Origin of the sequence: Paenibacillus typhae, assembly GCF_900099765.1 — a bacterium.
Taxonomy (GTDB): Bacteria; Bacillota; Bacilli; order Paenibacillales; family Paenibacillaceae; genus Paenibacillus_AQ; species Paenibacillus_AQ typhae.
The window spans coordinates 88,660-140,444 of the sequence record NZ_FNDX01000012.1 but is presented as its reverse complement, the minus strand read 5'-3'; the positions used below and the strand labels follow the sequence as shown (position 1 = coordinate 140,444).

General features: G+C 53.9%; 49 protein-coding genes and 1 riboswitch. Of the genes, 10 read left to right on the top strand and 39 right to left on the bottom strand.

The window, feature by feature from the left end:
• Positions 1-244 (top strand): transposase (locus BLR64_RS13250; protein WP_208607173.1); only part of this gene is annotated, 244 nt, incomplete at its 5' end.
• 107 nt (positions 245-351) lie between these two features.
• On the opposite strand, the gene BLR64_RS13245 is transcribed toward BLR64_RS13250, so the two are convergent.
• Positions 352-708, bottom strand: coding sequence for a hypothetical protein (locus BLR64_RS13245; protein WP_090714769.1), 357 nt, complete (start codon positions 706-708; stop codon positions 352-354).
• A gap of 261 nt (positions 709-969) precedes the next feature.
• On the opposite strand from BLR64_RS13245, the gene BLR64_RS13240 reads away from it, so the two are divergent.
• Positions 970-1,128 carry an asparagine synthase gene (locus BLR64_RS13240; RefSeq protein WP_090714767.1) on the top strand — a complete coding sequence of 53 codons (159 nt, stop codon included), beginning with the start codon at positions 970-972 and terminating at the stop codon, positions 1,126-1,128.
• Between the two features lie 130 nt (positions 1,129-1,258).
• Here BLR64_RS13240 and BLR64_RS13235 read toward each other — a convergent pair whose 3' ends face one another.
• From BLR64_RS13235 to BLR64_RS30315, 17 genes are all read right to left on the bottom strand, one after another.
• Positions 1,259-2,026, bottom strand: a complete 768-nt coding sequence (locus BLR64_RS13235; protein ID WP_090714766.1) for a class I SAM-dependent DNA methyltransferase — start codon at positions 2,024-2,026, stop codon at positions 1,259-1,261.
• Between the two features lie 15 nt (positions 2,027-2,041).
• Positions 2,042-2,953, bottom strand: coding sequence for a CvfB family protein (locus BLR64_RS13230; RefSeq protein WP_090714764.1), 912 nt, complete (start codon positions 2,951-2,953; stop codon positions 2,042-2,044).
• Positions 2,950-3,297 (bottom strand): ribosome silencing factor, encoded by a 348-nt coding sequence (rsfS, locus tag BLR64_RS13225; RefSeq protein ID WP_068721930.1) that lies wholly within the window; start codon positions 3,295-3,297, stop codon positions 2,950-2,952. Before rsfS ends, BLR64_RS13230 begins: the two co-directional genes overlap by 4 nt.
• A complete protein-coding gene (yqeK, locus tag BLR64_RS13220) occupies positions 3,294-3,872 on the bottom strand; it encodes a bis(5'-nucleosyl)-tetraphosphatase (symmetrical) YqeK (RefSeq protein ID WP_090714762.1) in 579 nt (192 codons plus the stop codon). Before yqeK ends, rsfS begins: the two co-directional genes overlap by 4 nt.
• Positions 3,844-4,446: a nicotinate-nucleotide adenylyltransferase gene (locus tag BLR64_RS13215; RefSeq protein ID WP_090714761.1), complete on the bottom strand. Its 603-nt coding sequence runs from the start codon at positions 4,444-4,446 to the stop codon at positions 3,844-3,846. Before BLR64_RS13215 ends, yqeK begins: the two co-directional genes overlap by 29 nt.
• 36 nt (positions 4,447-4,482) lie before the next feature.
• On the bottom strand, positions 4,483-4,776 hold the full coding sequence (yhbY, locus tag BLR64_RS13210; RefSeq protein ID WP_090714759.1) for a ribosome assembly RNA-binding protein YhbY: 294 nt from the start codon (positions 4,774-4,776) through the stop codon (positions 4,483-4,485).
• Positions 4,777-4,805: 29 nt separating this feature from the next.
• Complete coding sequence (gene aroE / locus BLR64_RS13205; RefSeq protein ID WP_090714757.1) at positions 4,806-5,708, bottom strand: shikimate dehydrogenase; 903 nt, start codon at positions 5,706-5,708, stop codon at positions 4,806-4,808.
• Between the two features lie 26 nt (positions 5,709-5,734).
• The gene (yqeH, locus tag BLR64_RS13200; RefSeq protein WP_090714756.1) at positions 5,735-6,862 is read right to left on the bottom strand and encodes a ribosome biogenesis GTPase YqeH; all 1,128 of its coding nucleotides are present in this window, start codon (positions 6,860-6,862) and stop codon (positions 5,735-5,737) included.
• Positions 6,862-7,386 carry a YqeG family HAD IIIA-type phosphatase gene (locus tag BLR64_RS13195; protein WP_090714780.1) on the bottom strand — a complete coding sequence of 175 codons (525 nt, stop codon included), beginning with the start codon at positions 7,384-7,386 and terminating at the stop codon, positions 6,862-6,864. Before BLR64_RS13195 ends, yqeH begins: the two co-directional genes overlap by 1 nt.
• Positions 7,387-7,569: 183 nt before the next feature.
• The gene (locus BLR64_RS13190) at positions 7,570-9,795 is read right to left on the bottom strand and encodes a DUF4129 domain-containing transglutaminase family protein (RefSeq protein WP_090714754.1); all 2,226 of its coding nucleotides are present in this window, start codon (positions 9,793-9,795) and stop codon (positions 7,570-7,572) included.
• Entirely contained in the window at positions 9,792-11,042 is a 1,251-nt protein-coding gene (locus BLR64_RS13185) for a DUF58 domain-containing protein (RefSeq protein WP_090714752.1), read from the bottom strand. The genes BLR64_RS13190 and BLR64_RS13185 overlap by 4 nt, the downstream gene beginning before the upstream one ends.
• Before the next feature lie 2 nt (positions 11,043-11,044).
• The gene (locus tag BLR64_RS13180) at positions 11,045-12,001 is read right to left on the bottom strand and encodes an AAA family ATPase (protein WP_090714750.1); all 957 of its coding nucleotides are present in this window, start codon (positions 11,999-12,001) and stop codon (positions 11,045-11,047) included.
• Positions 12,002-12,271: 270 nt separating this feature from the next.
• On the bottom strand, positions 12,272-13,744 hold the full coding sequence (locus tag BLR64_RS13175; protein WP_167360669.1) for a methyl-accepting chemotaxis protein: 1,473 nt from the start codon (positions 13,742-13,744) through the stop codon (positions 12,272-12,274).
• A gap of 161 nt (positions 13,745-13,905) precedes the next feature.
• Positions 13,906-14,256 carry a stage V sporulation protein AE gene (spoVAE, locus tag BLR64_RS13170; protein ID WP_090714747.1) on the bottom strand — a complete coding sequence of 117 codons (351 nt, stop codon included), beginning with the start codon at positions 14,254-14,256 and terminating at the stop codon, positions 13,906-13,908.
• Positions 14,253-15,293 carry a stage V sporulation protein AD gene (gene spoVAD, locus BLR64_RS13165; RefSeq protein ID WP_090714745.1) on the bottom strand — a complete coding sequence of 347 codons (1,041 nt, stop codon included), beginning with the start codon at positions 15,291-15,293 and terminating at the stop codon, positions 14,253-14,255. The genes spoVAE and spoVAD overlap by 4 nt, the downstream gene beginning before the upstream one ends.
• Positions 15,294-15,295: 2 nt before the next feature.
• Positions 15,296-15,793 carry a stage V sporulation protein AC gene (gene spoVAC / locus BLR64_RS13160; RefSeq protein WP_415841215.1) on the bottom strand — a complete coding sequence of 166 codons (498 nt, stop codon included), beginning with the start codon at positions 15,791-15,793 and terminating at the stop codon, positions 15,296-15,298.
• Between the two features lie 136 nt (positions 15,794-15,929).
• Positions 15,930-16,106: a hypothetical protein gene (locus tag BLR64_RS30315; protein ID WP_167360668.1), complete on the bottom strand. Its 177-nt coding sequence runs from the start codon at positions 16,104-16,106 to the stop codon at positions 15,930-15,932.
• 176 nt (positions 16,107-16,282) lie between these two features.
• Between BLR64_RS30315 and BLR64_RS13155 the strand changes: the two genes are divergently transcribed.
• Entirely contained in the window at positions 16,283-17,356 is a 1,074-nt protein-coding gene (locus BLR64_RS13155; protein ID WP_090714744.1) for a M42 family metallopeptidase, read from the top strand.
• Positions 17,357-17,380: 24 nt separating this feature from the next.
• Positions 17,381-17,815 (top strand): hypothetical protein, encoded by a 435-nt coding sequence (locus BLR64_RS13150; RefSeq protein ID WP_090714742.1) that lies wholly within the window; start codon positions 17,381-17,383, stop codon positions 17,813-17,815.
• A 70-nt stretch (positions 17,816-17,885) separates the two neighbouring features.
• Here the strand turns inward: BLR64_RS13150 and BLR64_RS13145 are convergent, their stop codons facing one another.
• From BLR64_RS13145 to BLR64_RS13110, 8 genes are all read right to left on the bottom strand, one after another.
• The gene (locus BLR64_RS13145; protein WP_090714741.1) at positions 17,886-19,031 is read right to left on the bottom strand and encodes a mannitol-1-phosphate 5-dehydrogenase; all 1,146 of its coding nucleotides are present in this window, start codon (positions 19,029-19,031) and stop codon (positions 17,886-17,888) included.
• Positions 19,031-19,465, bottom strand: coding sequence for a PTS mannitol transporter subunit IIA (locus BLR64_RS13140; protein WP_068721915.1), 435 nt, complete (start codon positions 19,463-19,465; stop codon positions 19,031-19,033). Before BLR64_RS13140 ends, BLR64_RS13145 begins: the two co-directional genes overlap by 1 nt.
• A gap of 16 nt (positions 19,466-19,481) precedes the next feature.
• Positions 19,482-21,548 (bottom strand): BglG family transcription antiterminator, encoded by a 2,067-nt coding sequence (locus BLR64_RS13135; protein ID WP_090714739.1) that lies wholly within the window; start codon positions 21,546-21,548, stop codon positions 19,482-19,484.
• A gap of 98 nt (positions 21,549-21,646) precedes the next feature.
• Positions 21,647-23,107: a PTS mannitol transporter subunit IIBC gene (locus tag BLR64_RS13130; protein WP_090714738.1), complete on the bottom strand. Its 1,461-nt coding sequence runs from the start codon at positions 23,105-23,107 to the stop codon at positions 21,647-21,649.
• A gap of 450 nt (positions 23,108-23,557) precedes the next feature.
• Positions 23,558-24,421, bottom strand: coding sequence for an aldo/keto reductase (locus BLR64_RS13125; RefSeq protein WP_090714736.1), 864 nt, complete (start codon positions 24,419-24,421; stop codon positions 23,558-23,560).
• A gap of 109 nt (positions 24,422-24,530) precedes the next feature.
• Positions 24,531-24,845, bottom strand: coding sequence for a DMT family transporter (locus tag BLR64_RS13120; protein WP_090714734.1), 315 nt, complete (start codon positions 24,843-24,845; stop codon positions 24,531-24,533).
• A gap of 1 nt (position 24,846) precedes the next feature.
• On the bottom strand, positions 24,847-25,203 hold the full coding sequence (locus BLR64_RS13115; protein ID WP_090714733.1) for a DMT family transporter: 357 nt from the start codon (positions 25,201-25,203) through the stop codon (positions 24,847-24,849).
• Between the two features lie 90 nt (positions 25,204-25,293).
• Positions 25,294-25,400: riboswitch (guanidine-I (ykkC/yxkD leader) on the bottom strand.
• Between the two features lie 376 nt (positions 25,401-25,776).
• Positions 25,777-28,014, bottom strand: a complete 2,238-nt coding sequence (locus BLR64_RS13110; protein ID WP_244157695.1) for a glycoside hydrolase family 3 C-terminal domain-containing protein — start codon at positions 28,012-28,014, stop codon at positions 25,777-25,779.
• Between the two features lie 165 nt (positions 28,015-28,179).
• Here BLR64_RS13110 and BLR64_RS13105 point away from each other — a divergent pair, with 165 nt between their 5' ends.
• Together BLR64_RS13105 and BLR64_RS30555 are read left to right on the top strand one after the other, a co-directional pair.
• Positions 28,180-29,457, top strand: coding sequence for a helix-turn-helix domain-containing protein (locus BLR64_RS13105; RefSeq protein WP_167360667.1), 1,278 nt, complete (start codon positions 28,180-28,182; stop codon positions 29,455-29,457).
• Between the two features lie 93 nt (positions 29,458-29,550).
• A complete protein-coding gene (locus BLR64_RS30555; protein ID WP_090714730.1) occupies positions 29,551-29,928 on the top strand; it encodes a hypothetical protein in 378 nt (125 codons plus the stop codon).
• A 70-nt stretch (positions 29,929-29,998) separates the two neighbouring features.
• Here the strand turns inward: BLR64_RS30555 and BLR64_RS13095 are convergent, their stop codons facing one another.
• Positions 29,999-30,436, bottom strand: a complete 438-nt coding sequence (locus tag BLR64_RS13095; protein ID WP_244157694.1) for a DUF5680 domain-containing protein — start codon at positions 30,434-30,436, stop codon at positions 29,999-30,001.
• A 172-nt stretch (positions 30,437-30,608) separates the two neighbouring features.
• Positions 30,609-33,431 carry a glycoside hydrolase family 3 protein gene (locus BLR64_RS13090; RefSeq protein WP_090714728.1) on the bottom strand — a complete coding sequence of 941 codons (2,823 nt, stop codon included), beginning with the start codon at positions 33,429-33,431 and terminating at the stop codon, positions 30,609-30,611.
• 145 nt (positions 33,432-33,576) lie between these two features.
• Between BLR64_RS13090 and BLR64_RS13085 the strand changes: the two genes are divergently transcribed.
• Positions 33,577-33,870 carry a hypothetical protein gene (locus BLR64_RS13085; RefSeq protein WP_139171971.1) on the top strand — a complete coding sequence of 98 codons (294 nt, stop codon included), beginning with the start codon at positions 33,577-33,579 and terminating at the stop codon, positions 33,868-33,870.
• A 318-nt stretch (positions 33,871-34,188) separates the two neighbouring features.
• On the opposite strand, the gene BLR64_RS13080 is transcribed toward BLR64_RS13085, so the two are convergent.
• Together BLR64_RS13080 and BLR64_RS13075 are read right to left on the bottom strand one after the other, a co-directional pair.
• Positions 34,189-34,890: an SDR family oxidoreductase gene (locus BLR64_RS13080; protein WP_090714724.1), complete on the bottom strand. Its 702-nt coding sequence runs from the start codon at positions 34,888-34,890 to the stop codon at positions 34,189-34,191.
• A gap of 31 nt (positions 34,891-34,921) precedes the next feature.
• A complete protein-coding gene (locus BLR64_RS13075) occupies positions 34,922-35,374 on the bottom strand; it encodes a VOC family protein (RefSeq protein ID WP_090714722.1) in 453 nt (150 codons plus the stop codon).
• 144 nt (positions 35,375-35,518) lie between these two features.
• Between BLR64_RS13075 and BLR64_RS13070 the strand changes: the two genes are divergently transcribed.
• From BLR64_RS13070 to BLR64_RS13060, 3 genes are read left to right on the top strand one after another with little or no spacing between them, the layout of a single operon-like run.
• The gene (locus BLR64_RS13070; protein WP_090714720.1) at positions 35,519-36,400 is read left to right on the top strand and encodes a carbohydrate ABC transporter permease; all 882 of its coding nucleotides are present in this window, start codon (positions 35,519-35,521) and stop codon (positions 36,398-36,400) included.
• Positions 36,400-37,239, top strand: a complete 840-nt coding sequence (locus tag BLR64_RS13065) for a carbohydrate ABC transporter permease (RefSeq protein WP_090714718.1) — start codon at positions 36,400-36,402, stop codon at positions 37,237-37,239. Before BLR64_RS13070 ends, BLR64_RS13065 begins: the two co-directional genes overlap by 1 nt.
• Before the next feature lie 41 nt (positions 37,240-37,280).
• A complete protein-coding gene (locus tag BLR64_RS13060) occupies positions 37,281-38,546 on the top strand; it encodes an ABC transporter substrate-binding protein (RefSeq protein WP_090714717.1) in 1,266 nt (421 codons plus the stop codon).
• A 252-nt stretch (positions 38,547-38,798) separates the two neighbouring features.
• Here the strand turns inward: BLR64_RS13060 and uidA are convergent, their stop codons facing one another.
• From uidA to BLR64_RS13020, 9 genes are all read right to left on the bottom strand, one after another.
• Complete coding sequence (gene uidA, locus BLR64_RS13055; protein WP_090714715.1) at positions 38,799-40,610, bottom strand: beta-glucuronidase; 1,812 nt, start codon at positions 40,608-40,610, stop codon at positions 38,799-38,801.
• A gap of 37 nt (positions 40,611-40,647) precedes the next feature.
• Positions 40,648-42,963 carry a 3-O-beta-D-glucopyranosyl-beta-D-glucuronide phosphorylase gene (locus BLR64_RS13050; RefSeq protein ID WP_090714714.1) on the bottom strand — a complete coding sequence of 772 codons (2,316 nt, stop codon included), beginning with the start codon at positions 42,961-42,963 and terminating at the stop codon, positions 40,648-40,650.
• 51 nt (positions 42,964-43,014) lie between these two features.
• A complete protein-coding gene (locus BLR64_RS13045; protein ID WP_090714712.1) occupies positions 43,015-45,300 on the bottom strand; it encodes an AraC family transcriptional regulator in 2,286 nt (761 codons plus the stop codon).
• A gap of 82 nt (positions 45,301-45,382) precedes the next feature.
• Complete coding sequence (locus BLR64_RS13040; protein WP_244157693.1) at positions 45,383-46,915, bottom strand: extracellular solute-binding protein; 1,533 nt, start codon at positions 46,913-46,915, stop codon at positions 45,383-45,385.
• A 354-nt stretch (positions 46,916-47,269) separates the two neighbouring features.
• Complete coding sequence (locus tag BLR64_RS13035; RefSeq protein WP_090714709.1) at positions 47,270-48,151, bottom strand: carbohydrate ABC transporter permease; 882 nt, start codon at positions 48,149-48,151, stop codon at positions 47,270-47,272.
• Positions 48,152-48,178: 27 nt separating this feature from the next.
• Positions 48,179-49,132 (bottom strand): ABC transporter permease, encoded by a 954-nt coding sequence (locus BLR64_RS13030; protein ID WP_244157692.1) that lies wholly within the window; start codon positions 49,130-49,132, stop codon positions 48,179-48,181.
• Between the two features lie 31 nt (positions 49,133-49,163).
• A complete protein-coding gene (locus BLR64_RS13025; protein ID WP_090714706.1) occupies positions 49,164-50,285 on the bottom strand; it encodes a glycoside hydrolase family 5 protein in 1,122 nt (373 codons plus the stop codon).
• A 90-nt stretch (positions 50,286-50,375) separates the two neighbouring features.
• Positions 50,376-50,507 (bottom strand): hypothetical protein, encoded by a 132-nt coding sequence (locus tag BLR64_RS31005; protein WP_279615462.1) that lies wholly within the window; start codon positions 50,505-50,507, stop codon positions 50,376-50,378.
• A 155-nt stretch (positions 50,508-50,662) separates the two neighbouring features.
• Positions 50,663-51,568, bottom strand: coding sequence for a metallophosphoesterase (locus BLR64_RS13020; RefSeq protein ID WP_139171969.1), 906 nt, complete (start codon positions 51,566-51,568; stop codon positions 50,663-50,665).
• Positions 51,569-51,785 lie beyond the last annotated feature (217 nt).

The window sequence follows — 51,785 nt, the reverse complement described above, 5'->3', positions numbered from 1 at the left end:
TGTCTGGGAGGACAGCAAGGATTGGGTCCGGAACAACCGGCTCAGCAAGTCAGGCAAGCAGTTGTATCGCAAACGAAAAGAAACCATTGAGCGAAGCTTCGCGGATGCTAAAGAGCTCCATGGGTTTCGCTATTGCCGGTTGCGCGGACTACCAAATGTCAGGGAACAAGCGCTGGTGACGGCAGCTGTGCAGAACATGAAGAAGATGGCGATCCACCTGGATCGCCGGGAAAAACGGGGTTAATCCCTTCATTTTCCCGTTTGCAGGTCGTTATTGAAATACAAAAGAAACCCATGTCATTTAAAGACCTGGGTTTCTCGACAATCTGAACTCATCCGCAGATGAGCTGCTTATAATGCAGTACCACTGCTTCCTTTGAAGCTGAAGCGCACCCGCAGCCAGGCCAAAATGTAGATCACACACAAGAAAATCCAGTAGCTGTTATCAAACAATCCGCCCCCCGTTACCGCTGACAGAACTGCATGATACACACAGGTAAATAAGAATAAAGACAAAAATAACAACGAAATCCCTTTATACGATGCAGGCTTCCGGATTCCCGCTTTTGAAAAAATATATAACACGGCCAGCACCAGCAGTAGAGTGAAAGGCACCCTGTAGCTGAAATCAGGAAATACGTCGTGCATGGTAACTACTGCTGCTATGAGCACAAAACATAACAAGATGTTAAGCACACTTTGTTTCATAATTTAGTCCTCCGCACCCAAGTAATTTTTTTCCATATATTCAAATAATAAAACGAAACCATTCTAATAGCAAATGTTTGCGAAAATGATGGTTCTTTACTCCAAATTTCTGTGAACAGAACCGCTGTGCCAATCCAAAAATAATAAAATATTGGTTTAAATCCGCAGAAGAAGATAGTCTCCTCACCTTCCATACATAATCCGGTTGCGAAGAGCGGACAATAAACCTGTCTCCCAAACCACCGAGAAGGAGTGTTTCGAATGCGCGAAGGTCTGATCCCCACCGTTCTTGGTACCGTAGTTTCCGCTTCCGGCGCAGCTTTTCTGGGAAGCAAGTATAAGCTGGCCGCAACAGGCGTACTTGGCTTTGGTCTGGCACACATCGTTCTGGGTGCCATCGACTTGATTGAGCACCGGTAAAAGGTTGGAAGATGCCGGCCCTGTACAGCATGTACAGGGCTGGCCCCTTTTCATCAAGCACCACAAATCACAGAAAATGCATGCACCAAAAAGGCCCTGCCGGAGGCGAGGACCTTATCAAACATAAGATTTATTTTACGGCTACATAGAACAGGCGCTGGGCGCTGTCATCTGCCGGAAGCCATTCAAAATCGGCATACAGCTGAACCTCGCTGAATCCCGCCTTACGGAGCTCCTCCGTCAGCCACTGCGGATCGTAGGCACGCTGCACATGACTTTCTTCAAACCGGCGGTACAGCCCGCTCCCCTCTTCCCGGGCGAAAATGGACAGATGATGTTCAATTTCCCGCCGCGGCACATCCAGCTCGCAGGTCCAGATGTAGGACACCGTAGGCTCATCCAGCACAAAAGGCTGTTCCTCCTCATAACGGACCAGCGTATTCGGATGATGCACATCGAACAGGAACGTCCCTCCTGGCTTGAGGCCGGCGTATGTCCGGGCGAGCACCGCCTGGATATCCTTTTCTTCCAGCACATAATTCAGGCAGTCACAGAAGGAAATGACGGAATCGACCGGCTCCGGCAGCTCCCATTCCGTCATGTCCTGCCTGATCCAGCGTACGCTTCCTTCACGCAGGAAACGGCGTCCCTGCGGATGCCGCTCCATCTTCTGCTGGGCCACCGACAGCATGTCAGAGGAAAGGTCAATTCCGGTCATGTGATATCCTGCTGCAGCCAGCGGAATCGTAATACTTCCCGTGCCGCAGCCGAGCTCAGCGACCGTCCGCGGCTTGCCGTATTTGACCCATGCCGCTTCCGCAAAAGCCAGCCAGTCGGGATACGGCATGTCCGCCATCAGTTCATCGTATACATATGCAAATTTCCCGTAGGAAGACAATGCGCACACCGCTTTCTATTCCTGATTCTGTTCCGGCGAGCTCTCTTCAGGCTTGGCCAGATAGGTCCAGTTCTCTTTTTGAGTAATCAGGCCTTCCTTCATCAGCTTACCCATCGCCCGTTTGAACGCGGACTTGCTGATGCCGAAGCGCTGTTTGATGATCTCCGGAGGCGTAGCATCCGAGTAGGGCATTGCACCGCCCGGGCGGGAGTGCAGGAATTCCAGCAGGGCTGCAGAATCCACATCCCGGCCGATCTCCTTGCGCTGGGTCATCGCCAGATTAACGCGGCCGTCCTCACGGATATGCGAGACACGTGCTTCAAACTGCTCACCCAGACGCAGCAGCCGGCTCCGTTCGGAGGAATGAACCATGCCGATTACGCCAAAGCCGAGCACTCCGCCGTCTACAAGCACGAACGTGCCCATCTGCAGCGGCTTGTATACTCTTGCTGTAACCGTCTGGCCTTTCCAGGATTCCGGTGCCGCAAAGGCCAGCGGAGCAAGCTCCTGCTCTCCGGCCAGCTTGGCACGAAGACGGCCCTGCTTGTCGTGCTCCATCAGCACAAATACCTTGTCGCCAATCTGCGGGCGGAGCTCGATCAGCTCAGGCAGCTCGCCGATTGGCAAGAGCAGCTGGCGGCCAAGCCCCATCTCCAGGAAGCAGCCCAGGCGCGGATGAATATCAGCCACTTCCAGCAGGGCCATCTCACCAAGCGTCAGAAACGGCTTTTTCATAGTAGCGGCAAGCCGGTCCTCCGTATCAAAGAAGATAAACACTTCTACTTTGGCACCGATCTTCGGCTTGCTGCCGACAAGCTCTGTATAATGCAGCATGACATCCTGGTCGCCTGCACCCAGGAAGTAACCGTATGGGGAAACCTCACGCAATACTTCCAGTGTAACTATCGTTCCTGCAATCAGACTCATACCGTCTCCACAACCTTGGCATCAGACCAGAGACGCTCGATATTGTAATACTCCCGTTCGTCACGGTGGAAGACATGCACGATAACATCCCCGAGATCCATCAGTACCCAGCGGGCGGCATCCATGCCTTCGATCCCGCGGATAACACCGCCGGCTTCGTGAACCACTTTGCGAACTTCAGTAGCAATCGCCTGCACCTGGGTGTCGGAGTTACCGTGACAGATGATGAAATAATCACTGATCGGCGATACGCTGCGCAGATCCAGAGCAACGACGTTCATCGCTTTCTTGTCTTCGACCGCTTTCAGGGCCAGCTCCAGCAGCTTGCTTGATTGTACACTCATATTTTTTCCTCCAGTATTCTTACTAAATCGTTACGTGCAAGCACGGTAAGCGGAAATACGACCCGGCGCTTCTGCAGCAGCAGGCTGATGGTCGAGTCAAAGCCGGCAATCAGCCCTTCCTCAAGGCTCATCATGGACTTCTTACGGATCTCGTCCACACCCGGGAAATCCCGGCCGGGCTCGATGTAATCCGCCAGGCAGACCACCTTCTCCAGCAGGCTCATCCCTTCGCGGCCTGAGGTATGGTACCGGATCGCCCCCAAAATCCCGGGATCGGTAATTTCATACTCATGCTCGGCGACAAAGGCCCCCACCTCGGCATGCCACAGCTGCTTGTCATACTGCAGCAGCTCAGCAGAAAGGCCGTTCTGAACAATGATGTCCTTCATACGCTCAACCGGCCAGTATTTGGCCACATCATGCAGAATAGCTGCCGTTTCGGCCCGCTGCGGATCAGCTCCGTACATTTCGGCAAGCTTGATGGAGGTCTCCATTACGCCCAGCGTATGCTGCCAGCGCTTGTCTGGCATCTGGGCGGAGACGGCCTCAATCAGCGCTTCGCGGCTGTAAGCCATACAATCCACTCCTTTGCACATATTCATACACCTGCTCAGGCACCATATAGCGGATTGAGCGGCCGCTCGCCGCCCTTGACCTGAGCGCCGTTGACGATACATCCACCTGCGGCATGTCCGCCAGCAGCACCTTGCCGGAGATGAAATCCGGCAGCGCAGCGAGATCCAGCGGTGTTCCGGGACGTCCCACACCGATGAAGGTCAGCAGTTCGACCAGCTCACGGATTCCATGCCATTTAGGCAAGTATTCAACCATATCCGCTCCGACAATGAAATAGAACTCATGCTGCGGATATTCCTGCCTGAGACTGCGTACGGTTTCAATAGTATAAGAGACGCCGCCGCGGACAATTTCCCAGTCGAGAATGCCGAACGCTTCATTCCCCTCCACTGCGCACTTTACCATAGCCAGACGGTCAGCACCGGAGGCACCGGCCTCGTGCTTGTGCGGGGGGATATGCGAGGGCATGAACCAGACCTCATCCAGCGAATACGAATCCCTGGCGGCTTCCGCCGCCAGCATATGGCCTATGTGAAGAGGATCAAAGGTTCCTCCCATGATTCCCACTTTCAAGAGGTGTACCTCCTCTTATCATCCGGATAAAAAGCTTTAGCGCGGCAGCTCGATCGTTTTGTTGTCGCGAGATTCCTTATACAGCACGATCGTTTTGCCGATCACCTGTACAAGCTCTGAACCGGACTGCTCTGCGAGGGCAGCGCCGATCTCTTTCGGATCATCGGCATTGTTGTTCAGCACGCTGATTTTCATCAGCTCGCGCTTTTCGATGGCTTCCTCGACATGACGGATCAGATGGTCGTTAACGCCGCCTTTACCGACCTGAAACACAGGATCGAGATGATGCGCCAAAGAACGGAGATAACGTTTTTGTTTACCAGTTAACATAAATGAACAAACCCCTTAATTAACAAATATTAAATATTATTACCCTGTTTAAGCATTTTCATGTCCGGCTCGCTGACCCCGAAGGCCTCAAGGAGGGTCTGCCGCATGATATCCACCGGTGCAGCCTCTCCCGTCCAATACTCCAGGGCATAAGCGCCCTGATAAATGAACATGCCCAGACCGCCGTGAATCGTGCAGCCAGCCTGCAGGCCCTCCTCAAGCAGCCGGGTACGCAGCGGATTGTAGATCAAGTCGCTGACCACCTGGCCTTTACGGAACAGGCCGGAAGCGACCGGTGTGTCGTTAGGATAAGGGAACATGCCTACGGAAGTGGTATTGATCACAATATCAGCATCTGGGATCATCCCGGCAATGTTCTCCATAGCCGCCCCGGTTACAATGCCTGCAGCCTGCCATGAGGCTGCGAGCTCCTGAGCCTTGTCCGCAGTACGGTTCGCAATGACGACGGAAGCCGGATTCTCCTGCAGCAGGGCGCTGATGATCCCTCTGGCAGCTCCGCCTGCTCCCAGCACCAGAATGTGCGCACCGGACAAGTCCGGGACAGCCTCGGCCTTCAGCGAACGTACGTAGCCGATACCATCGGTATTATAACCGGTGAGAACTCCGTTGTCGTTGACTATCGTGTTAACCGCACCGCCGGCAACTGCACTGGCATCCAGCTTGTCCAGATAGTCCATCACCGCAATTTTATGCGGTATCGTTACATTGACCCCGCGGAAGCCAAGCGTGCGGATGGCCTGCACCGCTTCGCCGAGCTGTCCCGGGGCAATGTGAAGCGGTACGTAAGCACCAGGTATGCCGAGAGCCTTCAGCGCTGCTGTATGCATCAGCGGCGATTTGGACTGGGCGATCGGATCGCCCATGACGCCTAGCAGCATGTCCGTATTTCTAATATAGCCGGTCATAGGCATGCCCCTCCTGAAAATGATTGATGCGCTTAAATCAATGAAGGGCGGGTAAGCACCTTCACACCGCGCGGAACATGCACAGCGACTACCGCGCCTTCCGTCCCGTTGACTTTAATCCAGCCGAGCCCGGAGATGAACAGGTCAGTTTGGCTGCCCCGGCCGATCCGGAATTCATGACGCTGCCACTGCGGCAGCTTGTCCATATCCGCTGCCGCCGGAGGCGTCAGCAGCTCTCCGCGGTGATCCTGATACAGCGAATCTGCCCGCTCCAGCTTCGTGCGATGAATCTTCAGCGTTGTACTGATATAGCAGGTGAAGGATTGGCGCGGTCCCTGGATGAAGTCGAACCGTCCCAGGCCGCCGAAGAACAGCGTCTGTCCTTCATTCAGCTGGTATACCGCAGGCTTGAGCGGATTCTCGGGCATTACCGCGCCCAGGTCACGCCGCTCCACCAGCTCACTGTAACGCCAAGGATATACAATCCCCGGTGTATCAATAATATAGTGGCCGTCATCGAGCGGAATCTTGACCATATCCAGCGTCGTGCCGGGATAACGTGAGGTAGTCAGCTCTTGCTCCAGATCACTGTAGTCCGAGATCAGGCGGTTGATCAGCGTGGATTTGCCCACATTGGTTGCACCGACCACGTAGATATCACGTTGTCCGCGAAGCTCACTTACCGTCTCAAGCAGACGCTCAAAGCCCTGATTGCGCTTGGCGCTGACAAGGACGATTTCTGCCGTCCGCAGGCCGTGTTCCTTGCAGCGCTGCTGCATCCAGTTGCGCAGCTTGTTCCAGTTCGTTACCTTAGGCAGCAGATCGCATTTGTTCACGGCGAGGATGACGGGGTTATTGCCGACAAACCGCTGAAGCCCCGAAATCAGGCTGCCTTCAAAATCAAACAGGTCCACGATGTGGATGACAAGCGCATTCTTTTCACCGACTCCGCTCAGCAGGTGCAGGAATTCATCCTGATCCACAGATACCGAAGAAGCTTCATTGTAATTCTTAATCCGGAAACAGCGCTGGCAAATGACCGGTTCCCGCTCAAAGGCAGACTCCGGAATATAACCCGGAAGCTCCTTATTCACGGTCTGCAGCTTAATACCACAGCCGCTGCATTTCACCGGGCGCTCCGTTTCATTGTGTTGACTCATTAACGTTTATCCTCCTCATGCCACAATCCTTGCTTACGCAGCCGTGTCAGCGCGATCTGCTCGACGCGGCGGTTAATTCTTGTTCCAAAGCCTTCATCCTTGACGGAGATCGGCAGCACCAATACTGTATACAGACCCAGGCGGTTGCCGCCCAGCACATCGGTAAGCATCTGATCACCGACCACAATGGTTTGTTCCGGCTGAAGCTCCATCAGCTTCATTGCCTTCAGAAACGGGGTATTGATCGGCTTGCGCGCCTGATGGACAAACTGGATATCCAGCGGCGTGGCAAAGCGGGACACCCGTTCCATATTGTTGTTGGATACAATGACCAGCTTGAAGCCCAGCTCCTTCACCTTTGCGAACCACAGCAGCAGCTCCGGAGTAGCCAGGGGTGCCTTGGCACCTACAAGCGTGTTATCCAGATCTGTAATAATGCCGCGGTAGCCCTGCCGGTGCAATTCTTCAAGGTTGATATCAAAAACGGTATTCACCCGCAGTTTCGGGACCAGCCTCTCAAACAATACGTTCACCTCAATTTTATACAAGTAGAAACGGCTGTGCCATCCTAAACAGGACGGTACCTGTTCCGTGAGATAGATAAGGATACAGCAGTGATGAAGCATACCCTCTCTTATCTTTCAAAAAATATATCACACTCTTTGCGCTTCGCAAATGAACCTGCCCCCGATTGCGTAGGGCACAGGCTATCTGCGTCCTTTAAGCATCCGCTGCAGCTGCAAAGCTTCAGTATACACGCTGCGCCAGTCTTTGTCTTCAATAATATCAGGGCTGTACTTGGCCTGCTCGAACAGCCTGAGCAATGAAGTAAAACTGTCCGCTGCCTGCGGGGTTTCCCGGCTCCAGCGGCCGACAGCCTCACGCAGCGTTTCATGCTCTTCCTTCAGCATGCCCTTTCTGCGGACATACCTTACCCATCGCTCAGTTTCGGCAACCACTTTCTGCACCGGCGTCAGCGGACGGCCATTGCGCAGCCGCTCCAGCAGGAAACGCAGGCTTAACCGGTGCTGCCACAGCTGATAGCCTGCCCAGAGCAGCAATACACCAGCAGCGGCAGCTACAATCCATGCTCCGACATGCAGATTGCTTCCGGAATCCGTCTGCGCCGGTGCCTGTACCGGCTCCACAGCTTCTTCCTCTTCCTGCTCCGGCTCTTCAGGAAGCTGTTCCTCGCTCTGGGTCAGCAGGGGAACGGTGAAGCCCGGGGTTGCTTCAACTGGAACCCAGCCGTAATCCCCGAAATACACCTCTGCCCAGGAATGGGCATCGGCATTTGTAATCGTATAATTGTTGTTGGCCGCACCCTGCATCATCAGATTGTCGGGCAGCTGCCCCTGCTCGCCGGGAGCATAGCCTTTGACCCAGCGGGCAGGAATATCAAGGGACCGGGCCATCGTTACAAGCGCCGTAGAGTAATAGTCACAGTAGCCTTCCATAATTTCAAACAGGAAGCTTTCCACCATGTCCCTGCTCTTTTTGCGTGAAAGGTCCGGCTGGTTGGTATATGGAAAGGTTACCTGTAAATATTGCTGCAGCAGCGCTACTTTCTCATAAGGAGTCTGTGCCCCCGCGGTAATTTCCTCGGCAAGGTCAATGACCCGCTGCGGAAAATTGTCCGGGAGCTGAAGATAGCGCTCATTGTCCTGTCCCTCATACAGCTGATCGTAGGTCTGCCGGCTCAGCTCCTGGACCGGAACAACCGGAACCTCGGAAGTCAGCACATACGTCTGCGGATAAGTCAGGACATCATCGGAGCCCCAGATCATCTCATTGTCCTGGCTCCGCCAAAACAATCCGTTGCTGGCCTCCTCACCGTCTATCGTATCCACACTTGAAATGGAATAAGCGCCGAAGAGCACCGGATAATCATTGTTGCCAAGCAGTCTGACCGTCTGCTGCAGCGGCTCTGTCTGTGTCTTCGGGGAAGCCTCCCGTTCCAGCTCCTCGCCTACCCGGGCGCGTATCAGCGGGCCCCTGTTCCACCGGTCATCATCACTCCAGCCTTTGCCGGAGTAGACAGCCCGTGATTCTCCCCTCATATAGGTGCGCTGGCTTGAGGTGACGGTCATTACGGGTGAGTAGTCGAAGCTGAAACCGCCGCCCAGATTATCGTCGTTCAGGCTGTAGCCGGAAGACGAGCTGCCGCTCCCGGTTCCGCCGCTGCCGGTCTCCGAAGTTCCGGAGGTTCCCGTGCCGGACGGGCTTCCGCCCCCGTTCCAGTCCTGCCAGGCCGTATAAGGATCGGTCAGTGTCGGCCGTACATCTGGCATATTCACCCCTGTCACAATGACCAGAGAGAAAATAATCGCCACATTGATCAGAACCTTGAACGGATACCGCAGCAGATAGGTCCAGCCGCGCGGATAATGCAGCTGGAAGCTGCGCAGATGCTGCGTAACAAGCCAGCCCATACCTGCTGCTACCGTCCAGGCTACTTCCTGCCAAAGGACAGAGGAAGTAAAGGAATCAAGCGCCGCAAAAGCAACGATGTTAGCGGTAAGAAACATCAGAATCCTTGTTTTGGACGAGACCCACCAGGAGGACAGCAGCAGCAGCACACCGGCCGCCAGGGCGAACCAGACGTAAGGCACCATGTCTGCCCCGGTATCCATAAGCCGGTCACGCAGCGTTACAGCCCATGGATCGGGAACATGGATGCCCTTGTTCAGGATCAGCCTGTACGTAATGTATAGAACAACCGCAGCCTCAAGCAGCAGTCTGAGCCCCCATTTGACAGGCAGAAGAATTTCAATGACGGCAACTGCCGCGAGCGACAGCAGCACGACCTCCGTAGTGGCCTGCAGCCAGAACGGTTCCGTGAAGGATACCCACTGCAGACCGATCAGCATCAGCCAGAGCAGGCTGAAGGAATGATGCCAGGAAGACTTGATTCCGTTCCACCAACGGCTCATACTGCAGGATCACCTCCGAGTACGGCAGGAAGCTCCTGCAGAGAATTAACGCTGTAGCCCGTTATTCCGCGTGACCTCAGCACATCGTTCCATTCCCTGCCGCTATGGTTTGCAGCCGGATTGCGAACCTGGATATGGGCCGGGGTCATCCCCCGGCTCTCTGCCCAGCGTATAATATCCAGCACGGGCTGGCCGCTTTGCGGACTGATCAGGACAAAATAGGCGCCTTTGGGAAACATCCGGTGGCTCTGCTCCAGCTTGGGCAGCAGCGGTCCGCGGCCTTCTGCATTGATATCGATCAGGTATTGAATCATTTTCTGGCGTTCTGCGCCGCTCTCTGCCGGAACAAACACCTTGGTTGTCCGGTCCAGACAGCACAGGCCGATGCCGATCCGGTCACGGATCCCGTAGCCGAGCAGCGAAGCCGTGACGGAAACGGCCAGCTCAAACTGGCTGGAGCTGCCGTAAGCGGCTGTACTGCCGTCAAGAACAAGGATGGTCTTGGGCACGGATTCATGCTCGAATTCCTTGGACTTCCACACGCCGGTCTTGGCGGTTGCATTCCAGTGGATCCGGGTTAGCCGGTCGCCGTATACATAGTCACGGACCCCGTTAATCTGCGTTGTCTCGCGCCTGGAATGCAGCAGGGAGGTCTGCAGCCCGGCCAGGCGGGATCTGCGTTCATACAGCTGCCAGCGGGGCACGAATACTGCGCGGGGGAGGACTCGGAACTGCCCTTCGGCCCGGAAGGTCCCCTTATGCTCCACCAGTCCGAAAATGTCTTCGGCCAGAATGTCGGTTTGCTCAAAGGTGTAGCTGCCGCGCTCCAGCGGCGGCGTCTGAAACTGCAGCTCCCCATGCCCCCTAAGGCTGGGGATCAGGCTCTCCTCAAATACCCATGACTCACCGTTATGCCGCTTCAGAATTTCTCTGACTACTACATAAGGCAGCGGTAAAAATCCCGGAATGCTCACCTGCAGCTTCACCCGCAGATAGCCGCCCGCATACAGCAGCTCAGGCTTATCCTGCTCCGAATACAGGCTGCGCGAGCCCTTGGCCCGCCGGACTCCGCCAACCGCGCTGACAACTAAATAAAGAATGAGGACCGAGACCATAATAAACAGCATAAAGGATGTTTTGCCGCCCTGAAACAGCACATAGAGGAGCGTAACAGCCCATATCGCGATTATGCCGGCGAATTTCCGCGGCTGGATTCCTGCAGCCACACCAGTCAGATAGCTCTTCATCGCTATTGCCTCATCGTAACGGGCACACGGATGCCCTGCAGCAGCTTCTGCAGCAGAGACTCCACGTTAACATTGTCCAGCCGCGATTCCGGACGCAGGATGATACGGTGCCCCAGGGCATAAGGCGTGAGGATCTTGACATCATCCGGCAGCACATAATCGCGCTCCTGGAGGAAAGCATACGCCTTGCAGGCCATCATGAAGGACAGCGAGGCACGTGGGCTTGCGCCCAGCAGCACCAACGGATGCTCACGGGTCTGGCGGACAATATCCAGCAGATATCCAAGGACCGGTTCACTCATGTACACCTCGCGGATCTCCTCCTGGATCGCCGCAATCTGCTCCATGCCCGTTACCGGTGTCAGCTTGTCCACAGGCTGGCCAGCCTGATGGCTTAGCAGCAGATTTTTCTCGGTTTCACTGTCCGGATACCCTAGGCTGATGCGAAGCATAAAACGGTCAAGCTGGGCTTCAGGCAGCGTATAGGTGCCTTCAAAATCAATCGGGTTCTGCGTGGCACAGAGCATAAACGGGTGCGGCAGCGGATAGGTTTCGCCGTCCACCGTTACATTCCGCTCCTCCATAACCTCAAGCAGCGCTGACTGCGTCTTCGTGGTTGCCCGGTTAATTTCATCGGCCAGCAGAATATTGGTCATAACCGGCCCGGGCCGGAAATAGAACATTTCATCGCGCGGATGGTAGACGGATACCCCGGTTATATCACTCGGCAGAATATCCGGATTGCACTGGATCCGCCGGTAATCACCCGACATGGACCGTGACAACGCCCGTATAAGCTGCGTTTTGCCGGTTCCGGGAACATCCTCAATCAGGACATGCCCACCGGCCAGAAGTGCTGTGAGCAGCAGTTCTATTTCAAATGATTTTCCGAGTATACAGGATTCCAGATTAGAGCGAACAGCCTTCATAATTTGCGTAGATTCTTGACGTACGGGCATATATGATTAGACCTCCTATGTCAGAATAAGCAGTAATATTTATATTTTACATGATTATAGGACCCAAAGTACATTATTGAAGACTTTGAAGTTGGCAGAGCCGGAACATATAGCCTGTTCTACAAATGAAAGAAGCGAATCCGCTAGTTTCTTGTAACAAATCACAAAAAATTCGAGAGAATTCTGCATGCCGCAAACAATAGCAAACAGGGCAGCCGCTCTCCCCGAAGGTTGAACAGCTGCCCTGCGCTGCTTGATCCTTGTATCCTGCTAAGCCTGTTTATGATCGCCAACAAGTTCGTTCAGGCTGACAATCAGGCTCTCCAGCTGCTTAAAGCTGCCCACCATGTTGTCTGTCATCGTGCGCTGCTCTTCTACTCCAGCAAGAATCTCCTCTGTCGCGGCGCTGGACTGCTCGGTTACGCTGGAGAACTCGGTTATTTCGTTTACAATTTTTTCAGAGAACTGCTTCATGCCGGCCGAGCTCTGCTCCACATCACCGGCCTGCTCCAGCACTTTATGGGCATTGAGCAGAATGGACTGGAACACCTCTTCTGTACGCTGCACCGACTCACTGCCGGTCAGCAATATACCGCGGCTTTGCTCAAATTGGGCAATCAGGGCATCCGTCTGCTGCTGCAGACCGGCGATAACGCCGCTGATTGAATCCGCTGTTTTACCGGAGTCTTCAGCCAGCTTCCGCACCTCACCGGCAACCACGGCAAAGCCACGTCCATGTTCGCCCGCGCGGGCTGCTTCGATGGAAGCATTAAGGGCAAGCAGATTCGTCTGCCTGGAAATCTGGGTTATCCCTTCAAGCATTTCATGGATTTCCTGGCTGCGCCGGCTGAATTCCAGCATCTGATTCGAGGTCTGCTCCATCATCTCTCTGAGCTCGGAGAACTGGCCTGCCAGCATAGAGACGTTTCCGCTGCCCTGCTCGCTGACCGCAGCCGTTTCCGCAGACAGCCTTTTCATTTCCTGTGAGTATCCGGCCACATCACGGATATGCCGGTCAGAGACCGAAATCGCCTCCGTAATTTCCCCGATGCTTCCGGCCTGATATTCAATCCCTTTGGAAACCTCCTGAAAACCGATAGCCACTTCGTTGGTCACGGCTCCGGCCATCTCTACCTCTACCTTAAATCTGCCCGTAAACTCATACAGGCCGTCCACTGCTGTCTTCACCCGTTCAAGCAGGAATTTCACCTGTTCGCCAGAGGCTTCAACCTGTTCCCTCTGCTGTTCGCTCTGGCGCTGGAGCTTCTCATTTAAATATGAAACAAAAAACAGTACACTGCTGATCAAAAGGTAGACGCCCAGGGCGCTAAAGAAGGTCAGCAGTTTACTGTCCGCATTTGCAACCTCCACCCCTGTAAGCAGCTGTACCAGAATACAAACAGCGCTTATACCTGAAGCGGCAGCGTAATACTTGTAATGCGGATAGAGAAGAAGCAGCGAGCAGAGCAATATTACTACCAGGCTGTTTAATGAGCCCAAGGTTAAATAAAAGGCCATTGCTGTAAGAACAGCTGTAATGATCCAAGGGATGACCAGCACCCCTTTACGCCGGCTGTTAAACAGAGTCAATCCGGCAGCAAGCGGAACAGCTACTGCACTTGTACCCCAAAGCTTGGGGGTCAGAAAGGCCAGAATAACTCCAATTACGGTTATAACCCAAAAAATAGCGATAATAATTTTGTTTCTCTTCCAAAACAATTCGACCTTCCGCTGATTCTGCAACTTGTGCACGTCCCCTGTCTTTATGTATATACCTAGCATCTAAGGTTATATATCGTCAATAATCGACATTTTTTTGATATGCTATTCCGGTTAAATGAAAAAAAAGACCGCTTTTCAGCGCGGCCTTTGTTTATACTCTGTTCACATTAACGAAAAAGGAGTTAGCCCTTTGGCCTTACAACGAGTGCGGCCAGGAACGAGAACACAATTGCCGAAGAAATCCCGGCACTCGTAACGTCAAATATCCCGGTTACTACACCGACCCAGCCATCACGCTCCAGCTCGGTTAACGCACCGTGCACCAGCGAGTTACCGAAGCTTGTAATCGGCACACTGGCACCGGCTCCCGCGAATTTTACCAGCGGATCATACAATCCGAATGCATCCGCCACCGCTCCCATTACTACGAGTGTACTCATCGTGTGGGCCGGCGTCAGTGCAAGCACATCGAACATCAGCTGCCCGATCACACATATGGCTCCGCCAACAAGAAAAGCCCAGAGATAGATCATTGTCCTTCACCTCCAATCTCAAGGGCTACAGCATGGGCTACGCATGGAATGCTCTCCCCCTGCTGATAGGACAGCGGGGACAGCAGCGCTCCGGTTGCCACGACAAGCACCCGTTTCAGCTCCCCTTTTCTCATCCGCTTCAGAATATGGCCGTATGTGACAACTGCGGAGCAGCCGCAGCCGCTTCCTCCGGCGATTACATATTTTTGCTTGTCCAGATTAAATATAAGCAGGCCGCAGTCGTCAAACGTAGTCTGTTCCATCGGGATGCCCTCTTCAGCCAGCAGCTCCTTGGCAATCGGCAGCCCTACCGATGCAAGATCACCGGTCACAATCAGGTCATAATGCCCCGGCGTAAGGCCCGTATCCCGGAAATGGGCGGTTATCGTATCCGCAGCTGCGGGGGCCATCGCGGTTCCCATATTGAACGGATCTGTCAGACCCAGATCCATAATCCGGCCGATCGTCGCTGAAACGACATGAACCTGTGTTCCCTGTGCGGTGCCGTCGTTGCGGCCGACTATCGCACAGCCGGAGCCGGTAATGGTATACTGGGCCGTCGGCGGCTTCTGTGAGCCGTATTCGGTCGGATAGCGGAACTGCTTCTCTACTGTACAGTTATGGCTTGAGGTTCCGGCGAGGGCATACTTGCCGCCGCCTGAATCAATGATCATCGAGGCAATCGCCAGACTCTCCATGGAAGTCGAACAGGCCCCGAAGACACCCAGGTAAGGAACGCCAAGCTTCCGTGCGGCAAACGAGCTGCTGATAATCTGGTTCATCAGGTCGCCGCCGACAAAGAACTCCAGCTGCTCCTGCTCAACCGCGGCATTCATCAGCGCGAGCTTGGAAGCTTTTTCAAACAGGGCGCGCTCTGCCTTCTCCCAGGTTTTCTCGCCCATTTCAAGTGAGTCGTAGATAAAATCAAAATCCGAGGCCAAGGGTCCTTCCCCTTCCTCCGGCCCTACTACCGCAGAAGAACCAAGGATGACAGGACGGGTGGTGAATTTCCAGGTCTGGCTTCCCAGCTGCTCCATAATTAGTGAGCACCTCCCCAGCCCATAACGGCATATACTACGCCCACCACAAAGGCAGCGACCACGCCAAAGACGATAACGGAGCCGGCGAGCTTGAACATATTACCGCCAACACCGAGCACAAGACCCTCAGCACGGTGTTCAAGTGCTGCCGAGCACATGCTGTTGGCAAAGCCGGTAACAGGTACTGCTGACCCTGCACCGCACCACTGGGCCAGTTTGTCGTACACGCCAAAGCTGGTAAGAATGACGGAAAGCAGAATCAGCACCGCTACCGTCGGGCTTGAGGCTTCCCGTGAGGTCATATCAAAGATCGCCATGAAGGCCTCCTGAATGGCTTGTCCCAATACGCAGATCAGACCGCCTGACAGAAAGGCGCGGACGCAGTTCTTGAACACCGGACGCGAAGGCACAAACGGCTTGGACAGTTTCTCGTAGTCCTTGGGAGTCATGGTGTCAAGCCGCAGCTTTACACCGCTTTTCTTTGTTTTTGCCGGCAAAATAGGACACCTCCTGAAATATGTGCGAAGGGAAGCCGCCACGTCAGTCTCATTGTCCGCTTCCCTCCGGTTCTTCTTCGCCTAGAAGTTTTTCCTTATTGTTCACCGTATTCCGCCTTGTTATGTCCTTGCATACTCAGGAAAAAAACAGCAGCACCACTATAAGCAGCATAAACAGAACCAATATCAGCACGATCTCGCTTTCGCGCGCGTCGCGGCGGCGGCGGTATCTCCGCTGAATGCCGCTCGTACGTGCCCTGGACGGAACCCTTCTTGGGGTAAAAGGCCTGGAACTGCTTCCTGCAACCCTCATTCTATCCGCTTCCTTTCCCGGCTCCTGCGTTCAGACCCGTTACAATATGTTATTCAGCCGCGCGGCCCCCGGTGTCCGCCCGGATCATCCGCGAAAGATAGACATTCGGGCCGGTGAAGTTCATACTATATAGGTTGAATCTGAACTCTTGAGATCGAGAAAAGGAGCGTTATCATATGAATCAGGAAACGATGGACATGTTCAAAACACTGACCGAATTCCCGGCAGCCCCGGGTTTCGAGCGTGAACTGCGCGCTTACGTCAAGAACGCTATGTCACCTTATACGGATGAATTTGTGCAGGACCGGCTCGGCAGCCTGTTCGGCGTGCTGCGCGGGGCCGAGAATGGCCCGAAAATTATGGTTGCCGGGCACTTTGATGAAGTCGGCTTTATAGTTACCGGCATAACTGCGAACGGGATGATCCGCTTCCAGCCGCTCGGCGGCTGGCTGGCTTCGGCGGTTGCCTCACAGCGGCTGCAGATCATTACACCTGAGCGTGTGCTTGACGGGGTTGTCGGCAGTACACCGATTCATTTACTTTCGCCTGAAGAGCGTACCAAGACCGGTGATATCAGCAAGATGTATCTTGATATCGGCGCAGACAGCAAGGAAGAAGCCGAAAGCTTTGGTGTAAGGCCCGGCCAGCAGATTCTCCCTGTCTGCCCGTTCACCCCGCTGGCCAACCCGAAGAAGATTATGGCCAAAGCCTGGGATAACCGCTACGGTGTCGGGCTGGCCCTTGAGCTGGTGAAGGCGCTGCATGGCAAGCAGCTGCCTAACACGGTCTACGCCGGTGCTACAGTACAGGAAGAAGCGGGCCTGCGCGGCGCCCGTACGGCCGCTAACCTGCTTAACCCGGATATATTCTTCGGCCTGGACGCCAGTGCTGCTGCCGATATGACCGGCGACCGCCAGGCATTCGGACAGCTCGGACAGGGCGCGTTGCTGCGCATCTACGACCCGACGATGATCACCCACCGCGGGCTGATAGAATACGTACAGGATACAGCTGACACCCATAAGATCAAATACCAGTACTTTGTTTCCCAGGGCGGAACGGATGCCGGAGCGGTTCATACCAGCGGCATCGGTATACCGTCTGCAGTTATCGGCATCTGCTCCCGCTACATCCACACCGCCTCCTCCGTCATTCACAGCGACGATTACGAGGCTGCCAAGGAGCTGCTGATCAAGCTGGTGGAAGGACTAGACCGTACCACGCTGCAGACTATTCTGGAGAACAGCTAAATTACAGTAAAGCGGGGAGATGACATGCATCCTACTGAATTAATGGAATATGGTTTAGCCATAATCCTGTTTTTCGTCATTTTGCTTGCCTCTCTCTTGTTCCGGAAGTCCAGAAGAAAGTGGATTTATATCGCAGCAGGTTTATACGTTCTATTGTCCATCGGTTTCTTTATGTACCGTCCAGCCTATATTGATTCCCAGATCGCCCGCAAGGCGGTTACGCTAAATCAATATCTGGAACGGAAATACCCTGAGGAAACCTGGACCTTCTGGACGGTTCCGCACCGCGAGGATTCTTATGTATCCAGAAATCCTTATATTATTGAAGTAACATTTGCTAACGAGCCGGATGTACATTATGGTTTTCTGGTAAAAAGGGACTCCATCGAGCTGCAGAGTTATTGGTCTGAGCGTGATTCGATCGGGGAGCTCCGGCACTGGGAACCGGTTCAAAAGTAAGAAAGAGCAAGACCTTTCCGGTATCGGAAGGGTCTTGCTCTTTTTAATGCTGCTATAGTCTCAAAACCTCTTATTTCAGAGCTGCGTATTCTGCCATCACAGACTGATGAACGGCATGGTCAGCAGCCAGCCCGGTATATTTGGTCAGCGCAGCCTCCACGCCAAGCTCGGCGACAGCAGCCTGCAGCTCTACTGCTTCGGGATCATCTGCAGCCTGGAACAGCAGTGCACCGGCCATAGAACGGGTCAGCGCCTTGTAGCTCAAGCCGCGGTCATAAGCCTGCAGGGCAGGCGATACCAGACGGTCATTCGGTGACAGCTTGCGGATCGGCGAGCGGCCGACACGGGACACTTCATCGGTCAGGGCCGGATTGCGGAACCGCTCCAGAATTTTGTCGATATATTTGCTGTGCTCTGCGCTGTCAAAGCCATGCTTCTGCACCAGTACGGCACCTGTTTCTTCCAGCACTTCGCGGACCAGGGCAGTCAGATTCTCATCCGCCATTGCCTGCTGAATCGTTTCATAGCCGCGCAGGAAGCCGAGATATGCCGCGGAGCAGTGCCCGGTGTTAACCGTGAACAGCTTGCGCTCAATATAAGGCTCCAGGTTCTCCACATAATGTACGCCTTCAACCGGTGTATATCCAGGAAGCATCTGGGAAGCATCCACTACCCACTCGTAAAAAGGCTCTACCACAACCTTAAGAATGTCCTCATGCTGCTGAAGCGGTACAATCCGGTCTACTGCTGCGTTCGGGAACGCCACCGAGGCATCCGCCTTGGCACGGGCTGTATCATCCAGCTGCGCATAAACCAGCTCTTTGAGCTGGGCGCTGCCGCCGATGGCATTCTCGCAGGCAATCACATGGAGCGGCTTGTCGGAGACGGCAACCCGTCTCTTGATGCCTTCGGCCACCACACCCGCAATATGCTTCAAAATGGATACCCCGACAGCGGTAGTAACCAGATCCGCTTCAGCAATTGCAGCAGCCACTTCTTCAGCATGGGTAACACTGCTCAGCGCTGTAACCTTTTTAACGATAACCGTTTCCTGTCCTTCACTGGCCAGAGTTACCGGATATTCCCCGCGCTCCTTGAGCTGGGATACAAAAGCTTCATTTACATCAACAAAACAGACCTCATAGCCTGCCTGTGAAAGCAGCAGACCGATGAACCCTCTGCCGATATTGCCTGCACCGAAATGAACAGCCTTCATTATTCAAGGCCTCCTTCAAAGATCGCAATAACATCAGCAGGAGTAGGGGCATTCATTACACGCTCAATGGCATCGTCTTCCGTGAAGATCATCGCTACATTCGTCAGCACTTCCATATGTCCGTCCCCTGCAGCTGCAATCCCGATTACGACAAAGGCCGGCTCATCACCGCCGAAGTCAACGCCGTCCGGAAAACGGATCACGGAAAGACCGGTAGATTTGATAAAAGGTCTTGCTTCCTTGGTGCCATGCGGAATAGCCAGCCCGCCGCCCATATAGGTGGATACAACTTCTTCGCGCTCCAGCATCTTCGGCACGTATTCCTCTGTTACATGTCCTGCATCAACCAGCAGCTTGCCGGCCATGGTGATCGCTTCATATTTGTCTTTGGCGGCACCGTTCATAATAATCTTGTTTTCTGACAGTATACTCATATGGTTTCTCTCGCTTTCACATTTTATTTTCGAAGAAATGCAGCAGTTCTGACGACAGGTAGCTGCGGATTTCGGATTCTGTCCGCTCCTCCAGCAGCTTCACCAGCTCTGAATTCAGCAGCATGGCGCTGATCTCGCTCAGGACCTCCAGACTCTCCTTGGACAGTCTGCGCGGGGCAAGCATCAGCAGGATGACTCTTACCTCGGTGTTGCCTTCCAGCACAACCGGCTCTTGCAGACGATAAAGAGTCAGGGATGACATCAGAATGTGGCTGCTGCGGGTATGAAACAGCGCCAGTCCGGTATCCGGGATGACCTGGCTGGACATTCTTTCCCGTTCCAGCAGCCGCTCCAGCAGGATATCCGCATCCCCGACAACCCCGGTGCCCTTAAGCAAATCCAGCATTGCTGCAATTGTAGCCTGCAGAGGGATTCCTTCATTATCAAGCGGATAAAAGCGGAACCGCTCCAGCAGGCTGACCGTTTCATCCAGTATGCCTTTATAGCTTCTTAAGCGGTCCAGCGCATTGTCATCCCTTACGGAACGGTCGTTTTCACCGCCCGGAACGCTCTCCCGCTCCTGCAGCGTGATATTCTGAATATAGCTCAAAAGCTTCTCAATTTCATCCCCTGTCAAAAGAGGGCTGATCTTGATATATCGTTCCTTATCCAGCGGCAGATCAATGGTTGAAATAATCAGATCATAATCCACCTCGGGAAGGCGGGCTGCTTCATACCAGGAGATATTCCCGAGAATCTCAATCTGCGGCATTTCCTTGGCAAGCCGGGTAGCCAGCAGACGGGAGGAGCTTAGCCCGCTGGCACAGACCAGAATGGCCCGCACACTGCGCTTCAGCTGATTGAGCCTTTCAATGGAAGCGCCGAAATGCATAACCAGAAAGCCCACTTCCTCATCAGGAATCTCCAGATCCAGCTGCAGATCCTCCACTGCAGCCCTGACAATCTGGAACAGGTAATCATAATCCTTGCGGATCGGGCCGAGCAGCGGATTGCGGATACGTGTTCCCTCGCGCAGCCGTTTGAAGGCCGGATCCATATGCTCCAGCAGACCTTCCCTCAGGGAGCGGTCGCTCTGGAACGGCAGCCCTGTCCGCCTGACTACACTCTCGGTCAGCCTGTAGACGGTCTCCATCAGTTCCATATTGCTGTAGGCAATTCCGCCGGAGGGGAATGAATCCTGGGCCCGGTCAAACAGACCGGCGATATACAGTACCTCAGCCCGCGGAATATCTTCCTCAAGCGCCAGGCTGAGCTGCTCCACAAACTGCTCCGCACCGGAAATGTTGCGGTGGTCGGACATCCTGGGAAAGCCGGCGTCTCCGCCGTTTTCGATCCCCTGACCGATCGAGATCCGCCGGGTGGTGACGGCAAGGCCAAGCAGCATCTCCATGTATACTATTTCAGGAAGCTCAGCAGTCCACTGCCATTCCATATCCCACAGTGTACTTTCCACTTCCAGCAGATCGTTCTTCCCGACGGTCATAAGCAGGAGCCGGTAAACGGGGCTGCTGGCCTGCTGGGGAGTGTGTCCCACCAGGTCTGATAAATCCAGATGCTCTGCCGCCAGCCGGCCGATCGCCCTGCGCTTATCCACCTCGCTGCCGGTAATTTCAACCCCGTAGCCTCTCCTTCGGACCAGCTGAAGATTGAATTTACGCACCCATGGCTCCAGTTCATCCAGATCATAGCTCACGGTGGCCACAGTTACCTTCAGCCAATGGGCCAGCGTAAACAGCTTCACCGGATCTTCTGCCTCAAGCAGCGTACACAGCTCGTATATCTTGCGTTCCTCGCTTGAATACTCCGCCGGCTTCTCCTGGCGCAGGAACAGGCGAAGCTCTGCGAGGCCGTCCTCCGGCCCGCTCAGCTGTATGCCCTTACCCGACTTACGGATAAGATCCAGGCCAAAATCCGCAAGAAGCTGTTCAATGTCTTCCATCTCACGGTGAACGGTTCGAACACTCACCCCGATACCTTCGGCGATTTCGGCGGCTGTGATTTCTTCATTTACGCCCAGCAGCAGCCAGATGATCTGGCGCTGCCGGGCGGTAACCTTCCTCATAACCGTGTACCTCCGCCCTAAAATGGAGACAAACGCTGGCTCCCGGGGGCCAGCGTCTCCTTATTTAGCGTTATACGTCATTTCTAAACTGTATTCGATTATTTTAAACGCTCAACCAGTTCATCGTACTTCGGACTCTTGAGGAAGTTATCGATTGAAATATGCTCTGCATTAGGATTGCTTGCAATAGCACGGTCGGTCAGCGTTTTCTGGGTAATGACGATATCCGCATCCGCCGGAATTTCACTTACCGCCGAATTGACTACAGTAAGATTGACACCTGCGCTCTGCAGTTTCTTTCTCAGTACCGAAGCACCCATCGCACTGGAACCCATACCGGCATCACAAGCGAAGACGATTTTGCGTACATCTGCTTTGTTGCGGACATTGGCAGCAACGTTATTAGCAGCTGCAGTTGCAACAGTTGCAGAAGCTGCTGTACCGGCAGTCTTCATGTCTTTCATTTTTGCAGAAGCCGCTTCCAGATCCATTTCTTCCTCATCTGTTTTCTTCACTGTCTTCAAGAGCAGCGTTGCAAGGACAAAGGAAACCACAGTGGCTACGATTACACCCGCCAGCATCGGGAAGTATCCGCCCTTAGGCGTCATAGCGAAGTAAGCAAAGATACTGCCTGGTGACGGAGAAGCTACCAGACCTGCACCCAGCATCTGGAAAGTGAATGTACCAGATACACCGCCACCGATTACCGCAAGGATCAGACGCGGGTTCATCAGGATGTACGGGAAGTAAATTTCATGGATACCGCCAAGGAAGTGGATGATTACAGCACCCGGCGCAGAAGCTTTTGCAGAACCGCGTCCTACCAGCCAGTAGGCAAGCAGGATACCAAGCCCTGGTCCAGGGTTAGATTCAAGCATAAACAGAATGGATTTCCCAATTCTTTGGGACTCTTCAAGCGCAATCGGTCCCAGAACCCCGTGATTGATCGCATTGTTAAGGAACAGCACTTTTGCAGGCTCGATGATGATGTTGACGATCGGAAGCAAATTGTGATCAACCAGGAATTGCACGCCATTTGACAAGATGTTGGTAAGACCTTCAACCAGTGGCCCGATCCCTTTCAGCGCAGCAATAGACAGACCGCCGCCGATAATACCAAGTGAGAAGTTGTTAACCAGCATTTCAAAGCCGGCTTTGATTTTACCGTCAACGGCTTTGTCAAACTGTTTCAGAATCCAGCCGGCCAGCGGTCCAACGAGCATCGCTCCAAGGAACATTGGAATGGAGGAGCCGACGATAACCCCCATTGTAACGACAGCACCGATAACACCGCCCCGTTTGCCGTGTACCATGGTACCCCCGGTGTAACCGATCAGCAGCGGCAGCAGGTACTTGATCATTGGATCTACAAGAGCGGACAGGCTTTCATTTGGAAACCAGCCTGTTGGAATGAATAATGCCGTAATCAGACCCCAAGCGATAAAAGCGCCGATATTTGGCATAACCATACCGCTGAGCAAGCGGCCGAATTGTTGAACTTTCACCCTGGCTCCGCCGGGTGAAGGTTGTGTTGCTGGCGTAGTTGCCGATGTGGCCATATATAATGCCCCCCTATTGAATTAATATGGGACTTCCTACACTTAAGCTTTGTTGTAAGTCCATCCCCTATGCACACATCGTAAATCAAAGCGCTTTCTTTGTCACCAAATTGAAAATGCGGTTTCGTCATGAACGTTGTTGACAACATTTAAGAGCTGTTGCCACAGGCTTTTTCCGGGCCTTATGGCCTAACTTACAGAAAAAAACAGCGAAATCAACGGTATAGCTGTCCTACCTTCCGCTCATTTTGCAGCATCGTGCAAAATCAAAGACACTACTGCCCTGCGTTTTGCTCTATTCGCCTCATTGGGCGAAATCAAAGGCAATCCTTCTCACATTTTAATTAAAATTCAATATTCTATACCCTGGATGCCGGAGACCTACACAGCTTATTTCTCATGATCAATAAAAAAGCTGCCCGTTAAATCACGGGCAGCAGTCAAATCACGTCAAATCATGTCCAGCGGAACTCTCCACGCAGGCTGCGGAAAAGCCTCATCCAGCTGCCGCAATTCCTCATCGCTCAGCCTGATGGAGCCTGCCGCTGCGTTCTCCTCCACGTGCTTACGGGAGGCTGCCTTTGGTATGGCAATCACGTCCCCTTCGCGGATACTCCAGGCCAGCAGAATCTGCAGCGGTGTAACCTCATGCTTCGCGGCAATATGCCGGACCGCCATGTTCTCGGTCAGCCCCTTGCGCAGACTGCCGGCCTGGGCGAGCGGGGAATACGCCATTACCGGAATGTTGTGGCTCCGCTCCCAGGCCAGCAGCTCATGCTCGATGCCTCTTGAACCCAGATGATACAGCACCTGATTCACTGTGCAATTCTCCCCGCCGGGTATGCTGAGCAGCTCCCGCATATCCTCCGTATCGAGGTTGGACACACCCCAGCGCTTGATTTTGCCGGCTGCAACCAGCTGCTCCATACCTTCAACGGTCTCTTCCAGAGGAACATTGCCGCGCCAATGCAGCAGATACAGATCCAGGTGGTCCGTGCCGAGCCGCTTCAGGCTGCCTTCACAGCTCCGGACCAACTGATCCTTCCCGGCATTGTGCGGATAAACCTTGGACACCAGAAATACATCTCCTCGGATGCCCCGGATCGCTTCACCGACCAGCTCCTCGGAGCGTCCGTCCCCGTACATTTCAGCGGTATCGATCAGGTTCATTCCAAGCTCTACGCCAAGGCGCAGCGAGGCAATTTCCTCGGCCCGGCTTGCTGCATCCTCCCCCATAAACCAGGTGCCCTGCCCGATTCTCGGGACAGAAGCGCCGCCCTGAAGCTTGATCCGGTTGTGAATGCTGTTGTTCATATGCCGATGTCTCCTTAACAGATGGATTGTATACTTACTATACTTACCATGTTGCTCCGTTCGAAACATCGTACAGGTGTCCAAATCTTTAACATATTGCCGCTTAAGGTCAGCCGGCCAGCTTCAGCCCGACTGCTGCACCAAGGATCAGCACAATGCAGAGTATCCGCCGCATATCCCTTGATTCTCCATACAGCATCATGCCAAGAATGGCCCCGCCGGAAGCGCCGATCCCGGTCCACACTGCATAAGCAGTACCCATGGGAAGCGTCACCATCGCCAGGGATAACAGTGCAAAGCTGGCACCGAAGCCCGCCATCAGCAGAGCCAGTGTCCTCCAGTTGCGGTGCGTCTGCAGCCTGGCCATCATTCCCACACCGAGCATCTCGCACAGCCCGGCACCAATCAGCATGATCCAGTCCATTTTACGAGGCCTCCTTTATCTGCTTCTTCGCATTGTCCTTGGTAGCCAGCTTGAGTCCGATAACACCGGCCAGCAGCAGTACGATCAAGAGTACCTTGACCAGCTGAAACGGCTGCCCGAACCAGATCATATCCGCGAGGACAGTTCCGGCCGTTCCCAGTCCGACAAATACAGCATATACCGTCCCTGCCGGCAGTCTGCTGCTTGCAGAGATCAGAACATAAAAGCTGATAATAATAGCCAATACCGTAACGCCCCATTCCCATGGTGCCGCTGCATGCTTCAGTCCGATCACCCACACTACCTCAAAACAGGCGGCGCCTACGATTTTCAGCCATGCCTTACTGCTCTTGCTCATCTCTTTTCTCCTCCCGCTTTGCTGAGTTCTTAATCCAGACCTTCCGCCGGCAACATAAAAGCCCGGAAGGCCACCGTCATCACTGACGATACCTCCCGGGCTTTTATCCCTCCGTGTAGACACGGACTGGAATCCGTGACTTTTTCTCTCGGACCAGTCCGGCCGTTACCGGCCGCGGAACCCTAGAAAACCAATTCGATTAAGTTACATCGTATGTTAGCAAAATGGAGGCGGGAAAGCAACCCCTGTTCGTTAGCAATCATTAGGAGCTATAGCAGAGCGGCCCGTAATTCAGGTTAATGAAGTTCAGAACAATGGAAGTGCATAGCATTTTCTTCGGATTGTAAAGTGATTATTTTACATATTTATACAGTTATTAAGTGTATTATCGTAATTATGCTTCGGGCCACTTCCCTCCCAATTAAAGGGAAAAATCCCTTTATTCACTCTATTCCTCCCAAAAAGACGGTATCTATCCTACTTATCTAAACATCTCTACGCCAAAAAAAGACCCGCCCAAATGGGGCGAGGTCAATAAAACTACTGCCGGCTTTTTAGATAAACCCAAGCGGTTTATTCCTGTCCGGCCAGCGCGTTTAGCTCACGCAGATCATCGGCGAGATTCTCCTCGGTATACTTGCCTTGTCCGAAGTTGACCAGTGCGCGCAGCGGCATATATTTCATCATCGCGAGGAACATCTCCGGATTGTCCTCCATCGCACTCTCCAGACCGAAGATGCTGCTGTAGTGCTTCGCCTTGTCAGCGGTCAGCGGATTGGCCAGCAAATCCCCCACTGTAGTGTTACGGTGGTAGTTGGCTGCCGTCTTTGTAGTCGAGATAACTTCCAGCGGGGCGGTGAGACGGACGTCACGTGAAGAAGCAGCCACGGCAACCGTAAACTCCCCGCTCTCTACACGCCAGTCTCCCAGCTTCACATCATAATAGGCGAACGAACGCTTATCCAATGTAAATGTAACTTCCTGCGCTTCACCCGGCTGGAGCGCTATTTTGGTGAAGCCTTTCAGCTCCTGCAGCGGACGGATCACACTGCTCTCCACATCGCTGACATAGAGCTGTACGGTTTCTTTCCCGGCTACAGTTCCGGTGTTTTTCACGGTTACTGTAACCTCTACTGTCTCAGTATCCTGAACACTTCGTTTATTCAACAGCAGATTGCTATACTCAAAGCTGGTATAGCTCAGTCCGAAGCCGAACGGGAACAGCGGCTCGATCTCTTTTTTATCATAATAACGGTAGCCGACAAACAGCCCCTCCTTGTACTCTACTCTGTCCCCTTCCCCCGGGAAGTTCAGGAACGACGGGTTGTCGCTCAGCTTCTGCGGGAACGTCTCGGCCAGCTTGCCGCTTGGGCTTACGACACCAAAGAGAAGATCGGCGACTGCGCCGCCAAAGGCCTGTCCGCCCAGATATCCCTCCAGCACCGCTTTGGTTTTGGATAGCCAAGGCATTTCCACAGGGGACCCGTTGCTCAGCACAACGATAACTTTCCCCTGAACCTCGGCTACCGCATCAATCAGCGCCTTATGGCTGGCTGGAAGCGAAAGATGGCTGCGGTCATAGCCTTCCGACTCGTATCTGTCAGGCAGTCCGAGGAAAAGCACAGCAGCATCCGCCTGCCCCGCTATGTCCTGCGCCTCTTTCAGCAGATGCTCATTGACCTCATCGCTTTCAAGCTCATACCCCTGTGCATACAGGAAGCTGGCAGAAGCTCCGGCAACCGCCTGCATCTCGGCAAATGCATCATCCAGCTTTGTCGGATTCACATGCGAGCTGCCGCCGCCCTGATAGCGCGGTTTTTTGGCAAATTCGCCGATAATGGCGATCGTTCCGCTCTTCGCCAGCGGCAGAATGCCCCCTTCATTTCTCAGCAGCACCATACTCTCCCGCGCAACCTGACGTGCGAGTGCATGGTGACGCTCCTTATCGAACGAGGCGTTCTCCTTGCGGCTCTCCACACTTTTGAAAACAAAGGACAGCAGCCGTTCTACAGCCTTATCCAGCGTCTCCACCGGCAGCTCGCCGCTATTTACAGCGGCTACAATTTTGGCATCTCCGATCCCGTTGCTTGCAGGCATTTCCAGCTCCAACCCGGCCTGCAGCGCCTTCACCCGCTCATTCACCGCGCCCCAGTCGGATACTACAAAGCCTTCAAACCCCCATTCGTCGCGAAGCACCTTCGTCAACAGTTTTTCGCTCTCGGAAGCAAACTCACCGTTCACCTGATTGTAGGAGCACATTACGCTCCAGGGCTGACTCTGCTTGACAGTTCCTTCAAAGCTGGCCAAATAGATCTCACGCAGGGTCCGCTCATCAATGACGGCATCGATTGACATTCTGCGGTGCTCCTGATTGTTGGCGGCAAAATGCTTGAGCGACGTTCCGACGCCCTGGCTCTGTACACCACGGACATGACTTGCAGCCAGCTCTGAGGCCAAAAACGGGTCTTCTGAAAAATATTCAAAATTCCGACCGTTCAGCGGCGAACGCTTGATATTGTTCCCCGGACCGAGCAGCACAGCTACATTCTCCGCCTGGCACTCTGCTCCGAGCGCTTCACCAACCTGTGTAATTAAATCACGGTCCCAGGTAGAGGCAAGGCCTGCCGCCGAAGGAAAACAGGTTGCCGGCACACTGTTGTGCAGACCCAGATGATCCGCGCTTCCCTGCTGCTTCCGCAAGCCGTGCGGCCCGTCCGTTACCATCACGGAAGGAATCCCAAGCCGTTCAATCCCTTTTGTATTCCAGAAATCCAGCCCTGAGCAGAGCCCGGCCTTTTCTTCCAGCGTCATTTGTGCGATCAGATCGCGGATATGGGTCGTAGTCTTCGCTTTTGTCACTATGTCAGCCTCCCAAGTATGCGTTTTCTTGATCATTATTTTAACGAAATCCACTGTGCTTTTATGGTATTTTCATTTGTTTTGTGGTATTTTCTTTGGGATAAAGGAGGAGAACTTATGCTTGGACGTATAGAGGGTACGGGACGAATTTCCTATATCTGTAAGCTGATCTATGAGGCTTACCGTATTCCGGTATTCTGGCTGGATACCGGCGGCAGTGTACATCTGGCCCTGCCCGCGTCCTTTGAGTGCCGGACACCGCTTCAGGGAAGCGGGAGTCTGCTTGCTGAGGTTACGGACCACGCAGCCCAGCAGACCGGGGTGCAGGGCTGCGGCGTTTCATCTCTCCCGCAACTGTATACGACAGGTTTCCTGGAGCAGTTCATTCTGCTCAGGCTCCCTGACGGGCAGCCCAACTCCTCCGGAACAGTTATTATCGGGCCTGTTCTATCGGCACCCATTACCGGGGATAACGCGGCGGACCTGATGCGTGATTATAACCTTGCTCCAAGCCAGCAGGAGCGCTGGCTACAATATTACCGCAGCCTGCCGGTGCTAAGCCGGACGCGGTGGTACCACGCGGCTCTCCTGCTGCACACGCTGGTAACCGGCGAAGAACTGTCGGTTACCGACCTGCTGCTGGCTGCCCCGGTTCAGCAGTCAGCAGAATATGCCGGTGACGGGCCGGATCTTGACCTTTCTTACCGGCGGGAGAATGAGTGGCTGCATCATGACCCGATGCTGGAGCGCGAAATGTTCCGTTTTATTGCAGCCGGGGATAAGGAGGGGCTGCTGGCGAGCCAGGCGGCTTTTTCCGAAGAAAGATTCGGCCTGCTGTCCAAAAAAAGCCGGCTGCGCAGCAAAAAAAACCTGGCTGTCTCCTCCATCACCCTGGCGACCCGGGCAGCGATCGAGGGCGGTTTGTTCTGGGAGATTGCCTATACCCTCAGTGATTTTCACATCCAGCACATCGAGGAGCTAAATGATATTCCGGCTGTGGACCGCGCCCAGACTGCCGCACTGTGCGATTTCGCCGACCGGGTCCGTGATAACCGCAGATCGAAGCATTCCCGCATGTCTGCCCTGTGCCAGAATTATATTTTTAACCATTTGTACGAGGAAATTACACTGGGCAGGCTCGCGGAAATTGCCGGACTAAACCCTAGCTATCTGTCCCACCTGTTCAAGAAAGAAACCGGACTGGCCGTAAGCGACTATATTCAGCGCGAACGGATTGAGGAAGCCAAACGCCTGATGACGCTGCCGGGCATTACCTTGTCGGATATTGCTACCCGGCTGCACTTTAACGACCAGAGCTACTTCACCAAGGTATTTAAAAAATTCACCGGACTGACTCCCCGGCAGTTTCGGCAAGATCTGGAGAATTTTTTTTAGCCCGAACCGGGTCACACACATATTTTGAAAATTATGGTATGATCGCTTTAGAAGTCCTCTTTATTCACTTCCTAAAAAAGGAGCGGAATCAGGTTGGTTATAGGAATTATTTTTGCCGGCGTTTTTTTGATTATCATTGCTCAGGCTGCGGCACGTAATAATAGAAACAGAGGCAACGGCCGCGGGGGAAGCAGCAGCTCATCAGACCATTATTTCTTTACCGGAGCGGACCCTAACATGTTCACAAGTGATCTTCACCGTAATGATGATCCTGACAGCACCCAGAAGCATCACGGGCATCATAGCCATCACAATCCTAATCATCATGACCATCACCATGGCGGCAGCGGCTGGAGCAGCCATGACAGCGGCCACAGCAGTCACGGGGGATGGGACAGCGGAGGCCACAGCGGCGGTGATTCAGGCGGCGGGGGCGGCGATTCCGGTGGCGGCGGGGGCGGCGGGGACTGAGACAGACAGCATTAATAACCCGTCAGGCTGCGTGATTACACAGCCTGGCGGGTTTATTTTTCCCATGTTTTTATTTAATTAAGCCCCCGTGGAACAGACACTCGTAAATTTTCGTCTCTCCCGCGCGGATTTCTTCAGCACCGCTGAACCAGCTGAAATCCCCATCCACTCTGCAGACATAAGTAAAATGCCCACTGGTATAGAGCTCCGGTCCTCTGAACGGCAGCTCTGTCGTTACCTGTAGCAGTGCTTCTTTCAGAAAATCCCCGCTGAACCCGTCTCCTATAACACGTCCGGCATAATTCATTGCCCATAAGGGCTTGTCATCCTTCCAAAGGGCTTCTTCGCCCGCAAAGCTTTCAGCCCCCAGATAGGTATCTATATATTTCAGATTCCCGCATTCAAATGCCAGGTCATGGGAAGCCGGGCGGGACGGTGAGCGTTCAGGCCCCTTCCCGGCATAAGTTGCTTTCTTGGCCGCCAGTAAAAAATTTATAAGTTCCAACATATCTATCAGCTCCATAAAATTAGTAACCACCAGCCAATATTAGAACATATGTTCCTTTCCTGCTATGAGTTTTATCCCAAACCATACAAAAAGCCCCGCCATTCTGACTAGCAGAATTTGCGGGGCTTCGCCTTACTTATTCATCTTCTCCTGAACCTTCACTGCCGCGCATTTATACTGTAAACCGGAAGCGGCTGAACAGAACTTCACCCGTAAAGACAAGGAACACATCAGCTGTGCCGGCATCTATTTCTGCATCGGCAGTCAGAGTATTCCATTCCTGCTGTCCGCCCGCCGGTACCTCCAGCGTTGCGGCCAGCTTGCCTGCCGGACTGCCGGTTCTCACCTCTATGCTGCCGCCGCAGCTAGAGGATACCAATGCTTCAACTCCCGCCGCTCCTTCCGCAAGCTGCACGTTATGGAAGCCGATCCAGGCGCCGTCTTGTACCGGATGAACCGATGACCCGCCTGCTTTACACTCATCAAGGTAAACAGCTTCGTAATCGTCATAATTCTCCGCTTTTACCGGAAGATACAGATTACGGGCCGGCACCACCTCACCGTGTACTCTGATCTTCGCGGACAGCTTGATGTCGCCGGAGGAACGTCCAATCAGGATATTGTACTCTCCGTCCTCCACGCAGTACTGTTCCCGGGTTACATCCCAGAAGGACAGCTCAGAGACAGGAAGGGAAAAGGCAACCGTCTGCTTGTCTCCTGCCGCCAGTCTAACCTTCTTGAATCCCTTCAATTGCTTGAGCGGACGTTTGATCCGGGTTGACAGCGACTGCACATACAACTGGACAACCTCGTCTCCGTCCACTGCACCGGCGTTCTCCAGCTCTACCTCAAGGCTGATCGTACCGTCAAGCTCAAGCTCACCGGATTTAAGCACCAGTTCGTTGTAAGCTACCTGCGCATAGCTCAGGCCATGGCCGAACGGATACAGCGGCTCGCCGTCAAAGTACATATATGTTCTTTTGCCCTTGATAATATCGTAATCCATCAGCGGCGGAAGCTGGTCAACAGACCGGAACCAGGTCATATTCAGCTTGCCGGACGGGCTGTAGCCCCCGAACAGCACCTCGGCCACCGCATTGCCAAGCTCTTGTCCGCTGTGCGAGGTATACAGCACGGCCGGGATATGCTCGTCGATCCAGGTGGATGTAATCGGGTAGCTGCCGACGATAACTACGACCGTGTTCGGATTAGCTGCGTAGACTGCCTTTACCAGATTCTCCTGTTCTTCCGGCAGTACGATATCCGGTCTGTCTATTTCTTCCTTGCCGTTGAGCAGCGGATGGTTGCCGACGAATACAACCGCAACCTCTGCATCTTTAGCCGCTGCAACCGCAGCATCCACGCCGTTTACCACAATGTTTTTGCGGAAGGCGTGCGCTTTGGCCTCAGCAGCCTCTTGCTCCGCGGATTGAAGCGTACCGTCTGAAGCAACGGTTATCGGCTTGCCGTTCCATGTGTGCAGGCTGACCGTCCCGTCTTCCTCAGGTACAAGGTTCAGCGATTCCTTCACATACCAGCCGTAGATTTCGTCTGCGGAAGCCGTAAGGGTTCCGGCGTCGTTCAGTGTGACATACTGCCCGCGGCTTGTCGCTTCAAGCGTATTGGCGGTCCAGCCCCAGGCTGTATGGCGGAACAATTCCCCGCGCTCCGGAGCATCATACAGCACAGCCAGCCTGCCGTCTTCGCCGGTCATGCCGACAGCCTGCCCGCCGTCAGCCGAGGTCAGAATAATCCGGTCATCGCCGCTTTCAAAGGTCACCTGCTTGCCGGCCAGCTTTTTGGTCACACCCTGCAGTGGAGTCACTCCATAAGCCAAAGTGCCGGAATACCAGTCTCTGAAGGCTTCGTCCGCAAGCGGTCCGATTACGGCTACTTTGGAAAGCTCCTGCCGGTTCAGCGGAAGTGCGCCATTCTCATTCTTCAGCAGCACAATCGACTGCTTCGCCGCTTCCAGTGACAGCTCACTGTGCGCCTTGCTCAGAATGACGGAATCGTCTATCGCTGTATACGGATTCCCTTCCTCCGGATCAAACTCGCCAAGCCGGAAGCGGACGCGGAAGGTGTTGAACAGCGCACGGTCCAGATCCTCTTCGGTGAGCAGGCCCTCAGCCAGTGCCTCATGAATGACCTTGATCGTTTCCGCTGTTTCTTCGGTTACGCTGTCGATCCCGTTTTTGATCGATTCCGCCATCGACCGGGCAAACGATTCATAGTATTTATGATCTTTTACAATACCGAACAAATCTCCGGCGTCACTTACAATGAACCCGTCCATTTCCCACTCGCCCTTGACCACATCCATGACCGCAGGGTGTAAAATAACAGGCACACCATTAAGCGAATTGTAGGCGGTCATCATTGACTGCGCCCCGCCTTCCTTGAAGGCAGGCTTGAAGGCTTCCAGATAATATTCACGCAGATTGCGCGGGTCAATGCTGGACGAATCTACTCCGCGGTTAATCTCATTATTGTTGCCGAGAAAATGCTTCAGCGTTGCTACCGCTTTCAAGTACACCGGATGATCGCCCTGAATTCCTTTGACCAGGGCAGTACTTAGCTGACCGGTCAGTTCAGGGTCTTCCCCATAGGCTTCCTCTGTACGCCCCCAGCGCGGGTCGCGCTCCATATCCACCGTCGGCGCCCAGAGGGTCAGTCCGTTTACAGTCGGATTCTTTTTATAAAAAGCTCTTGCTTCATCGCCGATCGCCGAGCCGACTTGCTTCAGCAGCTCGGGATTCCAGGTGCAGGCCAGTCCGACAGGCTGCGGAAAAGAGGTGGCTTTGCCCAGCCAGGAAATGCCGTGCGCTCCTTCCGTACCGTGCTTATAGGCACCTATGCCCAAACGCTCAATCTCCGCCTGATATTGCGGAATCAAGCTTACTTTTTCATCCAAAGTCAATCGGGACAGCAGATCCTGCACACGTTCATTAAGCGGCAGTCCGGTCTGCTGGAAAGGATATGTCGCGGTTTCCATCCATAGTCACTCCTCAGCTCTTTATGATAACGGTTACATCCTATTTAATCATAAAAGATAACCGCTTTCATAAACACCTGAACAATTGACGGAAAAATCAGTGCAAAATTAGAGATTTCATTCCGTCTGGTTATGTGCTGGTTTTGTGCTCGGACGGGCTATGGCAGATTATTGCCGGACAGACACTGCTGGCCTTTTTCGTAGCGGTGATTTCGGCGGCCGCATCAGCTATATACAGGATCTTCTGCCAGATCTGCCCGGTTATGCTTTAACCCTATATACTAATGCGTCTACACTGGGCAGACTGTTCGGCAGTCTGGCAGGCGGGGCAGCGGCCCTGCTGCTCGGTTACCGTCACGCTTACTGGGGCTGTCTGCTGCTGCTCATTTCCGCTTTTGTGCTTATGATCCCGCAATCCACATCTTTTTCTGCTGGTTGATGATACTGCCCAAGTACGCAATTCCCTCAAGCCAGTGCTGAAAAAGCTTGCGTATAGAAATGAAGATATTCTGGAGGCCGGCTGCAACCAGTAGGCGGTTCAGCTGATCGCTTTATGACCGATGCCAAGCTGCATCTGCTCAGCGGGGAGCTTCTGGCCGGCAAGGATTCTTTGCAGAAGCCCATTGACGAGGGCGGGCTGGAGGATTTGCTGCGGGTGGGCGCTGCGGGATGATGAGACTAATGCAAAAAGCGGTAAGGCGCTCCTTCCGGACGATGCCTTACCGCTTTTGTATATCAGGAATGTTTAATCCGTTGTCTATATCTTCATATCCTTACCCGTATAATCCACAAACCTGAAATGGCCCTCAGGAGCCGTACGCTGCTCAATCAGATCAAGCACGCCCCTGGCACTTTGGCGCGGATCGGTCGGTGCCTGCTCTCCGCCCATATCGGTATGCATCCAGCCCGGGTGGACGCTGAGCACATGGACTCCGCGTTCCTGCAGATACACATGCAGCTGCTGGGAGAACATAGTGAGCGCCGTCTTGGAGATGCTGTACGGATAGTCTCCGGGATATGCATTGGTGATGCTGCCCGCTTCCGACGAGATATTAATAATGGACGGATCTGCTTCCGTAAGCAGCGGAAGGAAATGCTTGACCACACGGATAGGCCCGTACAAATTAATGTCCATTGTAGTGACCATGTCCTGCAGGTCTAGCGCTTCAACCTGTGTGTTGCGTGCAGTAAGCACAGCCGCGTTGTTGATGATGGCACCAAGCGTGCGGCCCTGCTCTTTAAGCTCAGCAGCCAGCGCTGCGATTCCCGCTTCATCCGTCACATCCAGCCTGGTGACGGTTAGCTTTTCCCCGTAATCTGCGGCAAGCTTAGACAATTCCTCCGCTTGCCCGTCCGGGTTGCGCACACCGGCAATAACCGAGTACCCCCGTTCCAGCGCCTCGGCAGTCAGGTCAAGGCCCAGTCCGCGGCCGGCACCGGTTATCAGAATATTTTCCATCCGTAAGTCCTCCTCTATGGGTTAACCATTATTATTTATCGTTCTCCAGCAGCTCCACAAGTACCTTCAATTCCTTAAAAGTATCCATATACGCATAACGTCCGCCGGTATACTCACCCTTCTGCTGCAGCGCAAACCCCTTGCCTTCAAGTAACATGATCTTCTCCTGCATACCCTCAATCACAAATGCAATATGATGCGGGCCTTCTCCGTGCTCATTCAGATAGTCGCGCCAGGTGCTCGGCTGGTGGTCAGGCTCAATCAGCTCCAGCTGCAGGGACCCCATGTCAAAAAAGGCCAGCTTCGCCCGCGCCTCCGTCTTGCTCCCGTTATACCGCGTCTGCGCAAGTTCAGCTGTATCCGTAACCACAATTTCCGGCTGCTCCAGCCCGAAAAATGCCGCATATGCCGCGCTTACCTTCTCCACATCATTCACCAGAATACCTATCTGAGTAACAAAATGATTACCTAGTAGTCCTGTCAACTGCCTCAGCCTCCCTTTTCATCTGACCAGTCTACCATAACGTCACTATGAAAGGGCTGTCAATATTAAGCAAAAATGATTCGGTTAATCACCCTTCCGGTTATTTAATCAAATGCTTAACTTTACACAAAGGAGTGAGGAATGATGGACCGTAGTAAGCGATCACGCCTGATGCAGCAGTTCATTTTTGTCGGGCCGACGTCATTGTTTTTCTTTGTTATTGTTCTGATTCCGTTCTTCCTGGGGCTGTATTATTCGTTTACCAGCTGGAACGGGATCTCGCGTCATGTCGAGTGGACCGGGCTGAGGAACTATTTACATATTTTCACCAAGGACCCTTCCTTCCTGAATTCGTTCTGGTTTACGGCCAAGTTCACTTTATTCGGTCTTGTGCTGACCAATCTTCTTGGCTTCGCGCTCGCTTACGTGCTGACCCGCAAGCTGTTCACCCGCAACCTGCTGCGGACCGTCTTTTTTGTGCCCCATGTCATCGGCGGACTGCTGCTCGGGTTCATCTGGCAGTTTATTTTTGTCAGAGGGTTTGCCTCGATCGGGGCAGCCACCGGCTGGCCGTTCTTTAATCTGCCTTGGCTCGGTACGGAAGGGACGGCGTTCTGGGCGATCGTTATTGTATTTGTCTGGCAAAATGCAGGCTATCTCATGGTCATCTACATTTCCGCAATCAACAACGTGCCGCAGAGCCTGATTGAAGCTTCCAGAGTGGACGGTGCCGGGCTGATGCAGACGCTGCGCCATGTAACCATTCCGCTGGTCATGCCGGCGGTTACGGTCTGCCTGTTCCTGTCGATCTCCTGGTCCTTCAAGCTGTTCGACCTGAACCTGTCGCTGACCAAGGGCGGTCCTTTCAAGGCTACCGAATCGGTAGCGCTCAATATTTATAATGAAGCCTACACGATCAGCCGGTTCGGAATGGGCTCGGCGAAGGCGATGGTTTTCTTCGTCATTGTAGCGGTTATCTCCCTGCTGCAGGTTAGGGCAACCAAGAAAAGAGAGGTGGAGCTGTAATGGAGACTGCCGCCAAAAAATATAAGATTCCCCTGCTGCTGACCGAGCTGCTGCTCATCCTGCTGGCACTGGTATTTCTTGTTCCGTTCTATTTCCTGCTGGCCAACTCGGTCAAAAGCTACAGTGCGATTCTGTCGGATTCCGCTGCACTGCCTACAGCATTCCAGTGGAGCAATTACGCCGAGGCCTGGAAAGCAACGGCTTTCCCGCATGCTTTTCTGAACTCCCTGGTCGTCACGGTAGCCAGTAATATTCTGCTGGCCTTCCTGTGCTCCATGTCCGCCTATAAAATGGTCCGCAATAACAGCCTGTACAACCGTATTCTTTATATCGCACTCGTGGCGGCTATGGTCATTCCTTTTCAGGCTATCATGATCCCGCTGGTACAGATTGTCAGCGGCCTTGGTGTGATGGATACGACCGCCGGCCTGATCCTCGCTTATCTGGGGTTCGGCGCCCCGATGACTGTGTTTCTGTTCCACGGCTTTGTAAAGTCGGTGCCGATTGACATTGAAGAAGCTTCGCGGGTGGACGGGAGCAGTCCTTACGGTACGTTTTTCCGGATTGTGCTGCCGCTTATGCAGCCGATCATTGTGACGGTCATCATTCTGAACACGCTGTGGATCTGGAATGATTACCTCATGCCTTCACTGATTCTGCAGAGCCCGGAGCTGCGGACAATTCCGATCGCGACTTACAGCTTCTTCGGACAATACACCAAGCAGTGGGATCTGGCGCTCCCGGGTCTCGTGCTCGGTATTACGCCGGTGGTTATCTTTTTCCTGCTGATGCAGAAGTATATTATTGAAGGCATTGCCCAGGGCTCTGTGAAGGGCTAACGTATGGTAACGTACTTTTCAGGCTGAGAGGATGAATCGATATGAACAAAAAACGCGGAATTCTCCTCGCATGCTCTCTGCTGCTGGCTGGACTTATCTCCGGCTGCGGACGCGGCAGCGGCAATGCGGATGGAATAAAAACGGTGCATATCTACCAGTTCAAGGTTGAAATCTCCGAGGCGCTGGCCTCGCTGAAAACGGAATTTGAAAAGGAACACCCGGATATCCGTCTTGAAATCCAGAGTGTCGGCGGCGGCAGCGACTACGGGGCCTCCCTGCGCGCCAAGTTCTCGTCCGGGGATGAGCCGGACATTTTCACCATCGGCGGCAATAATGAGCGTGACATGTGGCTGGAATATCTGGAGGATCTCAGCGGTGAAGCCTGGGCCAAGGATGTAAAGCCGCTTGCTGCGGAACAGATGACTGTTGATGGCAAGCTCTACGGCATGCCGATGAATCTGGAAGGCTATGGCTTTATTTATAATAAGGACTTGTTCCAGCAGGCCGGGATTACCGAAAAGCCGCTGACGCTCACCGCGCTGAGAGAGGCGGCCGAGAAGCTGCAGGCAGCGGGCATCACCCCTTTTGCCAACGGATATCAGGAGTGGTTCGTCCTCGGCAACCACAATGTGAACGTGGCTTTCGCCCAGCAGCCCGATCCTGAGGCATTTATCGCCGGGCTGACGGACGGCTCGAAGACCTTTGCCGGGGACCCGGTGTTCTCCCGGTGGATTGACCTGCTGGATCTGACGGTGGAGTACGGCAACAAGAATCCGCTCTCGACCGACTACAATACCCAGGTCACCATGGTCGCCAGCGGGGAAGCTGCGATGATGCAGCAGGGGAACTGGACCCAAGGCCAGATCGACGGCATTGATCCGGAGCTGAACCTTGGCATCCTGCCGATGCCTATCGACGATACGGCGGAAGACAACGACAAGCTGTATGTGGGCGTTCCAAGCAACTGGGTCGTCAACAAGTACTCTCCAGTCAAAGAGGAAGCCAAGCTATTTCTGGATTGGCTCGTCACCTCCGAGACCGGCAAAACCTACATCACCAAGGAGTTCCAGTTTATCCCTGCGCTCGACAGCATTGAAGGGACCGTAGAGGATCTGGGCTCCCTGGGTGCAGAGGTGCTGGAATATACAGATAAGGATCAGGCCCTGACCTGGAACTGGTCACGCCTGCCTAACGGGATGCCCCAGGAGCTGTCCAGCAGCATACAGGGTTATCTGGGCGGCAAGCTGACCAAGGAAGGCATGCTGGAGGAGTTTCAGGTGAATTGGGACAATCTCAGCGTGCAGTAACGTACACTTGAATGACCGCGGGATGCTCCAAACCGGATTCTGTTGTATTACATGCAATAGATTTCCGGATTTTCAGCCAAAAGTGCGTTTTGCACCAGATTCTGCTGTACAAAATGCAATAGAATGTGATTTTCTGCGAATTTAGCAACAGCCAGATATGTCACATAGGCCATTCTAAGCAATCAGAGCCGATGAATTGGCCAGCTAAACTAGCCAAAAGCCAAAGCCGCGCATCCCAGCGCGGCTTTGGCTTTATTTCTGATCGTGTTCCTTCGAAATCTTAACGGAATAATCCCCCATCTCACTCCAGCGGCGGCGGAGCATATGGGCGGCAGCCTTGGGCTGCCTTTGGCGGGTGAATATGCCCTTCTTGTTGCCGCCTACCCGGGTAATGCCCTGCTTGGTAGCGAAATCGGCAAATGCCCATACATGCTCGCCGATTACAAAATCAAGCCGGTCAAACACATTATGATACCGGGTAAGCAGCTCCTGCTGGTACTCCTCGGTGAACATCACCGGCGGGTCCTGGTGGAACCCGGCGATCGCGTCTGCCCCGTATTCACTCATGATGACCGGCTTGCCGAAGGTGCGGAACCAGCCCTTCAGCTCCCACTCCACCTGATGCTCCACCAGCTCCAGCGCCCCCGGGTCCTGATACCACGAATAGTAACGGTTCACACAGATGACGTCAAAAAACTGCGATACCCTGCACTTGTCCGGCAGCGGCCACTGCACAATCGTTATCGGGCGGTGCGGATCCAGCCTGCGTGCGGTGTCGGCCAATTGGCGGAAGTAAGGCACGGACTCCTCCTGAAAATTAGCCGCTTCATTGGCCAGACTCCACATGACGACGGACGGATGATTTTTGTCACGGGCAATAAGGGCTGTCAGCACCTCCAGATGATGGGCCAGTGTCTCATCGTTAGCCTTGTCCGGGGCGTACACCTTGTCGTTATAGTTGAAAAAGGTGAACCCCACCGCCGGAACCTCGCCGATAACGACAATCCCCTCCCGGTCAGCCAGATCGAGCAGCTCCTCGGCATACGGATAATGAGAGGTGCGGAAGGAGTTGGCATTTATCCAGCGGAGCAGGTTCATATCCTTCACATTGACAGTCTGATCCACTCCCTTGCCCCTGATGTCACTGTCCTCATGCTTCCCGAAGCCTTTGAAATAAAAGGGCTCCCCGTTGATCAGAAATCGGGTCCCTTCCACTTTAACCGTCCGTATCCCGATCTGCAGCTGGTAATGGTCTTCCCGTTCTCCGTCAGCTCCCCATACCTCAGCGTGAAAAGAATACAGATACGCCTGCAGCGGCTTCCACAGCCGGGCGTTCTCTACGCGCAGAGTGCCTGAGCTTCCTTTGCTTGTGGCTACCGTTATCCCGTCTTCATCCAGCAGCCGGACCCTGACCTCACCTTCAGGCCGTGAGGCTTCCACGGTATAATAAACGATCCCCGTTCCGGCCTGTACATCTGCTGTTGTTGTTATATCCTTAATGTAGCTCTGCGATGTCCGGTACAGCTTCACCGGCCGGTGCAGTCCGGCATAATTGAAGAAATCATGAAAATATTCCTGTACCCGGTAGCCCTCCGGGTGCTTCTCGTCATCAAACGTTTTGATCCGGCCCGGCGGCAGGGTCTGCCAGCTGAGCACATTGTTCACCACGATCGTTACGCGGTTCTCTTGACCATGTACAATCAGCTCCGTAATATCGGCCTCAAAAGGAAGAAAGCCCCCTTTATGCGCCGCCGCTTCTGCTCCGTTGACCCATACAACTGCATGATGGCAGGCGCCTCCAACCCAGAGCACGATCCGGTCCCCGGACCAGGAACGCGGTGCAATAAAGGTCTGCTCATACCACACATCCCCAATATGGTCCCGCAAGGCCGCATCCTGGGTGATGTCATTGTAGCTGGCGGGTACCGGCATAGGAATGGTGTCGTGAAGCGGTGCCTTGTACCACTCCTCCTCCCTGCCCTTGTTCTCCGGGTCCGGCTTGAAGCGCCAGATCCCCGACAGATCCTTGACCTCGCGCGTTAGCGTATCCTTTGGAAACAGCATGCTGCATTCACTCCAATCTTGTCTATTCCTGCTCTATTCATCCTTCCGGCACAAGCTGGACAGTGATCTCATATTCCCTGCCGTCTTCATAAGGAAGCTCTATACCGCTCCAGGCTTTGCCATCCACAAGCACAATCGTATTTCCCCGGCTGATCCGGTCAGGGTTCGTTACTTCAACCCGGTATACCGCGTTACGGAACCTTCGCTCCACCCGGTAACCGGACCATTCTGCCGGAATGCAGGGGTCAATGACTAGGCCGTCTGCCGTCGCCCGGATGCCAAGCGCATATTCCAGTGTGGTCCAGAGCATCCAGCCTACCGTACCTGTGGAGACATGATGGCTGGACTTGCCGTAGCCAGGCGAGCCGGCCAGACCGAAATAGTAATTCGGTACAAAAACCGGCACCTGCCCGTTACGCTCCGGCGGATTGTCCCTGTTCGTCGGCAGCGTCCGCCTGATCGTCTCCCAGGCTGCCGTACCCCGTCCGGCGATGCAGTCGGCGAATGCCTTGAACATGGAGGCATGACAATAGACAGAGCCGTTCTCTGTTGTACCTGCCAGCTTAAGGCTGATCCGCCCCCATTTCGGATTCCAGCCGCTGAACGGCGGCACAAGCAGCCGCGGCCCGAACGGGGTATCCAGACTGTCGATCGCCGCAAGGCATTTCGCAAGCCGCTCCCCATCCGCAATTCCGCTCATAACTGCCCAGGTCTGGGTGTTCAGGAACAGCTGTCCCTCCTCGTCCCGGGCTGTTCCAAACGGCTCGCCGTTATCATCGAATCCGGCGATGTACCATGCCCCGTCCCAGCAGCTGGTGTTCACCGCTTCCGCCAGCCGTACAGCCGCCGACCGGAGGCGCTCTGCACTTTCCGTATCACCAAGCCGTTCACAGAAAGGCAGAAGGGTCTGGATGCCATACACCAGTGCCATCGTGTTCCAGACCGATTCGCCCCGGCCCAGCCGGCCGGGACCGTTGATCGGATCATTCCAGTCGCCGTCACCCATCAGGCAAATGCCGTGTTCCCCGGTCGCACCCGCCATATAATCAGCAGCGAGCACCAGATGCTCATAAATGGAAGCGGTGTCATCCGAGTCCTTGAAGGCCACCTGCCGGTGCAGGAGCTCCGCATTTCCACTCTGATTCACCAGCGCAATCATGCAGATAATCAGCCAGACCGGGCCGTCTGTATGCTTCAGCAGACACAGATTTTTGGGCGGTGATCCGTCCGTCATGATCCACTGCTGGATAAACCCGCTCTTTTCCTGGCCTTCCAGCACAGAGATCATATACGCTGCGGCTCCCGCCGGATCAATCAGCGCATAGCCCAGGGCATCCTGCAGCTGGTTGCGGACCGGGCAGTAATTGGACATGCGGTTCGTGCGGGTCTGCATGACGATCTGTTTTTTGAGCCAGACATTCATGAAGGAATTAACGTTCTCGTCCGGAGTTTCTATCTGGAACGTACTGCATAGCTGCTCCCAATACGCCAAAACTTCCTTATGCAAAACATCAAAGCCTTTGGCAATCAGCTTGGCTCTATCTGCAGCAATCTCTTCAAGCGAATGACCGCAGCCGGCCACAAAACGGCTTACCGCCGCTTCTCCCGGCTGAAGGGTAATCCGCTGCTGCATTGCTCCCACCGGATGCTCCGCCTCCGCCCTCTGTCCCGAACAGCTTCCACTTTGCACAGCTGCCGGGAGCTCATAAATATCGTCTCCGCCAAAGAAGGTCCGCTGGCTGCAGTCATAGGAATCCACCTTCCGGTCAGAATAGACGTAGACAACGTTGGTATGATCGTCACAGCCCGCTTTTTGCTCATAGGTCACATGATAGGGAAAAGAATACGCAGACAGAATCTGTGTCTCTTCATCAAGATCACATTTGCTGCCCATAACGCCGCCGTTCTCCAGGGAATAAGCCGCGAACAGTGATAGCTCCCTCGGCTCTGCCCCTGTATTCCTCAGCGTCACCGTCCAGATTTCCTGCTGGCCTTCACGAGGGACAAACACATGCACTGACGTATCAATCCCATGGGTACTGGAACGGATTTCGCTGTCCGCCAGGCCATGAATGCACTCATAAGCATCCGGTTCACTCTTCAGCGGCTGATACAGCGGAGCCCAAGCCTGCCCTGTTCCGTGATCCTTCACATAAAAAAAGCGGTAGCCCCGCGTAATGGTACGGTGCCGGGGCGCAAAAGCAATGCTGTCCCCCTGTCCGGTCTGGGAAACCTCCATATAATAGGAATCGTTAAATAAATAGTTGAACCACCTTGCCGGTGTCCGGGGTGTCGTGATGACATACTGGCTGCCGCTATCCTTGAAAAACCCGTAGGGTCCGCTTCTGCTCAATTGCAATGCACACCTTTCCTGTTCTCTGTAGACCCCGGCGGCATTCTTCAGCTATTCCGTCAGATTATTCCGGTATTGGCCCGGTGTGATCCCCTCCATCTTACGGAAATAGCGGATAAAATTCGCCGGGTTGTTATATTTCAGCTTCATGGCAATTTCGGTAATCGTCAGGTCCGTTTCCTTGAGCCATCTTTTGGCTACGGTCATCCGGTAATGCGCCAGGTAGTCGGTGAAGCTGATACCGGTCTCCTGGCGGAATACCCGGCTTATATACTGCGGATGATAATTCAGCCTCGCAGAGCATTTTTCCAGCGTCAGATCGGTGTCAAAGGCTTCCGCAATCAGCTGCTTCACTTCTTCGGAAATGCTGGTGAACTGATTTCTCTGCCGTTCTTCAAGCAGCCCGGCAGCCGGCAGAACAAGCGTATCAATGAACCATGCTTCAATATCACGGGGACTGTGCATGCCGAGCAGCTCCTCGAACAGCGAGTCGCCGTCAGACTTAAGCTGATGATGCGAAATACCGGCATCCTGCAGCAGCCGGATGAGAGCCATCAGCAGCCGCACCAGCGACATCTGATACTCCTGATGATCATATTCCTCGCTTGCGAGCGCATTCATCATTAAGGATAGGGCTTCCGCCGCACGCTGCCGGTCGAGCGACTTGATTGCTCCGGTCAGCTCATCCTCCAGTGTTTTGGGATAGACGATCTCCTCCCGCCGGGCAGGCTGGACATCCTCAATAAACAGGATGACCTCCCCGCCCAATCTGGCCCGGTATTTCAGCGCATTCTCGCCTTCCTCATACCCGCGGCTCACCTCCGGCCATGCTGTACAGGAGCGGCTGATGCCGATGCTGGCCTGCAGCTGCAGATAGCTTTTTACGGAAGCCTGCACCTCAGCAGCTCTGGCATACACTGCTTCCTTAAAAGCCTCCTCCGACTGCGTCTTCGTACCAATCAGCATGACAACAGACTCCCGGATCACAATCGGCGGCAGCCGGTCCCCTCCGGGAACCACTTCAAGCGCGATATTGCTGACCGCGAACAGCAGCAGATCCCGGTCCTGCTCGGTAAAACGGCTGCTGTCCAGCCGGTCAATCTGCACAAGCAGCACCCGCATAAGTGTCCAGTCCCCGGTGTAAGCGTACCCGTAATCCGCCAGCCGTTCCTGAATCCCCTGGGATCTTGCTTCGCCCAGCAGCATTTTGCGGACCAGAAACTCAGCCAGCTGCTGCTGCTGTCCGGCCAGCTCAAACTTAAGCTTGCTCTGATCGGACAAAATGCCCTGAATCCGGTCGGAAATGGCAATGAATTCATCTTTTTTGGGCCGCGGCTCTTTGTCCGGCAGCAGGGACCGGTATATCGATCTCACCGGAGTGTACATCCGCCGCGAGCCGATCAGCGCTGTAAGTGCTGTCGCCGCAAGCACGCCGAGGCTGATCAGAATCGAGGTTCTTCCGATAGCTGCGGCCTGCTGCGTTACCGCCTGCGTCGGAACAACCGACACATAGGTCCATCCGTTGTAGGCTGACTTACGGAAGGATATAGATGCCTTGCTCTCTCCGGCCATGCCGCTGAAGACTCCGTTAGCCTCTGTTTGCGCTCTGACGGATTGAATGTAAGGCTCCTCTGACAGATCCTTGCCCAGCAGCGAGGAATCCGGGTGGGTTATCACCCGGCCGTCCTCATCCAGGATGAACACATCGCCCATGCCCGGATCGCTGTCAATCAGATCGCTGAGCTGCTGGGCGGACATTACTACCGCAATCAGGCCCCGCGGCCTGCTTGCGTTGATCGGCCATTTTTTCAAATTAATGACCGCATGATTCAGTTCGACCATCTCCTCCGCCCCCTGGATGCTGGCTGAATTGCCGCTGACCCACATCGAACCGTTAGGCATGCCGGAGAACGAATGGAGCTTCTCCTTCAGCCCCGGCTGATTGTAGGCGTCAAGGCCGGAATTGGTAATCAGCCAATCCTGCTCCAGACTGTACAGATACACATCCTTGATGCCCAGCTCGAACGTTTGGATTGAGGAGAGATGTTTATACAGCTCATGAATAATTTCCATATCATCTATATCAAGCTTTGTTGCAATCGCCTTGGTCACCGTCGGCAGACCGAGCAGCTGTGTCGTGGAAAAATCGATCATTTTCAGCGTCTGCTCCACCCGCAGCTGGCTCTGCCTGAGCACCTGGGAATTGCGTTCCTCGACCTGCTGCAGCACAGATTGGGAGGAGTAGTGATAGGAATACCAGCCTAAGATCAGCACCGGAAAAGCACCGATCAGTAAAGTTAGTATGATTAATTTCCGTAAATAGCTCGATATCCGCATGACTCACTACCCCCGCAATCGTTTGTTGCCTTTATTTTAGCATATGGGGATTTTCAAAAGGGCCCGTTCAGAAAGCTTGCGGCTATTGTCCGTTTGCCTGATTGTACGCCGCCGTATATTCCTCAATCACCTTCGCGCCGCCGTCCTGCTCCCATTTGGCTACAGCCGCATTCCAGCCGCTCTCGTCCAGATCGCCCATAATGAAGCGCACCCGGGCATCGTCAATGATTTTGCTGAGCTCTGAGCCGCGTTCGCTGTACGTATCAGAGATAAAAGGCTGGATCGGATTGACCACGGCGATTTCGGCATTCTTTTTCCACATTTCGTCACGCAGGTGCACCAGCGGTTTGCCGTAAGTCACCACCTTATCTCTTAACACTGCCAGCTGCGAGGAATCACCCATCCCGTATTCGGCCAGCATTTTCGGGTCTGTTGTCTTTACGTAGTTCCCGTTATCCAGCGTGAACTGGCGGCCTTCCAGCCCGTTGACCAGCATGTTCTGCATATCCTCGTCGGATACTTTGTCAAAAAAGTTCAGCACAGCCTTGAGGTCTGCTTCCGTCTTCACCGACGTCTTCGGAATCATGAAAATCCCGTATGAGCCCGACCCGCCCGGACTGCGGAGTCCTGCCGGACCCTCGAGCGCATTAACCATAGTAATTGCACCGGACGGCGTAACCTTCTGGACGCTTTCTTCAATGCCGTTGGCATCGTTCAGATTGGCAACCCATGCCCCGGCCTTGCCGGCATTGATCATCTGCTTCCCGTCTTTAACCACGGCAAAGTCCAGGTTGATCAGCTTTTCGTCGTACAGCTTCTTGTAGAACTTCATCGTCTCCAGAAAAGCGGGCGACAGATGTGCCGGGCTTGCCTTGCCGTCCTTGATTTCCCAGTCGGCCGGACCGCCCATCCAGGTCAGCATCGCCCGCCAGCCTGACGCAACCTGCTGCTCGGCGAGGCCGATCGTATCGGCTTTGCCGTTCTTGTCAGGGTCATTATTCACGAATGCCTTCAGCACTTCGTAGAATTCGTCAATCGTCTTGGGCTCCTGCAGCCCCAGATTATCCAGCCAGTCCTTGCGCAGCATCAGTCCGTCCCGGGCCAGATCCCGTGCGCGGTAAATTCCGTATATCTTACCGTCAATGGAGATGGCATTCAGGGCTACATCGTCCATCCGGCTCAGGTTCGGGTAATCCTTCAGGTAAGGCCCCAGCTCCCAGAACATCCCGGAGCGTGCTGAATTCACAATGTAGGGAAGCTTCTGGTCCAGCACAAGGACTGCACTCGGCAGCTCGCCTGATGCGACTGTTGCACTCAGCTTATCTGAGTAGGTGGTCGACGGCACCCAGGTGATACTGAGGTCCGTATTGGTCCGTTCCTCCAGCCGCTTATACAGCTCACCTTCCGGGTCCATCGGCTCCGGGTTGTAGCTGGTCAGCATCATGGACATTTTGAACGGCCCTTCGTCGGCGGGTGCGCCGCTGTCTCCGCCCTGTGCGTTTTCGGCTGCATTGTTATTGCCGCCGCAGGCGGACAATGTTCCCAGCACGAGCAGCGCCGAAATGGCGGTCATTGCTTTTCTTTTTAAACCTTGAGCCCCTTGGTTTGTTGTCATTGTTATGTTCCTTTCTTGACTGTGGTGTGTTATACCGGACCTAAATGCATTTAGTTGGAATTTCGCCACTTAAATGCTTCGGAATAGCCTGTGTGATGAGATTAGTTGGAATTAATCCGCTTACATTTCGGGTTTTGGGCATCCGGAAGGCATATCGGCCAAATTAGGTTGCCTTTTTCTACTTAAATCGCTTTGGACGGGTGAATTTTCTAAATTAGATGACCTTTTTCCACCTAATTAGAATCCGGAAGCCCGTGAGTGACTTCACGACATTTATGTCCCTTATTCTAAGAAAGTCCTGCGTCTCGCCAACAGACTTTCGGAGGCGGAGCTTCACGCTGGCACCCCGGCTCCTCAACCCTTAACCGATCCCAGCAGCGCACCCTTGGCAAAATGCTTCTGCAGGAACGGGTATACGATCAGGATCGGGACGGTGGAGATGACGATGACCGCCATTTTGACAGCCTGATCCGGCGGGATAAAGTTACTCTCAAGTGATGAGGTATCCCCGAGGCTGCCGCCCTGGGACAGCATGACGATCTGCCGCAGCAGCACCTGAATCGGCCACTTGGTCGAGTCGTTGATATACAGGATGGAGCTGAAATAAGTGTTCCAGTGACCTACGGCATAGAACAGGGAGAATGTAGCCAGCGCCGGCAGGGACAACGGAATGACGATCCGCAGCAGGATGCCGGGGTCGCTGGCACCGTCGATTTTGGCCGACTCCTCCAGGTCCGGCGGAAGCTGCTGAAAGAAGCTGCGGATAATGATCAGATTAAAGGCGCTGATCGCACCCGGCAGCAGCAGCGACCAGTACGTATCGAGCATGCCCAGCTCCTTGACGACCAGGAAGGTCGGGATCATCCCGCCGCTGAACAGCATCGTAAAGATGACCAGAAGCTGGATCGGCGAGCGGAAATCCATATCCCTGCGGGACAGCGGATACGCCATCAGGCAGGTCAAGGTAATATTGATCAGCGTACCGACAACGGTGATGAAAATAGTAACCCCTAGACTCCGCATCAAAGTGCTGGTCGAAAAGATATATTTGTACGCCTCCAGTGAGAACTCGGTCGGGAAGAGGATGAACCCTTTTTCCAGCAGCTCCCGCTGGGTGGCAAACGAGCCTGCAACGACATAGATGAACGGAATAATAGTGACCAGTGCGATTACTGCCAGAACGATGATGTTACAAATATCGAACAGCCGGCTGGCCCATGATGTTTCTTTTACCACAATTCTACCTCCTTTCTCCCTTTTTGCTTAGAGAATTCCTTCCTCGCCAAAACGTTTGGCTATAAAGTTGGAGCCGAACACCAGCACCAGGCCGACCACGGACTTGAACAACCCGACCGCCGTACTGTAGCTGTACTCTCCCTGCGATATCCCGGTGGTGTATACATAGGTATCGAACACTTCACCGACCTCGCGGTTGAGCGAGTTCAGCATCAGGAAGATTTGCTCAAACCCGGTATCGAGGAAATTCCCCAGCCGCAGGATCAGCAGAATAATAATGGTGGAGCGGATAGCCGGAAGCGTGATATGCCACAGCTGGCGCATGCGCCCAGCCCCGTCGATTTTGGCAGCCTCATAGAGCTGTGTATCCACTCCCGCCAGCGCCGCGAGGAAGATAATCGTACCCCACCCGGTTTCCTTCCACATCACTTCGCCCGTAATGAACGTCCGGAACCAGCCTGGACTGAGCAGAAACTGGATTTTTTCCCCGCCCATGGAGGCAATCGCCTCATTGACCAGACCGCCCTCGGTGGTGAAGAACAGATAGGCAATCGAAACGATGACGACCCAGGACATAAAGTGAGGGATGTAGACCATCGTCTGAATCCATTTTTTGTAGGCCTGCGACCGCAGCTCGTTCAGCATCAGCGCCAGAATGATCGGCAGCGGAAAGAAGAACAGGATATTGTAGGCGGCCAGAATGAACGTATTGCTCAGCAGCTTCCAGAACAGCGGGTCCCCGAAAAAACGGTTGAAATGCTTCAGCCCCACCCATTCACTGTCGACAAAGCCCAGAAAAGGCTGGTAATTCTTGAAGGCCAGCAGCAGGCCGTACATCGGCACATATTTGAAAATAATAAAGTACAGGAGCCCGGGCAGAAGCATGATATACAGCCATTTGTTGCGGACCATCCGTCTCAGCCTCTGCCTGCGGTACACATTTGTTATTGTCGGCTTCGAAGCCGCGATAGGATTTCCCATGTTCCTTCCCCATTTCCAGCATTGCTAAGGATTAATTGCCCGGGTACAGCACCTGATCCTTCAATGCGTTGAATTGCCCGGTTGAACGGTTATAGATCTGATACCAGCCGTTGTCATCCCATACCGAGAAGGCAAATCCCCCCAAGACCGCTTTACTCGCAATCTGCTGGTAGGAATCAAGCAGCGTATCGGTGATGACGCCCCGGTGCTCGTACCCGAATTCGCCCATATACACCGGAATGTCGTGCACGTCTGCGAACTCTCTTTTGACATCGTCCACCCGCTTCAGATGGTCTGCCAGATTCGGATAATACGAGTGGTAGGTGCCGATGACATAACGATCCGCTCCTTCACCCGGCAGGTCCAGCGGATTGCGGTACGTATCATACAGGCCCCATGCGCTGTTATAGTTGTATCCGCCAAAAATAAGATTGCGCTGAGCGTGCGGCTGCGTGCCGTTTACAGTGAAGCTGCGGATTGCCGCATACGCCCGTTTGTTCAGCTCGATGACACTCGCCTTGGCCGCGGCCCCGGTGTTCATGCTCAGATGCGGCTCATTGAACAGCTCGAACAGCAGCGTCTCCGGCGCATCCTTGAACAAATCGGCAATGCCGGTCCAGATCGTCTCCAGCCTTTGCATATTGCTCTCAAAAGCAGGCTCACCCTGCAGCGCGTTCATCGCCCATTCTTCATGATGCGTGTTGATAATGAGGATGATCGGCTGTTTGTTCTGGCTCTGCCGCACGGTATTCACATCGTTCAGGACATAATCCACCAGCTGTTTCACCGTAGCTACATTCGGAGCACTGGCTGAGAAATATCCCTGCTCATCTGCCGTCGAGGCATATTTCGTTCCCCGTCCGCCCCAGTTCACCGGAATCCGGATGTTCGTGTAGCCGGCAGCGATAAAAGCGTCCACCGTGCTCTTCACATCCTGATAGCTCTGGCTGTTCCAGTTCCCTTCGAACGTGTTGCCGAGATTGGTTCCCCTGCCCATCAGGGCCACCATCGGCTTCGCTTCTATAGACTGGAAGGCTACCGTTCCCGGCGTCCCCTCGGCACTTGCCGCGCCGCCGCTTATCAATAAGGAAAGGAGCAGGCTGGTGCACAGGAACCACGTCAGCGCTGTGTGTTTTTTTAGATTAGATACCATTTGATACAGCCTCCTTGAATTGGGATTTCACCTCATCGTACACAGGAAAGCGTATTCATTTCACAACCGCACAGAGAAACGGGTTGCTCTCTACATTACATCGGGCAGCAGCTGCTTGCTCTGCCACCAATATAGTTTAGCAGCGGAATTGCCGTCTATAGTCATCTTAGTACCAGTCTGAAACCCTTGCTGCTGCTGGCTTTGCGGTGCAGGACTGTTCATTTCAGGCCCTGCGGTTGTCATTTTGCCGGACAGTAAAGGGCACATTATTTTCCCGGTAAAAGCAAAAAGCCCCGCATCGCGGAGCCTGGAGTCGGTACATATACCTCGTACATATAGTTCAGTACATATAACTCAGTACATATAGACGGTCTGCATCAAACAGTTACTCTATACGCATCCACCGTGACCGTGGAGCCGTTAATGCTCAGTGTCCCGTTGTAATACCCTCGGTCGCCGCCCGGCTTACATTTATAATCGCCGGAACAGCCGGTAACGAAAAATTTGGTTTTGCTGAAGCCCGGATAAATATTGGTCAGCTTGCGGAAAAACTTATGGCCGTGATGGGTAAAAATAGCCAGTACCTTATCCCTCGCCTTATCCGGGATCGCCGCAAAAAATTTCGCCGTCTCCGCTGCGCTGAGCACATGGCTGGGTTCCACTGTAATCCCGCTGATCTGGAGCGGCCAGTGAAAGTCGATTATATAATAGTAGCGGTCGTCCAGGTTTTTGAGCAAATTAATGCTGTCGGCCGAAAAGCTTCCCAGCGCGCAATCCAGCCACACATACCGGACCAGCCCCTGGGTGCCGGGAAAATTCCTTCTCCCTGCTACCGCTCCCAGGTATTTGGTGAACAGCGGGCGGGTACTGGCTTCCCAGTTGCCTATAGAAGCTTTGTAGGGAATGCTGCCGAGTGTGGCAGTGACTATATTTTTAAAATCCCTGTAATACGCGTCCGCATCCTTCCCGTGATTTGCCCCGGCCTGTGCATTATCTCCGCCGAAAATGAAAAACCGTTTATTCCCGCCGCCCGCCGCCTTCGGCAGCAAGTCTTTGAATACAGCTGAGCTGTTCGCATAGCCCACATGGCTGTCGCCGACCACGGCAAAATCCACGGTGTAGGCCTTTGCCTTACGTTTTAATCCTCGTTTGTGTTGTTTGGATTGTTTGAGCTGTGGAGGGGAGCCGCTCAGCTTCTTCTTTAGGCCGGAGCTTAGCTTGGAGTATAACCGCGTTCTTGCGGATTGGGTGCGTCGCTTCCCCGCTGCCGAATGCCGTTTCATTTATACCACCTCTTCAATATGGAGATTGAATCTAGTAGCATGTATATTCGGCCGGCAGAGGAAGCTCTTGGACTGGACTGTATTATATAGTAGGAAAAGATTACGGCTTGACCGGGACAGGCCAGCTTTTGGCGCAAATAAGGGCATTTTTGCCTCTCCTTTCGGCGTCCGGCCGGCTTTCCGCCGAATCAGAGGCATTTTTGCCTCTCCTTTCGGC

Bases quoted from the DNA above. Each gene is read 5' to 3' on its own strand.
- BLR64_RS13145 (WP_090714741.1), bottom strand. From the start codon at position 19,031: ATGAAGGCTGTTCATTTCGGTGCAGGCAATATCGGCAGAGGGTTCATC.
- BLR64_RS13020 (WP_139171969.1), bottom strand. From the start codon at position 51,568: ATGAAACGGCATTCGGCAGCGGGGAAGCGACGCACCCAATCCGCAAGA.
- BLR64_RS13060 (WP_090714717.1), top strand. From the start codon at position 37,281: ATGAACAAAAAACGCGGAATTCTCCTCGCATGCTCTCTGCTGCTGGCT.
- BLR64_RS13135 (WP_090714739.1), bottom strand. From the start codon at position 21,548: ATGAGGAAGGTTACCGCCCGGCAGCGCCAGATCATCTGGCTGCTGCTG.
- BLR64_RS13130 (WP_090714738.1), bottom strand. From the start codon at position 23,107: ATGGCCACATCGGCAACTACGCCAGCAACACAACCTTCACCCGGCGGA.
- BLR64_RS13115 (WP_090714733.1), bottom strand. From the start codon at position 25,203: ATGAGCAAGAGCAGTAAGGCATGGCTGAAAATCGTAGGCGCCGCCTGT.
- spoVAE (WP_090714747.1), bottom strand. From the start codon at position 14,256: ATGATCTATCTCTGGGCTTTTCTTGTTGGCGGAGCCATATGTGTGATC.
- BLR64_RS13095 (WP_244157694.1), bottom strand. From the start codon at position 30,436: ATGTTGGAACTTATAAATTTTTTACTGGCGGCCAAGAAAGCAACTTAT.
- BLR64_RS13025 (WP_090714706.1), bottom strand. From the start codon at position 50,285: ATGGTATCTAATCTAAAAAAACACACAGCGCTGACGTGGTTCCTGTGC.
- uidA (WP_090714715.1), bottom strand. From the start codon at position 40,610: ATGCTGTTTCCAAAGGATACGCTAACGCGCGAGGTCAAGGATCTGTCG.
- aroE (WP_090714757.1), bottom strand. From the start codon at position 5,708: ATGCCTATGACCGGCTATATTAGAAATACGGACATGCTGCTAGGCGTC.
- BLR64_RS13105 (WP_167360667.1), top strand. From the start codon at position 28,180: ATGCTTGGACGTATAGAGGGTACGGGACGAATTTCCTATATCTGTAAG.
- BLR64_RS13065 (WP_090714718.1), top strand. From the start codon at position 36,400: ATGGAGACTGCCGCCAAAAAATATAAGATTCCCCTGCTGCTGACCGAG.
- BLR64_RS13045 (WP_090714712.1), bottom strand. From the start codon at position 45,300: ATGCGGATATCGAGCTATTTACGGAAATTAATCATACTAACTTTACTG.
- BLR64_RS30315 (WP_167360668.1), bottom strand. From the start codon at position 16,106: ATGAGGGTTGCAGGAAGCAGTTCCAGGCCTTTTACCCCAAGAAGGGTT.
- BLR64_RS13110 (WP_244157695.1), bottom strand. From the start codon at position 28,014: ATGACGCTGGAAGAAAAGGCCGGGCTCTGCTCAGGGCTGGATTTCTGG.
- BLR64_RS13080 (WP_090714724.1), bottom strand. From the start codon at position 34,890: ATGGAAAATATTCTGATAACCGGTGCCGGCCGCGGACTGGGCCTTGAC.
- BLR64_RS13070 (WP_090714720.1), top strand. From the start codon at position 35,519: ATGGACCGTAGTAAGCGATCACGCCTGATGCAGCAGTTCATTTTTGTC.
- BLR64_RS13245 (WP_090714769.1), bottom strand. From the start codon at position 708: ATGAAACAAAGTGTGCTTAACATCTTGTTATGTTTTGTGCTCATAGCA.
- BLR64_RS13140 (WP_068721915.1), bottom strand. From the start codon at position 19,465: ATGAGTATACTGTCAGAAAACAAGATTATTATGAACGGTGCCGCCAAA.
- BLR64_RS13240 (WP_090714767.1), top strand. From the start codon at position 970: ATGCGCGAAGGTCTGATCCCCACCGTTCTTGGTACCGTAGTTTCCGCT.
- BLR64_RS13190 (WP_090714754.1), bottom strand. From the start codon at position 9,795: ATGAGCCGTTGGTGGAACGGAATCAAGTCTTCCTGGCATCATTCCTTC.
- BLR64_RS13040 (WP_244157693.1), bottom strand. From the start codon at position 46,915: ATGACAACAAACCAAGGGGCTCAAGGTTTAAAAAGAAAAGCAATGACC.
- BLR64_RS13030 (WP_244157692.1), bottom strand. From the start codon at position 49,132: ATGGGAAATCCTATCGCGGCTTCGAAGCCGACAATAACAAATGTGTAC.
- BLR64_RS31005 (WP_279615462.1), bottom strand. From the start codon at position 50,507: ATGAACAGTCCTGCACCGCAAAGCCAGCAGCAGCAAGGGTTTCAGACT.
- BLR64_RS13180 (WP_090714750.1), bottom strand. From the start codon at position 12,001: ATGCCCGTACGTCAAGAATCTACGCAAATTATGAAGGCTGTTCGCTCT.
- BLR64_RS13090 (WP_090714728.1), bottom strand. From the start codon at position 33,431: ATGGAAACCGCGACATATCCTTTCCAGCAGACCGGACTGCCGCTTAAT.
- BLR64_RS13230 (WP_090714764.1), bottom strand. From the start codon at position 2,953: ATGAGTCTGATTGCAGGAACGATAGTTACACTGGAAGTATTGCGTGAG.
- BLR64_RS13185 (WP_090714752.1), bottom strand. From the start codon at position 11,042: ATGAAGAGCTATCTGACTGGTGTGGCTGCAGGAATCCAGCCGCGGAAA.
- BLR64_RS13125 (WP_090714736.1), bottom strand. From the start codon at position 24,421: ATGAACAACAGCATTCACAACCGGATCAAGCTTCAGGGCGGCGCTTCT.
- BLR64_RS13150 (WP_090714742.1), top strand. From the start codon at position 17,381: ATGCATCCTACTGAATTAATGGAATATGGTTTAGCCATAATCCTGTTT.
- spoVAD (WP_090714745.1), bottom strand. From the start codon at position 15,293: ATGGAGCAGCTGGGAAGCCAGACCTGGAAATTCACCACCCGTCCTGTC.
- BLR64_RS13155 (WP_090714744.1), top strand. From the start codon at position 16,283: ATGAATCAGGAAACGATGGACATGTTCAAAACACTGACCGAATTCCCG.
- yqeK (WP_090714762.1), bottom strand. From the start codon at position 3,872: ATGGCTTACAGCCGCGAAGCGCTGATTGAGGCCGTCTCCGCCCAGATG.
- yqeH (WP_090714756.1), bottom strand. From the start codon at position 6,862: ATGAGTCAACACAATGAAACGGAGCGCCCGGTGAAATGCAGCGGCTGT.
- BLR64_RS13120 (WP_090714734.1), bottom strand. From the start codon at position 24,845: ATGGACTGGATCATGCTGATTGGTGCCGGGCTGTGCGAGATGCTCGGT.
- rsfS (WP_068721930.1), bottom strand. From the start codon at position 3,297: ATGAGTGTACAATCAAGCAAGCTGCTGGAGCTGGCCCTGAAAGCGGTC.
- yhbY (WP_090714759.1), bottom strand. From the start codon at position 4,776: ATGTTAACTGGTAAACAAAAACGTTATCTCCGTTCTTTGGCGCATCAT.